This window comes from Saccharopolyspora sp. NPDC050642, from assembly GCF_040654735.1.
GTDB classification, from domain to species: Bacteria; Actinomycetota; Actinomycetes; order Mycobacteriales; family Pseudonocardiaceae; genus Saccharopolyspora; species Saccharopolyspora elongata.
On the sequence record NZ_JBFAIN010000001.1, the window covers coordinates 56698 to 113038 of the forward strand.

The window sequence follows — 56341 nt, forward strand, 5'->3', positions numbered from 1 at the left end:
GGCGAGCGGGTGCTGCTGGTGGTCAGCGACAACAACTTCTCGACCCGGCAGCAGACCCAGCTGATCGCCATCGCCGTCCCCTGACCTGGTTCACGACTTCAGGTGCTCGGCGAAGAAGTCCTCGATCCGCCGCCAGGCGTCGGCGGCGGATTCGGGGTGCGGGCCGGCGCCGGAGATCCGCAGGAGCGGACGCATGATCCTCGGCGCGTTCTCCGCGTCGTTGAGGAACGAGTGGCCCGCCTCCGGGTATTCCTTGACGTCGTGCGGGATTCCGGCACGTTCGAGGGCGGCGTCGAGCTTCGCCGCGGCGCCCTTCAGCATCCCGTCGCGGCCGCCGTAGCTGCCGACGACCGGGCAGGCCTCGGCGAGCGCGCGGTCGATGTCCTTGGGCAGCTGGCCGTAGTTCGCCGAGGCCGCGTCGTAGATGCCGCGGCCCGCGGCGACCAGCGCGAAGGAGCCGCCCATGCAGAAGCCGATGAGGCCGACCTTGCCGGTGCAGTCCGGCCGGTCGGCCAGCTCGGTGCGGGCCGCCTCCAGGTCGGCGTAGGCGCGGCCGCGACCGGACAGCGCCGCGCGCATGGTCGGGACCAGGCAGCGCCGGGTGCCGCCGTCGGTGAACAGGTCCGGCAGCAGCGCCAGGTAGCCGGCCTCGGCCATCCGCTCGGCCTGCCGCAGCATGACGTCGTCGACGCCGAACGCCTCGTGGACGACCACCACGCCGGGCCACGGGCCGGGCCCGGCCGGCTTCGCGAGGTGACCGGTCAGCTTCCGGGAACCGCCGAGGGCGGTGCTGCGCGGGGTCAGGTCGATGGCCGTGGGTGCGGGCACGGAGTCCTCCGGGGATCTGCGGTTCGCCGACTGATCAACACGACGATACGGCGGATCCGGCCACCGGGTGGTCCAGCCGGCGGAGCCGGGCGTTGACGGATCCTTGACGGGCAGTCGCCTTTGCCGCGCCCCGGCCCGGTCGTACAGTCCGGTGGGAGACGAACGGAGTGCCCGATGACCGGCAGGGTCGATTTCAGCGGCGTGCAGTCCACCATGCTCGTGACGCTCTACCTGCGAGCGCTGGAAAGCCGCTCCGAGGATTCGATACTCCGCGACCACGCCGCCGCCGAGGCGGTGCGCCGGATCGACTACGACTGGCGGAAGCTGCAGCAGCCCGGATTGGCCGGCAACCGGTTCGGGGTCGCGCTGCGCGCGAAGCAGCTCGACGACTGGGCCGCCGGGTTCCTCCGCCGCAACCCCGACGCGACCGTGCTGCAACTCGGCTGCGGGCTGGACAGCCGCGCGTTCCGGCTCGACCTGCCGCCCGGCGTCCGCTGGTTCGACGTCGACCTGCCCGACGTCGTCGAGTTGCGCCGCGACCTCTACCCGGATGCCGACGGCTACCGCACCATCGGCGCCTCCGTGACCGATCCCGGGTGGCTCGCCGGCATCCCCGCCGACCGGCCGGTGCTGGTCATCGCCGAGGGCCTGCTGATGTACCTGCCGACCGTCGAGGTCGAGCGGCTGCTGCGCCGGATCACCGACCGCTTCCGCGGCGGCGAGCTGATCTTCGACGGGGTGGCGCCCTGGGTCGCCGGATTCACCCAGCGGCTCCCGGAACGCCTGCGCAGGGGCTACCCGCCGTACCTGACGCCGCTCCGCGCGAGCCGCGATGTCGAGCGCTGGGACCCGCGCCTGCGGTACGTCGAAGACGTCGCCGTGACCAGCCAGTTCGCGAAGATCCCGGACCGGACCGCGCGCGCCGCGCACCGGCTGATGAGCCGGTCCCCGGCGCTGCGCGACTGGCTCCGGCTGGTCCGCGCCGAGTTCGGCACCTCCGCCGACGGGTGACGCGCGTCGCACTCCGATCTCCGGCGTCCGGGCACATCCGGTTGGCATGCTGATGTTGTCCCGAGATCCCGACCGGAGGGAAGCATGAGCACCGAACCCGACCGTCCCAGCAACGAGGCCGAGACGGGGAGGCACAGCCACGCCGCGCCGGAAGGCGCCGGGGTGCACCCGCTGATCGACCTGTCCCGCGATCCGCACCCGGGCGTGCCCGACCACGCCAAGCCGGACGAGGACTGACCAACACCACGAGGGGGGCACGCGATCGCGGCTGGTCCCGCGGTCGCCGCCCTGGTCTCGGGAAACGCGGACCGATCAGCGGGGCGCGTTGCGGAACGCGCCCCGGTACGCCGCCGCGGGGTGGCGGGGGTTGAGGCGCCCGTGGTGTTCGGCGACGTCCGCGAACAGCTTGTCGCGGAACGTTCCGGGCCGGTACTCGGTCTGCGCCAGGCCGCGGCGGCGCAGTTCGGGCAGCAGGCCCTCGATCACCTCCGCGTAGCTGCCCGGGATGACGTGGTTGATGATGTTGATCCCGTCCACTCCCGCGTCCTGCCAGCGCTCCAGCTCGTCGGCGATCTGCTCCGGCGTGCCGACCAGCCGCATCCGCTCCGCCCGGTAGCGCACCATGTCCTCGATGGTCGGATTGCCGCCCGGCACCGAGTCGATGACGGCCTGCAGCACCCCTCGCCCGCCCTCGACCTCGAGGTCCTTCAGCGGGGTGTCGACCGGCGCGTCGCCGAGGTCGACGCCCATCCCGCCGAGCATGTGCGCGGCCAGGCCGTCGACCGAGAGGTACTCGTCGTAGTCGGCTTTCCGCCGCCGGGCCTCGGCTTCGGTGCTGCCGACTACGAAGGACAGTCCCGCGAAGAACAGCACATCCGCGGGCCTGCGGCCGTGCTCGACGGCCAGCGAGCGGACCGTGGTGGTGACCTTCCGGGCGCTGCCCGGCGAACCGGCGAACATGAACACCGCCTCCGCGTTGCGCGCCGCGAACGCCATGCCCGCAGGCGACGTCCCCGCCTGGAACAGCACGGGCGTGCGCTGCGCCGACGGTGCCACCAGGTGCGGCCCCTCGACGGAGTACCGCGGCCCCTCGTGGTGGATCTTGTGGATCCCGGCGGGATTCGCGTGGCTGCCCGACTTGTCCCGCAGCAGAGCGTCGTCCTCCCAGCTGCCTTCCAGCAGCTTGTAGACGACGTCGACGTACTCGTCGGCCCACCGGTAGCGCTCGTCGTGCGGGGTGAGCCCGGGCAGGCCGTAGTTGCGGTGCGCGTTCTCCAGGGCCGAGGTGACGATGTTCCAGCCGGTCCGGCCGTCGGTGAGGTGGTCGAGCGTGGCGGCGCGGCGGGCGAAGGTGAACGGGTGCTCCTGGATCACCGAGCTGGTCCACGCCAGGCCCAGGTGCTCGGTCACCGCGCCGAGGGCGGAGATCATCACCGATGGGTCGTGCGACGGGATCTGCAGCCCCTCGGTGGCGAAGATGTCCCAGTTGCCGCGGTAGTTGCCGTACAACCCCACGACGTCGGCGAAGAACATCGCGTCGAACTTGGCCGCCTCCAACCGGCGGGCCAGGTCGGTCCACAGCGACAGCTCGTCGAACCGGTGCTGCTGGGCGTCCGGGCGGCGCCACTGGCCTTCCAGGATGTGCGAGGTGGTCGCCATGACGAACGCGCTCAACCGCAGGCGACGGCGGTTCCCGGCGCTCACAGCCGCTTGTCCAGTCGTCGCGCGGTCAGCGTGCCGGCCAGCTGGATCAGCTGCACCAGGACGATCATGACCACCACCGCGGCGATCATCACGCCCGTCTCGTACCGGTAGTAGCCGTGGCGGATGGCGAAGTCGCCGATGCCCCCGCCGCCGACCAGGCCCGCGATCGCCGAGTACGAGATGAAGCTGACCACCATGATCGTGATGGACCCGGCCAGCGCGGGCCGGGCCTCCACCAGCAGCACGCTCCAGATCGTGCGCAGCTTCGAGGCGCCCATCGCCTGGGCGGCCTCGATCACGCCGGGGTCGATCTGCAGCAGGTTCTGCTCGACGAACCGCGACAGGTACGCGATGGCGTTGACGCACAGCGGCACGGTTACCGCGACGGTGCCGACGCTGGTGCCGACGATCAGCCGGGTGATCGGGATCATCGCGATCAGCAGGATCAGGAACGGGAACGAGCGCACCAGGTTGACCACCGCGTTCACGACCTGGTGCAGCCTCGCCGCCGGGCGCAGGCCGCCCGGTCTGCTCGCCCAGAGCAGGACGCCGACCGGGATGGCGGCGAGCACCGCGATCGGCACCGTGATCAGCAGCATGACGGCGGTCTCGCCGAGCGCCTCCAGCATTTCGGGCAGGGCGGCGGTGATGCTGTCAGCCTGCATTGCTGTCCTCCAGGCTCCGTTCGGGCCGCAACCGGATGCGGTCGTCCAGCAGGAACCGGGCGATCTCGGTCTGCGGCTGCAGCGGCGAGCCGTCCAGCCGGAGGTGCTCGACGACCTTGCCGCCCTCCATCACCGCGACGTCGTCGGCGATCGCCCGGACCACGTTCATCTCGTGGGTGACCAGCACGATCGTGATGCCCAGCCGCTCGTTGACCTCCTGGAGGTAGCGCAGCACCGTGATCGTGGTGCGCGGGTCGACGGCGCTGGTGGGTTCGTCGCACAGCAGCACCGACGGCTCGTTGGCCAGCGCCCGCGCGATGGCCACCCGCTGCTGCTGACCGCCGGAGAGCTTCGCCGGGTACGCGTCGGCCTTGTCGGAGAGGTCGACCACGGCGAGGGCCTCCGCGACCCGGGCCGCGCGGGCCGCCTTGCCGACCCCGGCGATGCGCAGGGCGAGCTCGATGTTCTGGGCCGCGGTGAGGTTGGCCAGCAGGTTGAAGTGCTGGAAGATCATGCCGATCTTGGTGCGCCTGCGGCGCAGCGCCTCTTCGTCCAATGTGGTCAGCTCTTCGCCGTCGACCAGCACGGAACCGGAATCCGGGCGCTCCAGCAGGTTGATCAGCCGGACCAGCGTCGACTTGCCCGCGCCGGAGAAGCCGATGATCCCCTGCACCGAGCCGCGCGGCACTTGCAGGTCGACGTCGTCGACGGCGGTCAGCGGGCCGTCCGGGCCCGGGAACCGCTTGGTGACACCTCGCAGCGTGATCAACGTCCGCCGTCCTTCCACCACTGGCCGAGCTGGGCCCGCGGGTCCTCGGTCCACGGCAGCGGCGCCCAGTCGCCGTAGAACTTCAGGAAGAAGTCGCGGACCGGCGGGCTCTGCAACGCGGCCTGCAGCGCCCGCGCCTTCTCGGAGCCGGCCTCGTCCGCGCGCCCGCCGACGACGATCCGGTACGGGATGGCGTCGACGTCCTTCTCCCGCAGCAGCGCGTCGTCCTCGACGGCCAGCTTCATCTCGATCGCCTGGCGGGAGAACAGGAATCCGGCGTCGACGTCCGGCAGGGTCTGGGTGAGCGTCTGCTGGTCGACCTCGACGAACGAGTAGCGGTGCGGGTTGTCCACGATGTCGCGCTGGCTGGTGGTGACCACCTGGGCGCCGTCGCGCAGCTTCAGCCGGCCGGACTCGGCGAGCAGGTGCAGCGCCCGGCCGTTGTTCGCCGGGTCCACCGGCAGCGCGATCCGGGCGCCGTCGGGCAGCTGCGAGATGTCGTCGTAGCGGGTGGAGTACAGCCCGGCCGGGGAGCCGACGACGTAGAACAGCGGGACGACGTCGGTTCCGTTGTCGCGGTTGAAGGTCTGCAGGTAGGCGCCGTGCTGGAAGAAGTTGAAGTCCGCCTCGCCCGAGCTGACCGCGTGGTTCGGCTGCACGATGTCGGTCACGTAGCGCACGTCCAGCTGCCAGCCGCCGGCTTCGAGCTGCTTGCGGGCCAGTTCGAGGGGTTCGTGGTACGGCGGGCTGTCGGTGGCGACGATGGTGATGGTGCGGTCGTCGGCTGCGGACCCGCCGGCGAGCCCGCAGCCGGTCAGGGCCGCCACTAACAGCCCGATCAGCGGGATCAGCCGCAGCGCGCGGAGGGTGGGGCGGGAACTGTGGTGCGGTTGGGACACTTTCTCGATGCTCTCTTCGTTAGATCTGGCCGTGCCGGGGAGGGCGGGTGCCGTTGAGGACGTAGCGGCCGATGTGCTGGACCTTCCAGCGGACCGGGTCGTGCAGGGTGTGCGTGCGGGCGTTGCGCCAGTGCCGGTGCAGGTTGGTCTCCGCGAGGCTCGACCTGGTGCCGGAAACCTCGAACAGCGCGCTGCTCAGCTCGACCGCGATGCCGTCGGCGAACACCTTCGCGGTGGCCACCGCGATCGACGCCTCCGCCGCGGAGTCGGCGTCGAGGTCGGCGCGTGCCGCGTCGAGCGCCGCACCCGCCTTCTCCAGCAGCGCCTCGGCGGCGCGCAGCCGGACCGCGAGTTCGCCGAAGCGCTGGATGGTGAGCGGATCCTCCGCAGCCCGCTGGACTCCGGCTTCGCCCCAGGGGCGGCTGCGGGTGCGCACGAACTCGACGGCGTCGGCGAGCGCTCCCCCGGCGATGCCGACGTCGATCGCGGCGTGCAGCGCCTGCGCCAGCGCGCCGTGCAGTTGCGGGCGGTCGAACGTCAGGTGGTGCGGCACGATCCGGTCCGCGGGAACCCGGACCTGGTCGAGCTCGACGGTGCCGCTGGCGGTGGTCCGCTGGCCCATGCCCGCCCAGTCGTCGACGACGGTGACCCCGGCGGCGTCCCGCGGCACGTAGGCCACCTGCAGCCGGTCCCGGTCGTCCTTGGCGAGCACCGGGATCCAGTGCGCCAGCAGGGCCCCGGTCGAGTAGGCCTTCTTGCCCTGCAGGACGAAACCACCGTCCACTGCGGACGTCAGCCTGGTCTGGATCTCCTGCACCGTGCGGCTGCCCGCCTCCGACTGCGCGTTGCCGAACCGCTTGCCGGCCAGCACCTCGGAGAAGAAGAACCGCCGCTGCTCGGCGGTGCCGTTCTCCCGGAGCACGTTGACGTAGGCGAAGTGGCTCTGCGGGATCTGCGCGATGTTCGGGTCGGCGGCGGCCAGCAGCCGGAAGACCTCGACCAGGGTCCGCGCCGCGACGTCGGCGCCGCCGTGGCTGCGCGGCACGGTGATGCCCAGCAGGCCGCTCGCCGACAGTGCGTCGAGCTCCTCGTGCGGGATCAGCCGTTCGCGGTCTCGCTCGGCGGCACCGGTCGCGAACCGCTGCGCGAGCCGCGCCGCCAGTTCCAGCGCCTCGGCGTCGTCGCGCACCAAGCCCGCAGTGCTCGGTTCGGCACCGACGGGCGGAGAGACTGACATCAAGAACTCCTCGAGTTGTGCGAATCGGATCGCGCCTGCGCGACCGGGCGCCACTCCCGGTCGCTCAGGCGCCGCCGAGAAGCGGTCAGGTGTACCAAGTGGGTTCGGGGAGCCGGCCGAGCAGCGCGTAGCGCCCGACCTCGACCCGCTTGTACGCCACGGGGTCGTGCAGGCTGTGCGTGCGGAGGTTGCGCCAGTAGATGTCCAGGCCCACCGAACTCGCCGTCGCGCGCGCACCGGTCACCTCGAAGACGCGGGTGCCGATCTCCAGTCCGGTGTCGATGATGCGCTGCTTGGCGGCCGCGATCAGCACGGCGACCCGGCCCCGCTGCTCCTCGGTCAGCGATTCGCGCTCGGCGTGCAGCAGCTCGGAGAGCTCCGCGCCGGCCTTGTCGATCAGCGCCTCGGCCGCCCAGAGCTTGGCCTGCAGATCGCCGAACGCGTCGAGGATGTAGAACTCCTCGGTCGCCGACTCCTTGTTGTCCCCGCCGTAGGGCCAGGGGCGGGTGCGCTGCGCGGTGTACGAGACGCCCGCCTGCAGCGCCGCCTGCGCGATGCCCAGGTAGAAGTTGGCGAACACCAGCTGGATCACCGGCACGTTCAGCGTGTTGTAGGTCAGGGGCCGGAACTCCTTGTCCACGTACCCGGCCGCCGAGGCCCAGGGGACCCGGACGTCGTCGACCACGACGCTGCCCGATTCGGTCAGCCGCTGGCCCAGGTTGTCCCAGTCGTCGCCGTACGAGATGCCGTCCTGCGCGGACGGCACGATCGCGAAGATGTGCTTGCCGGTGCCCTCCAGCACGCCCTCCAGCACCGTCAGGTCGGAGACCTTGCCGCCGGTGGAGAACGACTTCTTCCCGCGGAACACCAGCGTGTCGCCTTCGTCCGCGATGACGAGGTCGTCGTCGCGCGGGTTGACCGCGCCGCCGAAGAAGTAGTCGTTCGCGGTGTACAGCTCCTCCACCGCCGCGATCTGCTCCGGGGTTCCGATCAGGCGGGCCGCCCACGCCCAGAGGTAGTGGTAACCGAGCAGCTGGCCGATCGAACCGTCGCCCTTGGCGACCTCGCGGACCACCCGGTACGCCGTCTCCCAGGTCTGGCCGCCGCCACCGTGTTCGCGGGGGCCGAGGAGGGTCACCAAGCCGGCGTCCTTGAGCAGCCCCACCTCCACGTACGGGGTCCGGTTCGCGCGGTCGCGGTCCAGGGCATCCTCGGCCAGGATGGCGGCGACCTCACTGGCGCGCTCGATCCAGCCCACCGCTGTGGTGGGCCTGGCGTCGTTGAAGGCGCGCTGGGTTTCGTTCGTGGTCATGGTCTCGTCCCCTTCGCTCAACGGGCGTTGCCGACGCCGATCGGGTCGCCGGTCCGGTCCAGTTCTACTTCCAGGTCGCGGACGATCGGCAGCACGTTCTCGCCGAAGTGCGCCACGTCTTCGAGGTAGTGCAGGAAACCGAGCAGGATGAGGTTCGCGCCGCGCTTCTTGTACTCGACGATGCGGTGCGCGATCTGCTCCGGGGTGCCGATCAGGCCGGTGCGGAAGCCGTCGTTGTACTGCACGAGATCGGCGAACTCCGAGTCGGCCCACATGCCCTTGCCGTCCGAAGTGGACCTGCCGGCCTGCCGGACGGCGCGCCGGAAGCCCTCGACGGCGTCGACATCAGCCTTGTCCACGATCTCCCGCAGCACCTCGCGCGCCTGCGCCTCGGTGTCGCGCGCGATCAGGAAGCCGTTGAGGCCGAAGCGCACGGTTCGCCCGTGCTCCGCCGCGACGGCTCGCACGTCGCTGACCTGTTCCGCGAAGCCGTCGAAGTCCTTGCCGTTGCTGAAGTACCAGTCCGACACGCGGCCCGCCACCTGCCGGGCCGCGGTGGAGTTGCCGCCCTGGAAGATCTCCGGGTGCGGGCGTCCGGGCACCTGGTGGGGCTGCGGCCGGAGGCTGAAGTCGTTGATCCGGTAGAAGTCACCGCGGAAGTCGAAGTTCGGCCGCGTCCACAGGCCGCGCAGCACCCGGATGAACTCCTCCGTGCGCCGGTAGCGTTCGTCGTGTTCGAGCCACGGCTCGCCGAGCCCGGTGAACTCGTCCTTGAACCAGCCGCTGACGATGTTCACCGCGAACCGGCCCTGGGAGAGGACGTCGGCCGTGATGCCGAACTTGGCGAGGATCGCCGGGTGCCACAGGCCCGGGTGCGCGGCGACGATCAGCTTCAGGCGTTCGGTGGCCTGCAGCAGTCCGAGGCTGAAGGCCGCCGGGTCGTGCTGCTGGGCGGCGCCGTAGCTGGAGGCGTAGCGGACCTGGCTCAGGGCGTACTCGAATCCGCTGTTCTCGGCCAGCACGGCGAGCTTCTTGTTGTAGTCGAAACCGAAATCGGTGCGCTGTTCGATCTTGCTGGTGACGAGGCCGCCGCTGACGTTGGGCACCCAGTAGGCGAACTTCAGCGGTTCGGCCGGAACGGCGTCGGACATTCTCATCTCCTGTCGCGCACGACGCGACAGCGCACGCAGACGTGCGCCGTCGGGGCACGAGGTCGCAATTCACCTCGTGCGAAAAGGGGGAATCGGCGGGGAATTCCGCCGTTGCGGAGAAGGGAGGAGATCAGAAGTCGCGACAGGCCTGCGCGCCGACGCGAACCAGGTCGACGTGGCGGCGCTTCGTGAGCCTGTCTGCGAAGAACACGCATTCATGCCACCAAAAACGGGCACCCGTGTCAACGGACGCACCATGCTTCCCACCTGACGGACGCACCTGATCCAGAGTCCTCTTCGGACAACAAAAAGGGCCGTGAGTGCTTCGTGCCGCTATAGCAGCACAAAGCACTCACGGCCCCGATTCGCCAGGTGGCGAGCGCCGCGCGTCAGGAGGTGGCGGCGGGCTCCCTCGAGGTGTCGGCGAACGGGATGCTCGCCGGGACGGCTTCCGCCGCGCCCGCCGGGTGCCGCCACAGCCCCTTGCGCTCCAGGATCGGCAGCACGCCTTCGCCGAACCAGTACGCCTCCTCCAGGTGCGGGTGGCCGGAGAGCACGAACTCGTCGATGCCGAGCGCGTGGTACTCCTCGATCCGCTCGGCAACCTCCGCGTGGCTGCCGACCAGCGCCGTCCCCGCGCCGCCGCGCACCAGGCCGACACCGGCCCACAGGTTCGGGTAGATCTCCAGGTCCGCGGTCGAGCCGCCGTGCAGGTCCAGCATCCGCCGCTGGCCCTCGGACTCGCTGCGCGCCAGCCCCTCCTGCACCCGCGAGATGGTCGCCGGGTCGAGCGCGTCCAGCAGCCGCTGCGCCTCCGCCCACGCCTGCTCGCTGGTGTCGCGGCTGATCACGTGCAACCGGATGCCGAAGCGCGGGGCGCGGCCCCGCTCGGCGGCGAGGCCGCGGATCCACTGGATCTTCTCCGCGACCTTCTGCGGCGGCTCGCCCCAGGTCAGGTACACGTCGGTGTGGTTGGCCGCGACGACGCCGGCCGCGGGCGAGGAACCGCCGAAGTACAGCTCCGGCACCGGGTCCGGCGTTCGCGCCAGCTCGGCGCCCTCGACCCGGATGTGGGTGCCGTCGAAGTCGACCCGCTCGCCCCGCCACAACGCCCGCACGACGTGCAGGAACTCGTCGCACCGCGCGTAGCGGGCGTCCTTGTCCAGGAAGTCGCCGTAGGCGCGCTGCTCGGCGCTTTCGCCGCCAGTGACCACGTTGAGCAGCAGCCGCTGCCCGGAGTGCCGCTGGAACGTCGCGGCCATCTGGGCGGCCAGCGTCGGCGACAGCAGGCCCGGTCGGAACGCGACCAGGAACTTCAGCCGCTCGGTGACCTCCGCCAGCATCGCCGTCGACAGCCACGCGTCCTCGCACCACGCACCGGTCGGCGTCAGCGCGCCCTCGAAGCCGAGCTGCTCCGCGCTGCGCGCGATCTGGCCGAGGTAGGCCAGCGTCGCCGGGCGCGCTCCCGCCGCCGTGTTGGTGGTCGCCACCCCGTGGCCACCGCCGACGAGGTACCGGCTGTCGCCGTAGGTGGGCAGGAACCAGTGGAACGTCAAAGACATGCGCAACTCCAGGGAAGGCCGGTGATCGGAACCGACCACGGACGTCCATCGTGGACAGATGCGGCCGGGGACCGGCCGCGGCGAGCGGAAGTCAGGTCAGCGAGGACACGCCTGCGCCGCCACGCGGTGGAAATCCACGTGCCGCCGCCTGGTGAACCACGTCGCGACCATCACGCGGCAATGGCAGCAGAGGGCCCCTGGGGTGTCAACCGATCTCACCTGCCGGACCGACGCGCGATCTCCTTGACACCGGTTCGACCGCGTCCTTAGCGTCGGCGCGTGCTCCGACCGGTACTGCTGACCAACCGCCACCACGTGGACCTGCTGCGGGTGGCCTCGGCGGCGTGTTCGGCGTCCTGATCCGCCCGAACCCGGAAGCACCGCCCCCAGGAGGCAGCAGCATGACCGCGGGTACGCACGTCGATGCGCCCGGAGCCCGTCAGGTGTCGGAGAAGGACGTCCGCACGGTGATCGTGTCCAGCCTGATGGGCACCACCGTGGAGTGGTACGACTTCTTCCTCTACAGCACGGCCGCCGGCCTGGTCTTCGACAAGCTCTTCTTCCCCACCGACAACCCCACCGTGTCGACCGTGCTGGCGTTCGCCACGTTCTTCGTCGGCTTCGTCGCCCGCCCGCTCGGCGGTGTCCTCTTCGGACACATCGGCGACCGGATCGGGCGCAAGCGGACCCTGGTGACCACGATGGTCCTGATGGGCCTGGCCACGGCCGCGATGGGCGCGCTGCCCACGTACGCCGAGATCGGCCTGCTCGCGCCGATCCTGCTGGTGCTGCTGCGCGTGGTACAGGGCCTGGCGATCGGCGGCGAGTGGGCGGGCGCGGTGCTGATGGCGGTCGAGTACGCGCCGCCGGGCAAGCAGGCCCGCTACGGGGCCTGGCCGCAGGTCGGCCTCGCGCTGGGGCTCGGACTGGGCACCGGGTTGTTCGCCCTGCTCGGCAACCTGCTGGACGACGAGCAGTTCCTGGGCTACGGCTGGCGGATCGCGTTCGGGCTGAGCATCGTGCTCGTCGTCATCGGGCTGGTGATCCGGTTGAAGGTCGCCGAGACGCCCGCCTTCGAGGAGGTCCGGGCGGCCCGGGACACCTCCAGCGCGCCCTTCCTGGACCTCTTCCGCGACCGCACGGCGCGGCGCAACACGCTGCTCGGCCTGCTCTCCCGCTGGTCCGAGGGCGCGGCTTTCAACACCTGGGCGGTGTTCTTCCTCGCCTACGCGACGTCGACGCTCAAGCTCCCGCGCACCGACGTGCTGGTCGCGGTCATGCTGGCGGCGATCACGCTGGCCGCGCTGCTGCCGGTGTTCGGCCGCCTCGCCGACCGGTGGACGCCGCGCCGGACCTACGCCTTCGGCGCGGCGCTGTTCGCGCTGTCGGTCTACCCCGCGTTCCTGGCCTTCCAGACGCGCGACCCGGTGCTGATCGGCCTGGTGATCGCCCTGGTGCTGGGTGTCGTCCACGCGGTCCTCTACGCGCCCCAGGGAACGCTGTACGCGCAGCTGGCCCCGGTCCGGCTCCGCTACACCGGGATGTCGTTCGTGTACCAGTTCTCCGGCATCTACGCGTCGGGCCTGACGCCGCTGATCGTCACCGCGCTGCTGGCCGCCGGCGGCGGTTCGCCGTGGTGGGCCTGCGCCTACCTGGCGTCCACCGGTGCCATCGGTGCCGCCGCCACCCTGGCCCTGCGCCCGCGCGACCTGTACTTCGGCCGCTCCGGGTCGTGAGCGCGAAGGCCGGCGAGAACCGGCTTTCGCGCTCACGACCACCGGTCACGCCGGGCCGGGCGATCCGGTCGTCCAGGCGAACACCGGGAGGCTGTCGTTGATGACGTGGTCGCCCACCGCGCGGGCCTTGTAGACCAGCGGGTTGTGCACGGTGAGCGTCCGCGCGTTGCGCCAGTGCCGGTCGAGCAGCTTTTCCTGGCTCACGACCGACGATCCGCCCACGTCGAAGACCTCGGTCACCGCGCGCAGCACCAGGTCCGCGATGACGACCTGGGCCTTGGAGACGTCGACCTCCGCAGCGACGACCTCCGCCCGCGAGCCCTGCAGCGCGCGGCGCACCGAACCGACCGCGGCCTCCAACGTCGCCTGCGCGGCGAACGCGGCGCTGTGGATCTTCCCGACGACCTGCTGGACCAGCGGATCGTCCTTGGGCAGCGGCGCGCTCGCGTGGCTGTAGGAGCGACGGCGGTCGCGCACGAACTCGGCCGCGTCGCGAGCGGCGCTCCGCGCGACTCCCACCAGCGCGGCGAGCAGCACCAGTTGCGCCAGCGCGGTGTGCACGCCCGGGTCGCGGTCCCAGACCGTCACGTGCGCCGGGTCGACCTCGACATCGGTGAACTCCACGGTGCCCGACGCCGTGGTCCGCTGCCCGAAGCCGTTCCAGTCGTCGCGCTGGACCAGGCCCGCCGCCCCGGCGGGCACCCGCGCCACGACGAGCTCGCCCGGCGCCCGCTCGGCCCGGACGGTGATCCAGTCCGCCAGCAGGCTCCCCGTGGAGTAGAACTTGGTGCCGTTGAGCAGCAGGCGGCCATCCCGCTCGGACAGCGTCGTGTTCGACCGCCCCACCTGGTGCGACTCCCGTTCGCTGATCGCGTTGCCGAACAGGACTCCCCCGGCCACCGCCCGAAGCCACTCGTCCCGCACCGCCGCGGGCGGCTGCCGCAGCTGCTCCTCGACGAACAGGAAGTGCGGTCGCAGCAGCTGCGGCAGGTTGGAATCCGCCTCGCCCAGCTCGGCGAGCAGCCGGAACAGGTCGTCCAGGCCCGCCCCGGATCCGCCGGACTCCACCGGGACGCGCACCGCGCCGAGCCCGGCCTCCCGCAGCCAGCCGACCTCCTCGAACGGCAGCCGGCGCCGCCGTTCGCGCTCCACCGCGCCCGCCGCGATCCGGTCGAAGACCGGCCGGAACCGCGCCGCCAGCGCCTCGTAGTCGTGCACCGTCACCCTCCCGTTCCCGTCAGACGATTCCGTTGCGCGGCGGGCGGATCCCGTTCAGCGCGTGGTTCCCGAGGTGCTGGACCTTCCAGCGTCGCGGGTCGTGCAGCGTGTGGGTGCGGGCGTTGCGCCAGTGCCGGTCCAGGTTGCGACCGGTGCGCGCCGCCCGGGCGCCGATCAGCGAGAAGATCTCGCTGGACACCGACACGGCCGCCTCGTCCGCCTGCGCGCGTACGGCGGCCACCGCCACGGAAGCCTCGGCGGCCAGCTCGTCGGCGTCCGCCGCGCCCGCGTCCAGCGCATGCCGCGCGGCGTCGAGCGCGTCGCCGGCTTCGCCCAGCAACGCGCCGGCCGCCCGGACCCGCAGCGCGAGCTCGCCGAACCGCTGCACCACCAGTGGTTCCTCCGCGGTGCGCTCGACGTCCGCCTCCCACCACGGGCGGCTCAGCTCGCGCACCGCGGCCCCGCCGTCGCGCAGGGCCGCATCGGCGATGCCGACGTCGATCGCAGCGTGCAGGTACTGGCCGAACGCCCCGAAGATCTCGGCCTTCTCGAAGGTCCGGTGGTGCGGCACGACCCGGTCCGCCGGCACCAGGACGTCCTCCAGCAGCACCGTTCCGCTGGCCGTCGTGCGCTGCCCGATGCCGTCCCAGTCGTCCACCACCGTCAGGCCGTCGGCACCGGCCGGCACGAACGCGGCGTTGATCAGCCCGTCCTCGTCGACGGCGAACACCGGGATCCAGTGCGCGAACAACGCGCCGGTGGTGTAGTTCTTGGTGCCGCTGATGCGGAAATCACCGGTCGGCTGCTTGATCAGCTTGGTCTCGAAGGCGTGCGCGTTCTTGGCGCCGGCCTCGGCGAGCGCGTTGCCGAACCGCTTGCCCGCCAGCACTTCCCGGTAGAAGAAGTCCAGCTGCTCCGGCGTTCCGTTGTGCGCGAGCACCCCGAGGAAGAAGAAGTGGTTCTGCGGGATCTGGCCGATGCTGGAATCTCCCGCCGCCAGCAGCCGGAACACCGCGCCCAGCGTCCGGTTCGAGACCTCCGCGCCGCCGTGCGCCTTCGGCACCGTGATCCCCAGCAGGCCGCTCTCGGAGAGCTCGTCGAGCTCGTCGGCGGGCAGGATCCGCTGCGCGTCGCGCCGCGAAGCGCCGGCGGCGAACCGCTCGCCCAGCCGGGCGGCGACGGCCAGCGCTTCGGCGTCGCCGGAGATGATGTCGACCATGAAAACCTCGATTCGCGGGGGGAGAACCACCGGCCAGGGCCCGTGACCCGGGCCGCCGGTGCGACCGCAGGCACGGCCCTCGATGGCCGATGCGGGTCGCTCTGCCGCGGACACTACCGGGCGATGCGGATCGTTCAACCGCGTTTCAAATCCTGGTCGGTCCGAACGAAACCGGCGCGAAACAATAGCGAGATCGGTCCATTGTGGTCGTCCGAATGCGCCTAGCGGCCCGGCCGCGGATCGGTAGGATCCGGATCATGCACAGCACTGGTCGGCTGCTCGCCGTGAGCGACTTGCACGTGGCGTTCCCCGACAACCGGACGATCGTGGCGGAACTCCGGCCGGAATCCCCGGACGACTGGCTGATCGTGGCCGGCGACGTCGGCGAGTTCGCCGCCGACATCGAGTGGGCGCTGCGGCTGCTCGGCGAGCGCTTCGCCACCGTGATCTGGGTGCCGGGCAACCACGACCTGTGGACCCACCCAAAGGACCCGCTGCAGCTGCGCGGCGAGCAGCGGTACCGGCACCTCGTCGAGCTGTGCCGCGGCCTGGGCGTGCTGACCCCGGAGGACCCGTACCCGGTGTGGACCGGCGACGGCGGCCCGGTGCGGATCGTGCCGATGTTCCTGCTCTACGACTACTCGTTCCGGCCGTCCGGGGCGAAGAACAAGGCCGAGGGGCTCGAACAGGCCCGCGCCAAGGGCGTCGTGTGCAGCGACGAGTACCTGCTGCACCCGGATCCGCACCCGAGCCTGGACGCCTGGTGCCGGGCGCGGGTCGCGGAGACCGAGCGCCGGCTGGCCGAGCTGGACGACGGGCTGCCCACCGTCCTGGTCAACCACTACCCGCTGGTGCGGGAGCCGACGGACGTGCTGCACTACCCCGAGTTCGCGCAGTGGTGCGGCACCGAGCTCACCGCGGACTGGCACCGCCGCCACCGCGCATCGTGCGTCGTCTACGGGCACCTGCACATCCCGCGGATCACCCGGCACGACGACGTGCCGTTCCACGAGGTCTCCATCGGCTACCCCCGGGAATGGCGCCGCCACGGCCACCCGCACGGCCTGCTCCGCCAGGTGCTCCCGGCGGGGGCCCCGGCTTGATCGGCGAGATCCTCCCGGGAGAGGCCCGGTTCGCCGAGGCCTTCGACGATCGCGTCGACGTCGAGCTGTTCCCCGAGGAAGAGGCCGTCATCAGCCGCGCGGTCGCCAAGCGCCGCACCGAGTTCGCCACGGTCCGGCGCTGCGCGCGCGAGGCGCTCGCCGCGCTGGGGCATCCGCCGAGCCCGATCATCCCGGGTGAGCGCGGCGCGCCGGGTTGGCCCGGCGGCGTGGTCGGCAGCATGACCCACTGCGCCGGATACCGGGCGGCCGTGGTCGCGCGCGCCACGGACCTCGCCTCGGTCGGCGTCGACGCGGAGCCCGACGCGCCGCTGCCGGACGGCGTTCTCGAAGCCATCGCCCGCCCGGAGGAGCTGGACCACCTGCGGGGCTTGCCGCCGGGGCCGAACTGGGACAGGTTGCTGTTCAGCGCCAAGGAATCCGTGTACAAGACGTGGTTCCCGCTGACCCGGGCCTGGCTCGACTTCGCGGAGGCGTCCATCGAGCTGCACCTGGACGACGGCACCTTCCGCGCCCGGCTGCTCGCCGAAAGCCCGGGCCCGCCGCTGCGGGAGTTCCACGGGCGCTGGCTGGCCGCCGGCGGCCTGGTCGTCACCGCGATCGCCCACGCCGGGTGAGCGGCGGGAACCGGTAATCAACTCGTTCGGTGGATCGAGGCGCCACGTCGCCGGAACCAGAATGCGCAGCATGGAGTCCTACGACGTGGTCATCGTCGGCGCCGGATTCGCCGGGCTGACCGCCGCTCGCGAGCTGTCGCGGCGCGGCCGCTCGGTGGCGGTGCTCGAAGCGCGCGACCGCATCGGCGGTCGCACCTGGACCGATGAGCGGCTCGGCCGCCGCCTGGAGATGGGCGGTACCTGGGTGCACTGGCTGCAGCCGCACACGTGGAGCGAGATCACCCGCTACGGCCAGGCCGTCGAGCAAAGCCCGAGCTCGGAGGAGGTGTACTGGATCGCCGACGGCACGGTGCACCGGGGCAGTCCCGCGGAGTTCGACGCGCTGATCGAGCCCGGCATGGACCGGCTCGCCGCGGACAGCCGCACCTGGTTCCCGCTCCCCTACGAGCCGCTGCTGCGCGAGGACCTGGACCGCATCGACCACCGGTCGGTCGCCGACTACTTCGGCGGGCTCGACCTCCCGCCCGCCGAGCGCGAGGTGAACACCGGCGTCTGGGCGGAGCACTTCAACGGCCCTGCCGCGGTTTCCGGGCTCAGCCAGGCCATGCGGTGGTGCGCGGCGGCGTCGGGCGACTGGCGGCTGCTGCACGAGGCGACCTCGGGATACCGGCTCGTCGAGGGCACCGCCTCGCTGGCGGCGGCGATGGCGGCCGACAGCGATGCCGAGGTCCGGCTCGGCACGGTCGTCACCGCCATCGCCCAGGACGACGGCGGCGCGACGATCACCACGGCCGGCGGCACCCGCCTCGCGGCCCGGCAGGTGATCTGCACGCTGCCGCTGAACGTGCTTGCCAACATCGACTTCCGGCCCGCGCTCCCGGCGGCCAAGCTGGCGGCGAGCGCCGAGCGCACCGCGTCGCAGGGGCTGAAGACCTGGATCCGGGTGCGCGGCGAGGTCCCGCCGTTCACCGGCTACGCGCCGGACGACCACGACCTCACCTTCGTCCGCCCGGAGTACGCGGTCGACGGCGACACCGTCCTCGTCGCCTTCGGCACCCGCGCCCACGACCTCGATCCCACCGACAAGGCGGGCGTCGCCCGCGCGCTCGCCGCGTGGCGGCCGGACCTGGAGGTCGTCGACGTCGCCGGGCACAACTGGATGACCGACGAGTTCTCCCGGGAAACCTGGCCCATGCAGCGCCCGGGCCAGCTCACGAAGTACCTGGCCGCCTTGCAACGGCCGCACGGCGCGGTCCACTTCGCCAGCTCCGACCTCGCCACCGGCTGGGCGGGCTTCATCGACGGCGCGGTGGAATCCGGCCTCCGGGCCGCCCGGGAGGTCACCACCGCGCTGCGCGGTTCCTGAGCCACCGATCAGCTCCGCGGCAGCGGGATGTGCGCGCTCTGGCGGCCCTGCGGGCCGTTCTCGACGAAGTCGGCGGCGAAGCGCATGCCCTCCTGGTACGCCTCGACCCGCGCACGGCCGATCTCGGCCTCGATCTGCTCGGGATGCAGTTCGTCGGCCAGTGAACGCACCTCGGCGAGCCGCCGGCTGGTCTCGTCGTCCATACCAGTACCGCCCTTCCTCGTCGGGTCCTCCTGATCCTCTCGGCTTCCGGCGAGTTCTGCACGATCGAGTGGCGGCCGGCGCCCGGATAGGCCGCGCACTATGGCCACCGTCACTACCCCGGCGGCGAACTCGGCAGTAACCGCGATGATCATCCGTCGTTGATCACGGTAGTGCAGGCGCGATCAACGTCGATCGCCCCGAATCCGGCGTTGGCGAGCTTTGCACGTGGAGGGGAACTTCATGAGCGCAGCGGAAGTCGAGCTTGTGGAGCAGGTGGTGGACACGGCGCGCTACCCGCTGTCGGACCCGGCGAGCGCCGCTTGGCGGGAAGCCGTCCACCGGGCCCGGCACGACCTGCGGGAAGACGGCTGCAGCGTGCTGCCCGATTTCATCCGCCGGTCGCGGCAGGAGGAGCTGCGGCGGGAAGGCGCGAAGATCGCGCCGCTGGCGCACTACGACGTCGAGGTCGTCAACGCCTACAACATCGACACGAACACCGAGCTGCCGGCGGACCACCCGGCCCGCACCACGATGACGCGCGGCAACGCGTTCGTGGCCCGCGACCAGATCCCGCCGCACTCGATCATCCACCGGCTCTACACCAGCTCGCTGTTCAAGCGCTTCATCGCCGAGTGCGTCGAGCTGCCCGCCGTCCACGAGCTGGCCGATCCGCTGGCCGGGCTCTGCCTCAACGTGGTGCGGCCCGGCATGGACCACCCGTGGCACTTCGACACCAACGAGTTCGCTGTCAGCATGCTCACCCAGGAGCCGGAGGCCGGCGGGATCTTCGAGTACTGCGCGAACATCCGGTCCGCCCGCTCGGAGAACTTCGCCGACGTCCGGGCGGTGCTGGCCGGCGACGGCGAGCGGCTGATCCGGCGGCTGGCGCTGCGCCCCGGCGATCTCCAGCTGTTCAAGGGCCGCTTCTCGCTGCACCGCGTGACCACCGTGCAGGGCCGCGAGCAGCGCCATTCCGCCATCTTCGCCTACAGCGAGCGGCCCGGCGTGATCGGCAGCGTCGCCCGGACCAAGCAGATCTTCGGCCGGGTCCTGCCAGAACACCTGGCCGCCGAGGGCCGCGCGGTGCGGGGCGATCGGCTGCTGGACTGACGAGTCGACCGGTCGAGCCAGGAGGAGCACCGTCCGTGCAGTTCGATGCCACCGGCAAGGTTTCGCTCGAGCAGATCTACACCCGACCCGATCCGCGCGCCTACTTCACCACCCTGCGCGAACTCGACTACTGCATCCCGCAGCTGGCCAAGCCCTACTTCCTGAAGCTGATCCAGGAGTACCGCGAGGCGACCGGCGTCGAGGTGCCGACCGTCCTGGACCTCGGCTGCTCCTACGGCGTCAACGCCGCCCTGCTGCGGTGCGACGCGACCATCGACGAGCTCTACGAGCACTACGGCGACGCCGATGCCCGCGAAGCCGACCGGGACCGGCTGCTGGCCCGCGACCGGGCCTGGGTGCGCTCGCGCGGTCAGCTCGCCCGCACCCGGTTCGTCGGCTTGGACAGCTCGCAACCGGCGCTTTCGTACGCGCTCGCGGCCGGGTTCATCGACCACGCGGTGCACGCCGACCTGGAGAACCACGACCCCACCGCCGCGCAACGCGAGCTGCTGGCCGAGGTGGACCTGGTCATCTCCACGGGGTGCATCGGATACGTCGGCGAACGCACCCTCGGCCGGATCGCCGAGGCGGGAAGGCGGCCGTGGATGGCGCATTTCGTGCTGCGCATGTTCCCCTTCGACCCGATCGCGCGCCGACTGGCAGACTCGGGTTACGAAACCGTGCCGATGCCCGGCGTCTTCAAGCAGCGCCGGTTCATCTCCGAGCAGGAGCAGTCGTTGGTCCTGGAAACGCTCTCGACCGCCGGGGTCGAGCCGCGGGGCATGGAGGCCGACGGCTGGTTCTACGCCGAGCTCCACCTCTCCCAGCCGCGAGAACACCGCGCGATCCAGCGAAGTCGAGGATGACATTGAACAGCAGTGAGACGTGGTCGACCAGCACCTTCGGCAACGAGGACCGGCTGCCCCGGGTGCCGCTGCCGACCCTGGCGGAAAGCTGCGAGCGGTTCGTCGAGTGGTGCGCGCCGCTGCTCGGCGCGGACGAGCTGGCCGCCACCGAGGCGGCGGTGCGGGCGTTCCAGAGCCCCGGCAGCCCGGCCCACGCCCTGCAGGCGGCGCTCGAACGCTACGACGCCGAGGAAGGCGTGCGCAGCTGGCTCGACACCTTCTGGCCGTACCGGTACCTGGGCCGCCGCGACCGGATCGCGCTGAACGCCAACTTCTTCTTCCTGTTCCGCGAATCGGCGCAGGAGCAGGTCGAGCGGGCGGCCGGCCTCATCGCCGCGGCGGTCGACTACAAGCAGCTGCTCGACGCGGAGGCGATCCCGCCGGTCGTCCAACGTGGACAGCCGCATTCGATGGAGCAGCAGAAGTTCCTGTTCTCCACCACCCGGATCCCCGGCGCGGTGCAGGACTCGGTGCGCGCGCCGTACTCCGCGGAGTGGCCCGGGCCCTCCGATGCCCGCCACATCGCGGTGTTCTACCGCGGCAACCTGTTCCGCATGCAGGTGCTGAGCCCGGAGGGCCGGCCGCACACGCCGGAGGATCTCGCGGCGGGCCTGCAGGCGATCATGAAGGCCGGTGCGACGCGAGCGGCGACGGACACCTCCGTCGGGCACCTCACCACCAAGGCACGAGCGGAGTGGGCCGCCAGCCGGGAAGCGCTGCTGGCCGCCGATGCGGGCAACGCCGCGGCGCTGGACGAGATCGAGACCGCGCTGTTCTGCCTGTGCCTCGAGGACTTCACGCCCGAGAACACGCTGGACGCCTGCGACCACCTGCTGCACGGCGACAGCGGCAGCCGGTGGTTCGACAAGGCCGTGTCGCTGATCGTCTTCGCCGACGGCACCGCCGGCATCAACGTGGAGCACTGCGGCCTGGACGGCACCACGATCCTCAACTTCGTCGACACGTTGCTCCAGCACGAACCGGAAGCGGGGCGGGCGGCACAGGGCCTTCCCGCCGTGGATCCGATCGAGTTCGTGCTCGACGCCGACCTGCGCGCCGATGTCCGCTCCGCGGCCACCGCGTTCGCGGAGTACGCGGACAACACCGCGACCACCACGCTGTCGTTCGAGGACTTCGGGGCGAACCGGGCCAAGCAGCTGGGCATGTCGCCGGACGGGTTCGTGCAGATGGCGTACCAGCTGGCCCACAAGCGCTCCAAGGGCCTGACCGGCGCCACCTACGAGTCCATCGCCACCCGCCATTTCCAGAACGGGCGCACCGAGGCCATGCGCGTCGTCACGCCCGAGGTCCTGCGGTTCGTCGCGACGATGGACGATCCCGGTGCGGACGCGGAGTCGCGCCGAGCGGCGTTCCGCGCCGCCGCGGAGAAGCACGTGGTGCGGGCGAAGGAGTGCCAGGCGGGGCAGGCGCCCGAGCAGCACCTGTGGGAGCTGCAGCTCATCCAGCGGCGGCGGGGCGCGGAGCTGGGCGCGACCGAGCCGCTGGACCTGTACGAGACACCGGGCTGGCTGAAGATGCGCGACGACTACCTGAGCACGAGCTCGGCGCCGTCGACGAACATCCAGTACTTCGGTTTCGGTTCGACCAGCAGCCAGTGCATCGGCGTCGCGTACGTGCTGCTCCCGGATCGCTTCAACCTCTACCTGAGCACGCCGGAACCGGTGGCGGACGAGATGTACTCCTTCGCCGAGCACCTGACCCGCGCGGTCCGCGAGCTCCAGGACCTCCTCGCCTAGGCGAGCATTCCGGGCAGGACCAGGAAGGCGCAGGTGACGACCGGACCGACCAGGACCATCGAGAATCCCCAGCGGAAGAAGAACTTCCGCATCGCCGCGCGGATCCGCTCCGGGCCCGAGGCCACCACGGTGGCGCCGATGGTGGACATCGGATTGATGTCCACCAGGGACGACGACAGCGCCAGCGCGCAGATCACCCCGGCCGCCGGCACCCCGCCGGCGGCCACCAGCGGCAGCGCGAGCGGGATGATGATCGCCAGCAGCGCGGTCGTGGAGCCGAACGCCGAGATCAGCCCGCCGCACAGGCAGAGGATGAACGCCGCCAGCAGCGGGCTGGGGATCGCCGCGCCGACCTCGGCGACGAGCTGGACGGCGCCCATGCCGTCCAGCACGCCGACGTAGGTGGCGATGCCGCCGACGAGCAGGATCGTGGACCAGTCGATCTCCTTGACCGCCTGCGCCGTCTCCTTGGTGAAGCACAGCGACAGGACGACGCCCAGCCCCAGCGCGACCGCGCCGACGTTCACCTCGAGGCCGGCGGCCGTCAGCACGACCACGAGCACGACCAGCAGCGCCAGCATCACGATCGTCAGGCGCTGGAACACCGACAGCCGGGCCGCGGTGCCGGTCCTGGTCAGCAGCGCCGTTTCCCCCGCGCCACCACCGGAACCCGGCGCGGCGCCGGGCTGCTCATCGGGTGTCGCCTCGGCCACGAGCGCGCGCCGGAACAGGACGGATCCCGCGGCGAAGAGCACCACGTTGATCCCGATCGCCGCGCCGAACAGCAGCAGCGGATTCACCTCGATCCCGCTGCGCCCGGCGATGCTCGTCGTGATGAGGCCGAACAGGCTGATCGGCGCGAACGACCCGGCCGAGCCGCCGGTGGCCATCGCCAGGCCCATCACCACCGGGCTCAGCCCGTTGCGGCCGGCAAACGACAGCCCGATCGGGATGAGCACGACCGCCGCCAGCGGCGATCCGAAGCTGGCGACCGCGAGGGAGAGCGCGAAGAACAGCGCGGGCAGCAGCGCGACCCGGTTGCCGGTCGCGCGGACCAGCCTGTCGATCATCCAGTCGAGGGCACCGTTGCTGCGCGCGATGCCGAACAGGTAGGTGACGCCGAGCAGCAGGAGCATGATGTCGACGGGGAAACCGCTGAGCACGTCGTCCAGCGACGCGCCGCCCAGGGTCGTGCCGACGCCGAGCGCCGCGGCCAGGGCGAGGACTCCCATGTGGACCGGTCGCACGGTCGCGACCAGGAACGCCACCGCCAATACGAGCAAAGCCAGCACCTGCGACGCCATTTCGCTCCCCGTCGAGCCCGGACCGCATCGTGGTCCACCTGACTGCATTGTGGTCCACGGCACCGTAGGGTCGTGCTCCCGGACGCGTCAAGGTGCGATGCCGGAATTCGTTGGCGCGGCGGCGATCCGCTACGGCAGCGGGGCGACCGCCGACGAGAGCCCTTGGGAGATGCGGAAAGCCGTGTCGCGGACCTGCCGGCCGACGGTCGCGTAGCGGTTGCGCGTGAGCCGCACCTTGGGCGCGGACACCGACAGCGAGCCGACCGCACCCGCGCCGGGCGGGCAGATGGCGGCGCCGATGGCCACGATGCCGGGCTGGTGCTCCTCCTCGTTCACGGCGTAGCCCTGCCCGCGGATGGTCGCCAGCTGGGCCAGCAGCGCATCGGGGTCGACGATCGTGCGATCGGTGAGCCTGGACAGGTACTTCGCCAGGTAGTCGGCGACGTCGTCGTCGGGCATCGCGGCCAGCACGGCCTTGCCGTTGGACGTGGCGTGCAACGGCGAGCGGAGGCCCAGCGAGTAGAACGTGCGCAGCTGGTGGGCGCTGTCGAGGCGCTCGATGAGCACCACCTCGTTGCCGTCCGGCACCATCAGGTGCACCGTTTCGCCGGTGGCCGCCTGGAGTTCGCTGAGCAGCGGCAACGCCACCGACCGCAGATCCCGGTCGTTGGCGGCCTGACTGCCCACCGAGAACGCGCGGCCGGTGATCGTCCAGCGGCGCAGCTCGTGCCCGGCGGGTTTGATCCACCCAGCCTCGTGCAACGTGGTCAGGCAGCGCTGGACGGTGGTCTTCGGCAACCCCAACCGCTGGGTCAGGTCGCTGAGCCCGGCGGGCTGGTTCTCGGCCACCGCTTCCAGGACGCGGAGGGCGTTCTTGACGCTCTGCATGGACATGATCCACCTCTTGACGCGATGTGCGGCGCATCGTAGCGTCCAAATCCGTTCGGTCCATTTTACGGATCGATGGACCACATCGTGGACCGAAGAACCGGAGGTCGCCCCATGACGCACGCGCCGCTGACCGGGATCCGGGTGATCGACCTGACGCGCGTGCTCGCCGGTCCGATGTGCACCGCCCTGCTGGCCGACCTCGGCGCCGAGGTGATCAAGGTGGAGCCGGTGCCGCACGGCGACGGCGCCCGCGCGTTCGGCCCGTTCGACGGAGACCGGAGCCAGTACTTCGCCGCGGTCAACCGGAACAAGCGCTCCCTCGCGCTGGACCTGCGCAGCCCGGAGGGCCAGGACGTCCTGGCCCGGCTGGTCGCCGATGCGGACGTGCTGGTGGAGAACTTCCGGCCGGGCGTGCTCGCGAAGCTCGGCCTGGATCCCGCGCGGCTGCGCGCGGAGCACCCGCGACTGGTGATCGCCAGCATCAGCGGCTACGGGCCGACCGGACCGGAACGGGAAACGCCCGGGCTCGACCAGATCGCGCAGGGCATGTCGGGCCTGATGTCGGTGACCGGCGCCGGTGCGGAGACCCCGATGCGCGTCGGGGTGCCGATCATCGACACGATCACCGGGATCGTGGCGGCCCTCTCGGTCGCGGCGGCGGTCGCCGGGCGGGAACGCACCGGGGACGGCGCCCACGTGCAGACCTCGCTGCTGGAATCGGCGCTGGCGGCGCTGACCTTCCACGCGCAGGGCTACCTCAGCACCGGCGAGGTCCCGCAACCGCAGGGCAACGACCACCCGGTGATCAGCCCGTACGGGATGTTCGCCACCGCCGATTCCCCCATCAACATCGCCGCCGGTTCGCCACGCCAGTGGGAGGCGCTCTGCGCCGCGCTCGGCGACCCGGCCCTGGCCGAGCGCCCGGAGTACGCCGACGGCGCGAGCCGCGTCGAGCATCGCGCCGCGCTGCGGGCCGATCTCGAACGACTGCTCCGCGCCGAGGGTTCGGCGCACTGGGTGGCGGCGCTGCGCGAAGCCGGTATCCCCTGCGGGCCCGTGCACCGGATGGATCAGGTCTTCGCCAATCCACAGGTGCAGGCGCTCGGTATGGTGCAGCAGGTCATGTCGGCGGCCGGAGCCTCGATGCCGTTGCTGCGGGCGCCGATCTGGATCGACGACCAGCCCGCCGCGGTGCACTCCCCGCCGCCGGAGTTCGGCGAGCACTCCGCGGCGGTCCTGGCCCAGCTGTTCAACGAAGACGAGATCGAGGATCTGGACCGCCGCGGCATCACTCACCTGCCGACGACCACGGGAGCGACGAAGCGATGAACGACCTCACGCCGGGCCGATTAGACCTGCACATCGCCGAGCACATCGCCTGGATCACCATCGACAACCCGGGCAGGCGCAACGCCATGAGCGCGAGCATGTGGCGGCAGGTCCCCGACCTGCTGACCAAGGTCGCCGACGATCCCGCCGTCCGGGTCGTCGTGCTCACCGGCGCGGGCGACGCGTTCTCCGCCGGCGCGAACATCAATGAACTGGACGAGATCGAGGGCGGCCGAGAGGAGAGCGTGACGGTGACAGCCGAGCGGGCGCTGCTCACCTGCCCGCTACCGACGATCGCGCTGATCAACGGGCTCTGCATCGGCGGCGGCTGCCAGCTCGCCGCCGCCTGCGACATCCGCATCACCGACACCGGCGCCACCTTCGGCATCACCCCGGCCAAGCTCGGCATCGTCTACCCCGCCTCCAGCATCGCCCGGCTCACCGAGCTCGTCGGGCCGGCGAACGCGAAACTGCTGCTGTTCTCCGCGGACTTCTTCGACGCCGCACGCGCGCTCCAGATGCGACTGGTCGACGAGGTCACCGACGACGCCCGCGGCCGCGCGATCGCCCTCGCGACGAGCATCGCCGGGCGCTCCCAGCTGACGGTCCGGGCATCCAAGCAGCTCATCGACATGGCCAGCCGAGGCGAGTCGCTCGACGAACGCCGCCAGCACTGGCAGGACCTGTCCGCTGAAAGCGGCGAGAGCACCGAAGGGATCAGCGCCTTCCTCCAGCGCCGCCCGCCGGAGTTCCCGTACCGCGGCTGACCACAGTGGACACCAGCCGTTCCCGGACGGCGCGGGCGGGATCGCCGATGCGGCGACCTGTAGGCTTCCCGCAGGTCGCCGCACGCGAAGGGAACGCACGATGCCCGTTGGTACGAACGCCGAGACAACCTCCGCACTGGTCGAATCCGCCCGCCGCGATTACCGCGAACTGGTGGACGCCGGCCTGTCGTTCGACCTGACCCGCGGCAAGCCCTCGCCCGAGCAGCTCGACCTGGCGGCCGGCCTGCAGGAGCTGCCCGGCGCCGGCCGGCACACCGCCGCGGACGGCACCGACTGCCGGAACTACGGTGGCCTGCAGGGCCTGCCGGAGATGCGGGCGCTGTTCGCGGGCTTCCTCCAGGTGCCGGTGGAGCAGCTGCTGGCCGCGGGCAACTCCAGCCTGGAGCTGATGCACGACTGCCTGGTGCACGCGCTGCTGAGCGTCCTGCCGGGCGCCGAGTCGCGCTGGGCCGACCAGGAGCGCATCGCCTTCCTGTGCCCGGTTCCCGGCTACGACCGGCATTTCTCCCTCTGCGCGCGCTTCGGCATCGAGATGATCCCGGTCGCGATGACCGCCGACGGGCCCGACATGTCCGAAGTGGAGCGGCTGGTCGCCGAGGACCCCTCGATCAAGGGCATCTGGTGCGTGCCGAAGTACAGCAACCCGGACGGCACCTGCTACTCGGACGAGACGGTGCGGCGGCTGGCCGGGATGCGCACCGCCGCCCCGGACTTCCGGATCTTCTGGGACAACGCCTACGCGGTGCACCACCTCACCGACGAGCGGGTGGAGATCGCCGACCTGCTGTCGGCCTGCGCCGAGGCCGGGAACCCGGACCGGGCCTTCGTCTTCGGTTCGACCTCCAAGATCACCTGGGCCGGGGCCGGTGTCGCGTTCTTCGGCTCCTCGCCGGCCAACCGCGACTGGCTGCTGGCCAACAACTCGAAGCGCTCGATCGGCCCGGACAAGGTCAACCAGCTCCGGCACGTGCTGTTCCTCAAGGATGCCGACGGGGTGCGCGCCCACATGGACCGCCACCGCGCGCTGCTGCAGCCCAAGTTCGAGGCGGTGCTGCGCATCTTCGACGAGGAGCTCGGCGGCACCGGCCTGGCCGAGTGGACGTCCCCGAAGGGCGGGTACTTCATCTCGCTGCGGGTGCCCGACGGCTGCGCCAAGGAGGTCGTGCGCCTGGCGGGCGAGGCCGGGATCGCGCTGACCCCGGCCGGTGCCACCCACCCGCACGGCGTCGACCCGGACGACGCGGTCATCCGGATCGCCCCCAGCTACCCCGGGCGACAGGAGCTGGAGCAGGCGATCCGCGGCCTCACCACCTGCGTCCGCCTCGCCGGGTACGAGCAGCGCCTGGCCGGCTAACGACCGGTGACCGCGGCGAACGCCTTCCGCAGCGTCGCGGGATCCGCGCTTCCTGGTGCGCGCCAGGCGATGAAACCGTCTGGCCGCACCAGCAAGGCGCCGTCGTGGTCGACGTTCACCGAGGACACCCAATCCTCGTCGAGCTGCAAGGCCTTCAGCCCGATCTCGCGCGCCGCCTCGACCCAGTGGCCGCCTCCGGGACCTGTCAGCACCGCGAAGCGGGATTCGATCAGGTCCAAGGTGGACACGCTCGTCCCGTCCACCCAGCGGTGCGGCAGCCGCGAGCCGGGCGCGCCGTCGAGGCTCGCGGCGACGTCCTCTGTGGACGGCACGTCGACCACCGGGTCGATCACCGCCGAGGAGTCGTACCGGTAGGCCATGGTCACCACCGGCGCGTGCCACATCCCGACCGCGGCACGCTCCGCGGCCGCCGCCGGGTCCCAGTGCAGGCGCGGCTGTTCCCAGCGCAGCAGCGCCTGGCGGGTCACCAGCTCGGCGACCGCGTGCCGTTCCTCGTGGTAGCTGTCCAGCAACCGGTCGCCCGCCTGCCCGGCCAGCACCATGCCCAGCTTCCACGCGAGGTTGTGCGCGTCCGCCAGCCCGGTGTTCAGCCCCAGGGCCCCGAGCGGCGAGATCGCGCGCGCCGCGTCGCCGACCAGGAAAGCGCGGCCGGACCGGAATTCATCCGCCATCCGCACGGTCGCCCGCCACGGCAACGCGTTGACGATCTCCACCGGCACGTCCGCGCCGAGCGCGGTGCGCACCGCCGCGGCGCACCGTTGCGCGGAGAGGTCGCCGACCGAGTCCAGGCCGACGTGCAGCACCCAGCGCTTCTCGCCGACGGACAGCAGCATTCCCGGGGCGTCCGGATGGCTGATCTGGGCCATGACCGGCATCGAACCGAAGTGGCCCACCAGGTCGGCGTTGAACAGGATGTTCACGGTGGTGTCACCGATTTCGCCCGGGCCCGTGGCGGTGATCCCCAGCGCGTCGCGCACCGAGCTGTTCACGCCGTCCGCGCCCACCAGGTAGTCGGCCCGGATCACGCGCCCATCCGAAAGCGTCGCCGACACCCCGTCGGCGTCCTGCTCGACTCCGGTCACGGCCACGCCGAATTCGACGGTCGCCCCGAGTTCCCGGGCCGCCGGGAGGAGCGCGCCGTCGATCCGGTCCTGCGGGTAGTGCCCGTTCGGCATTTCCGGCGAGATATCGGAGGCCAACGGCGACTGCGAGGGGTGCGGTGCCTGGCCGCGGTCGATCTCGGCGACCGTGCGCGCGTCAGCCTTCCACATCTGCGTCGACCGGACGGCGACCTCGTCGATCGCTTCGCGCAGCCCGGCCTCGCGGAAGAACTCCAGCGTGCGCGGGCTGATCCCGAGCGCGCGGGGGTGGTTGGACGGCGCGCCACGGCGCTCGACGACCAGCGACGGAACGCCGTGGTGGCCGAGGAACAGCGCAGTGGCCAGGCCGACGGTGCCGCCGCCGGCGATGAGGACCGGAACCCTGGACATGAGAGCCTCCTTGAGTTGGGAACACTGTGCCCACTTGGGGAACACTGTACCCAACGCGTACACTGTGCCCATGCCCGCTCGATCACAGCCCCCGGCCCTGGTCTGGATGCGCGACCGGGAGCGCGGCAGCCGTCCGGCGCTCAGCGAGGAGAAGATCGTCCGCACGGCGATCCGGATCGCCGACGCCGAAGGCATCGACGCGCTGTCCATGCGGCGGATCGCGGCCGAGATGGGCTCCGGCACCACCTCGCTGTACCGCCACATCACCAACAAGGACGAGCTGCTCGAGCTGATGATCGACGCGGTGCACGGCGAGATGCCGCTGCCGGAAGGGCACGGCGAGGACTGGCTCGCCGAGCTGGCCGCCTGCGCCCGGACCGTCCGCGCCGGGCTGCTGGAGCACCCTTGGCTGGCACAACAGGCTGCCCGGCGCCCTGCGCTCGGCCCGAACGTGATCAGGCGGGGCGATCACACGCTCGGCGTGGTGGGCCGGGCGACCGACGACGCGACGCAGGCGGGCATGGTCGTCGACGCCGTCAGCACCTTCGTGCTCGGCTCGGTGGCCGCGGAGCTGGCCGAGCTGGAGACGCGGCGCACGACGGGCATGACCGTCGACGAATGGCGGAACGCGGTCGGCGTCTACGTGCGGCAGGTGGTCGAGTCCGGCGAGTTCCCCCACTTCAACCGCGGAATCCTGGAGTCCGGCGACCCCGATCCCGACGCCCGCTTCGAGTTCGGCCTCGGCTGCCTGCTCGCCGGCATCGCCGCCGCGCTCGGCCGCCCGTGACCTGCGAACTCCCGCCCTGGCCGGGCGGGAGTTCCCGGATCAGCCGAGGTCGGCGACCTCCCACAGGCCCAGCGCCTTGTCGGCGTACCGCCCGTCGCCTTCGACGCAGCCCTCGACGATGAGTTCCAGCGGCGCCGGGAAGCCGAACGGCGCCAGCTGCAGGTTCAGCGGGCGCCAGTCCCCGGTCTCCACGTCGACGTTCACCGCCAGCTCCGGGAACGTCGTGGTCAGCAGGTACCGCGCCCCGCTGCGCCGGATGTTGCGCAACGCGGCCCGGATCTGGTCGAAGGTGAGGTGCACCAGGCAGTCCCGGCACAGCACGAGATCCGCCGCGGGCAGGGGATCCGCGGTGAGGTCGAGGATCTCGAACCGGCGTTGCGCGCTGCCGTAGCGATCCCGGTTGTGCGCAACGAGTTCCGGCACGATGTCGGCGCCGACGTAGGTTTCGACGCCCAGGTCGGTGGTGCTGAGCCAACCGAAGTCCCCGCACGGGACGTCCGCGACGGTGCGCACGCCACGCCTGCGCAGCAGAGCGGGGATCTCGGTCCTGATGTGCTCGGTCGCGGTGCTCTCCGAGCCGTGCCCGGAGACCGACTCCTCGCTCCCCCACAGGTTGTGCTGGTAGATGTAGCGGAACACCGCGTCGGTCTCCTGCCGGCGGAGGTTCTCGCGGTGCTTCCGGTAGTTGACGTTCGACAGCAGCTCCGGACGCCCCCAGCCCATCCCGGATTCGCTCATCTCGTCGTCCCTTCCACAGCTCCACGGCCGCCGCCACCGACGGCCCAGCACCCGACCTTGGCACAGATCGCGGAGTGCGTCAGCCGCCGTACACGTCTTCCACGTAGCGCCCCTCGGCGATGAGTCCCTGCAGATCGCCAGGTCGCCGCCGCTACCGCTTTCCAACGGACGGGTGCACTTGGCTGTGCTCTCCAAGGAGGTCCGCGTTGTAGACGTTGCCGCTGTGGTAGACGACCAGGTTGTTTTTGCCACGCAACGCGTTCAGGTCGAGGCGGCGGCCGGATCTGGACACGTCCAGCATCTGTAGCGCGGGCATGTCAGCGAGCGGACTCAGGTCATCGAGCCACTCGCAGTCGACGACCGAGAGTCTGGCGAGCGAGCGGAGACCCGCCAACGGCGAAAGATCGTAGGCGTTCAGCCCGAACAGATCGAGCTCCTTCAACCCGCGCAGCGACGCGACTTCGTCGAGCGACCGGATGTCGGGGCACCACCGCAGTGACAACGACTCCAGCGAAGTCGACTCGAGGTGGTGTCCGAGGCTCCGGAGCCGAGGGCAGTCGATGAGCTCCAAGCGGCGCAATGCCGGAAACCTGTCCGCGCCTGCCAGGCTTTCCAGGGTTCTGCTCGCATCGAGGGACAACTCGCGCAACGACGCGCTGGAACCCAACTCCGACAACTCGCGGATGTGCTGGCATCTTCTGATCGCCAGCCGGGCGACCCGTGGGCGCGTTCGCAGCAACCGCGCGGCATCCGAAACTGAAACGCCCTCGATGCCGACGTCCGCCAACCTCTCGCAGTCCGTGATCGTCTCGATGTCGGGCGTAGCCCCGCAGCCTTTCAGCGACACCGACAGCAGTTCGGGCAGGTCCCGCAACGCCGAGAAGTCAGCCAGCAGCGGGCAGTCGGACAACTCCAGCAGTGACAGGTTCGGGTGACCGCGGAGGAAGCCCAAGTCGCGGAGCCGATCGTTGCCCGACATCCGCAACGACCGCAGGCTGGGCGTGCTCTTCAACAGCTGCAGATCGCTGGGCCGAGTCGCGCCGTCCAGGCGGCAGTCCACCTCGGTGATCTGAGGAACGTGCGGAAGGCCCACGAGGACGCTCGCATCGTTGATCAGCATCGACCGACCGGACAGCGGTGCGTCCGCCAGCACCTCGCGGGCGAAGTGGACCGGATCGAAGTAGCTCCACGCGTTCACGACTTCCTGGATCACGAGACCGCGGCCGTCCTTGGCCAGCGCCGCCAGGATCGGGAGCGCCTCCGCCCCGCCGACCAGGCCCGCGGTGAGGGCGGTCGCGGCGGCCTCTTGAGGCTTCATCGCGTCCGAGACCCGGAGCAGCGGAAGAACGTCCTTCCCCATGGCGGCGAGGCTTCGCGCTTCTGACGCGGACTTGGGTGGAATGAGTTGCCGCAGGCAGTCGGTAATGCGCCGGTGCAACGACGGCTCGAGCTGTGTCGCCGTTCCCAGGCAGGAGACCGCGAGGAGTTGCAGCCGCGCGCGACGATCACCATCGGCCCCCGCAGCTTCCTCGCTCGCGTCGAGCAGGCCGTCCAACAGCTTCTCGCGCTCCCCTGGCCGCGCGTGGCCGACTGCCATCACGATCACTTCGCCATAGGTGTCGTTGTCTGCCTGCTTGATCAACATCTCGATCGAATCGGTGTCCACGATCCGCTTCGCCGCCAGGTATTCCTGAAACGTCTTGTGCAGGAAGTCGACCTGTCCAGCGCTGTGTTCCCGGAGCAGCCCGCTGCGCAACAACAGGTGCTGGAAGACCTGCTCAGCGTCCAGTTCCCGGCTGCGCGTGGAACGCAGGCATTCCCCCAGCCGGCGCACCAGCCGCACCGAGTCGGCCACGGTGAGCTCGTTGATCGTGAACCAGTGAGCCAGGTCCTCCAACAGCAGCATCTTCTCGGACAGGCTCAGCGACACCGCCGACTCCGCGTCCGGTACCCGGCGTTCAATATCGCGGCGGCTCAGCAACATCTCCAACGCCGTCCGGTACAGCTCCATGCGTTCGCGCGGCAGTTGGGTGCGCCGATCGTAGTTGAGTGCGCAGACCAGCGCGCACAACAAGGGATTGGTGGTGAGGTTCCGCAGCGCCTGGCTCGCGTCGATGGCCGCGATCAACGTCGATTCGTAGGCCTCCACCTCGGCATGCTCGTCTGCCGGGTGGTCGGCTGCCACCGCTTCGTGCCAGTGCCTGATGAACGCCCTGGTGCGGGAGCGGCTCATCGGTTGCAGCTCAGCGACGAGGTAGTTCCCGTCGTCCAGCCAGCCCTCGCTGACGGCGGGCGGCCTCGATGTCACCACGTACCGGCAGTTCGGGAAGGTCCCGGCCAAGTCGGACAGCCATTCGCGCACGGCGTCACGATCCCGCGCCGAAACCTCGTCCAGGCCGTCCACCAACACCAGTCCGCGTCCGGACTTCAGCACGTCGTACGCCCAGCCGCTGGGCATCCGGTCCTTCATCTGCCAGGCCACGGTGTTGAGGAGCTCCCCGGGTGACGGCAGTTGCCGGCCAGCGAACTTGCGCAGCTGGACGAAGAACGGAACCAGGCCGTTCCAGGGCGCCAGCGAGGATTCCAGCGTCCCCTGCGCGCATTTGACCGCCAGCCACTGCAGCAGCGTCGTCTTGCCCGAACCGGCTTCACCCGTGATGAGCGTGCGGGAGCTGCCGGAGAGCGCGTCGTCAACGCTGAATTCCTCCGCCGCGTCGGAATCGACCGACACGGACAGACCGATGTAGGCCACGCTCAGCCTGTGCCGCCGGCTCGGGCCGGATAGCGTCACGCCGAAGAGCTCGGTCCGGTCCAGCTTCCGGGCCAGCTCCCGCTGGTACTCCAGCTCGAACTCGGTGGCACTGCCCATCGCGGACACCACACCGCGCTGCGGCATCCGGTCCAGCACCTCGCGCAGCAGCTCGATGATCTCGGTGTCGCGCTCGAGGAGTTCGCGCAGGACTCGGTTCTGGAAGCTGGGCAGGGTGGAGATGACCTCGGCGAGGTAGGCGCACGCCTCGTGCAGCACCAGCTCGAAGAACTTGACACCGGGTCCACCGAGCTGGATCTCGCGGAGCACCTGCGCGGCCGACTGCTTGATCAGGGCCTCGACGGCGGCCGACGACACGTCGGCGCGGAGCACGCGTTCATCGGAGAGATCCGCGGCTTCGAAGGCCCGGGCAACAGCGTCTAGCGCGGCGAGCCGTTCGTGATCGGCGAGGTCGCGCAACTCGGTCCCGCTCAGCGGTTCGAGGCGCTCGGCGATGATCTCGGCCAGCTGGTCGATCTGGCGGCGAAGCCGCCGTTGCGGCAGCAGTCCGAGTCCCCGCGCCCCCGCTAGTTCCACCAGGGTGAGCCGTCGTTCCGCAGCAGCCTGCCTGCTGCGCAACAGACTTTTCCCGGCGGCGGTCGCGATCACGCCACCGATCTTGAGCAGAGCCGCTTCGACTGCGCTCAACCGACATCCCCCGTTGAGATCCCCGCTACGAACAGATCCCGGCAGCATATCCAAGGGCGGTACGCGATCGGGCCGCCGAACAGTGCATCGCACAGCTGCGGAAGACGCACAACGGGCCGCTGCCGTCCGTCTTGTCGTGAAGTGTTCACCGGTTCTGCACTGATCCGATGCCGGGCCCGCCCCTAGTGTCACGGTGCCCGCCGGCAGGTCCAGCAGCGCGGGCGCCACTTCTCATCGGAGGAGCAAAGCCGTGGAACGTCGCACCTTTCTGCGTGCCGCCGTCGCCGGTGGCACCACCGTCGCATTCGGGTTCAGCGTGACGCGCGAGGCGATCGCCTACCCGGCGCAGACCGGTCCCAGCCCCTACGGCCCCCTGCAGGCGGGCGATGCCAACGGCATCCAGCTGCCGGCGAACTTCACCAGCCGCGTGATCGCCCGCTCCACCCAGAAGGTCGCCGGAACCGGCCACACCTGGCACGGCGCCCCGGATGGCGGCGCCTGCTTCGCCGACGGAACCGGGTGGATCTACGTCTCGAACGCCGAACTCGGCTCCGGCGCGGGCGGGGTGAGCGCCGTGCGGTTCGACGGCAACGCGAACATCACCGCCGCGTACCCCATCCTGGCCGGCACCAGGCAGAACTGCTCCGGCGGCGCCACGCCGTGGAACACGTGGTTGTCGTGCGAGGAAACCGACCTCGGGTACGTCTTCGAGACCGACCCGTGGGGCGCGAACACCGCCGTCCGGCGGGACGCGATGGGGCGGTTCAAGCACGAGGCCGCGGCGGCCGACCCGGATCGCCGGGTCGTCTACCTGACCGAGGACGAACCCGACGGCAACTTCTACCGGTTCGCGCCCACCACCTGGGGCGACCTGTCCGCGGGCACCCTGCAGGTGCTGGTCGACGCCGGCGGCGCGCTGTCCTGGGTGGACGTTCCCGACCCGGACGGCAGCCCCACCCGAACCCGCCGCCAGGTCGCCGGGGCCAAGGTGTTCAACGGCGGCGAAGGCGCCTACTACCGCAACGGCACGTGCTTCTTCACCACCAAGGGCGACAACCGCGTGTGGGCCTACGACGCGGTCAACAACGCCCTCGCCATCGCCTACGACGACAACCTGACCGGCAACCCGCCGCTGACCGGCGTCGACAACATCACCGGCGCCCCGGCCGGCGACCTCTACGTCGCCGAGGACGGCGGCAACATGGAGATCTGCATCATCACCCCCGACGACGTCGTCGCCCCGTTCCTCCGGGTCAACGGGCAATCCGCCTCCGAGCTGTGCGGGGTCGCGTTCAACCCGGCGGGCAACCGCCTGTACTTCTCCTCGCAGCGCGGCGCTTCGGGCGCCAGCAGCGGCGGCATCACCTACGAGGTGACCGGCCCGTTCCGCGGCTGATCCGCCTCGACTTCAGGCCCGCGGGTCCGGTCCGGACCTGCGGGCCTTCTTCCTCTCCGCCGGAACCCGTCCGGCCGCGACCTACCGGCCCGCCGAAGCCTGGTCGACCTTTTCCAGCAGTTCCAACAGGGTTTGCCGCTGTCCGGCGGTGAGCGGGGCGAAGAGCTCACCCGCCGCGCGGGCGCGGAGCTCGGCCAGCCGCTTGCACGTCTTCCGGCCTTCCGGGGTCAGCTCCAGCAGGGTGGAGCGGCGGTTGCCGGGATCGACCTCGCGCCGCAGCAGGCCCGCCTCTTCGAGGGCATCGACGATCGGCGTCACCGCTCGCGGCACCACGTGCAGCCGCTCGGCCAGCTCCGCCATGCGAGGCGGCGCCTCGCACCTGCCCAGCACGAACAGCGCACGCGCTTGTGCGGGCGTCAGCCCGAGGCCCCCGGCGCCGCGCCGCTGCAGGACGTGCGCGGACTTGGCGAGCCGCAGGAACAGCGCGCCGAGACGTTCTTCCTCACCACCGGCATCCACGCGGCCAGCTTAACAGAGTGACAGTAATAGTGAACCATGGTAAATATGAAGGTGACTCTGAATTCGATTGCACTGGAGCCGCCTATGTCATCGCCCGAGGAATCCACTCCCCCGCCCGCCCGCCTCCGCCGCATCGGCCGCCTCTTCCGCCCCCACCGAGGCACGCTGCTGGTCGTCGCGCTGCTGGTAGTCGTGTCGTCACTGGTCTCCGTCGCATCGCCGTTCCTGCTGCGGGAGGTCCTCGACGTCGCCATCCCGCAGCAACGGCTCGGCCTGCTGACCGCGCTCGTGCTCGGCATGATCGGCGTGGCCGTCGCGACGAGCGTGTTCAACGTCGCCCAGACATATCTGTCCACCAAGGTCGGGCAGAGCGTGATGCACGGACTGCGCTCGGCGGTCTACGCCCGGCTGCAGCGCATGTCGCTGGCGTTCTTCACCCGCACCCGGACCGGCGAGATCCAGTCCCGCATCGCCAACGACATCGGCGGCATGCAGGCCACCGTCACGTCCACCGCCACCTCGCTGATCTCCAACCTCACCACCGTGGTCGCCACCGTCGTCGCGATGCTCGCGCTGGACTGGCGGCTGACGATCGCGTCGGTGGCCCTGCTGCCGGTGTTCGTGTGGGTCAGCCGCCGGATCGGCCGGGAACGCAAGAAGATCACCGCGAAGCGGCAGCGCCAGCTGGCATCCATGTCCGCCGGCGTGCAGGAATCCCTTTCCGTCAGCGGGATCCTGCTGGGTCGCACGATGGGCCGGGCGAGGTCGCTCACCGACTCCTTCGCCGCCGAGTCCGCCGCGTTGGCCCGGCTCGAGGTCAGTTCCAGCATGGCGGGCCGGTGGCGGATGTCGAGCATCCAGATCGTGATGACCGCGCTGCCCGCGCTGATCTACTGGGCGGCCGGCGTCACCAGCACCTTCGGCGTCCCGCTGATCACCCTGGGCACCCTGGTCGCCTTCGTCACCCTGCAGCAGGCCCTGTTCCGGCCGACGCTGTCGCTGCTGTCCACCGGCGTGGACGTGCAGAGCTCCCTGGCGCTGTTCGGCCGCATCTTCGAATACCTCGACCTGCCGATCGACATCGACGAACCGGAGCGACCGGTGCGGCCGGCGCGGATCGAGGGCGAGGTGCGGTTCGCGGACGTGTCGTTCGCCTACTCGCCCGAGGCCACCGACGGAACCCTCACCGGGATCGACGTGACCGTGCCCGCCGGCACCAGCCTCGCCGTGGTCGGCGAAACCGGGTCCGGCAAGACGACGCTCAGCTACCTGGTGCCACGCCTCTACGACGTCACCGGCGGACAGGTGCGCATCGACAGTGTCGACGTGCGCGAGCTCGGCTTCGACACGCTCGCCGATGCGGTCGGCGTGGTCTCCCAGGAGCCCTACCTGCTGCACGCCTCGGTGGCCGAGAACCTGCGCTTCGCCAAGCCCGACGCCACCGACGAGGAACTGGTCGCCGCGGCGAAGGCGGCGCAGATCCACGACCACGTGGCGGCGCTGCCGGACGGCTACGACACCTTGGTCGGCGAGCGCGGATACCGGTTCTCCGGCGGGGAGAAACAGCGGCTCGCGATCGCCCGCACGATCCTGCGCGACCCGCCGATCCTGATCCTCGACGAGGCCACCAGCGCATTGGACACCCAGACCGAACGCGCGGTGCAGCAGGCTCTCGACGCGCTGTCCTCGGGCCGGACCACGATCACGATCGCGCACCGGTTGTCGACCGTGCGCGACGCGGACCAGATCGTCGTGCTCGACGCCGGACGGATCGCGGAGCGCGGCACGCATGACGAACTGCTGGCCGCAGACGGCCGGTACGCGGCCCTGGTCCGGCGCGACGACCAGCTCCCCTCCGCCGCGTGAGCATCGGATTCGAGCCGCCCGCAGGCACTCGTTCACCGTCCATTTCCGCCTGGTTCACCGGATGTTCCTACAAGAAGGGCGAAGGCGGCTACCACTGCTTCCGCATCCCCGCCGTCGTGCGCACCAAGGATCGCAGCACGCTGCTCGCCTTCGCCGAAGGCCGCCGCAAGGACTGCGCCGACACCGGTGACATCGACGTGGTCCTCAAGCGCTCCACCGACGACGGCAAGACCTGGGGCGACATCGAACTCGTCGCGGACGGCGGCGGCGACACCCGGGGCACCCGGTGCCCGTCGTGGACGGTGAGTCCGGGCGGATCTCGCTGCTGACGACGCACAACCCGGGTTCGGAGTGCAAGTCCGGCGCGAAGTGCACCCGCACGCCGTTCCTGCAGCACAGCGCGGACCCGAAGGGCACGAAGTGGACCGCGCCCGAACCCCAGCCGCAGCTGACGAAGTCCGAGTGGAACACCTGGTACGCGACCGGCCCCGGGCACGGCCTCCAGCTGACGCAGGGCGAGCATCGCAGCCGCATGCTCGTCGGCATCACCTTCGGCGGCAGCAGCGGGCGCAAGGGCGCCGGGCTGATCTACAGCGACGACGGCGGGACGAGCTGGCAGCTCGGCGCCGTGGACGACCGGACGGGCAAGAAGATCAACCCGCAGGAGCTCAACCTGCTGGAGACCACCGATGGTTCGGTGTATGCCGCCGCGCGGAACCAGGACAACAACGGCACCGAGACCTCGACCGGCAACCGCGCGGCCGCCATCAGCGCCGACGCGGGCGCGACGTTCGAGCAGGAGTTCGCGGTCGTGCCGGAGCTGAAGGGGCCGGTGGTGCAGGGCTCGGTGGTGCGGCTGCGCGCGAAGACGGCCGGCGACCCGAACGACCTGATCCTGTTCTCCGGGCCGTACAACGAGGATCCGAAGATGGCGCACCGGCGGCACACGCTGCGCATCCGCACGTCGGCCGACGAGGGCGCGACGTGGCAGGAAGCCGGCACGGTCGTCGACGCGACCTGGGCGGCCTACTCGGACCTGGTCAACCTCGGCGGCGGCCGGGCGGGAGTCCTCTACGAGGCCGGCCCGCAGGAGTCGAACGACGCCCACGCCTCGATCCGCTACGCCCGGTTCGAGGAAGGCGACCTCGATCGCTGACGACCCGCGCGGGCTCGGGCCGACCCGGCCCGAGCCCGCGCGGGGCTTCCGCCGGTCTGCGTCAGGCGCGGCCGGCGAACCGGTCGGTGGCCGCGATGAGCCCGTGCGCCGGGTTGCACCCGGCGCCTGGCCCGCCGTGCACGAACACCACGGGCTTCCCGTTCGGATTCCCGCAATGCTTTCGCACTCACGACACCTACCCGGACTGTCAGGAGATGGCCTCCATCGGGAGCCGGAGCCCGAGGCGGCCGCCGATCTGCGCGTTCCGCGTCCGGACGGCCTCCAGCTCCGCCTGCGTCAGCGCGCGCCGGTAGACGCGCACCTCGTCGACGGCGCCGTGGAAGCGGTTGGCACCGTCCACGCGCTGCCCGATGTGGATCCCGGCGACCCCGAACTCCTTGCCCTCGGTGACGGAACCCGGCGGCACCTCGGCCGATCCGGCTTCCCGGCCGTCGATGCGCAGCACGAACCGGCCGTCCACCCGCTGGAGCGCCGCGTGGTGCCACTGGTCGTCGTTGTACGCGCCGGCGGACTGCACGGTGATGTTGAAGCGGTCCACCATGATCAGCGCCTGGATCCGGTTCGAGGCGGGTTCCGCGCGCAGCCACAGCTGCGGCGTGGTGCCGCTGCCGGTCCGGTACGCCCACAGCAGGGCGTGCGAGCCGGTGGTGTCCGCGTAGCGGAACCACGTCGTCAGGGTGAAGTCGCCACCGCCGAGGTCGATCGACTCGTCGAACGGCACCTCGACGCGGTCGTCCACGCCGTCCAGCGCCAACGCGTTCCCGAACCGCCCGGGCACCAGCGCCGCGTCGCCGCGGAAGAAGGCGGGGTTGTCGCGGCCGGAGTCATCGGGCGTCGTAGGACCGGGTCCGGGCGGTCCCGGGATGCCCGGCGGCGTGCCGTTCGGCGTCGCCAGGTACGCCTCGTTGAAGCGCGCCCAACGGATCGACTCGTACGGCGTGGCGACGCCGGCCTCGTAGTACAGCCCGATCTGTTCGCCGTCGAGCTTCACCATGTCCGAGTACGCCGACGGCCCCCACCAGAAGACCTTGCCCTGCTCCCAGGGCTGCCAGCTCCGTCCCTCGTCGTAGGACGAACGCACCGATATCGCCTCGCGCGCCACCGGATGCGCCGGCGCGGACAGCAGGATCCGGTCCTCGGCGTCGCCCTGGTCCCGCGCGTGCAGTCGCAGCGTCGACGCCTGCACGTCGGGCATGGCCAGGTCGATGGACCGGAACGGCTCGTCGAACGTCGCTCCCCCGTCGCTGCTGATCGCGACCGACCGATGGCCCGGATTCGTGCCCCGATCCCTGGCCAGCGCGTAGACCCGCCCGTCGGTGAGCTCGACGACGGTCACCTCCTGGGCGATGACCGTCCCGTCGTCGACGGCCGCGGACGCGCCGATGTGCCAGGTCTGGCCGCTGTCGTCGCTGTAGAGCAGGTGCGTGCCGTAGACGTGCGGGCGCACGCCGTCGTTGATCTCGTGGCTGGCGCCGACCACCAGCCGCCCCGCGTGCGGGCCGCGGGTGAGCTGGATGCCGTGCATCGGGCCGGTGGCGTACCAGAAGTTCCACTCCGGGCGCTTGCCCTCGGTCATCTCGCGCGGCGCCGACCACGTGGCCCCGTCGTCGTCGCTGACCTGGACGAACGGATCGCGATCGCAACCGTTCGGGCAAGGATCGGGCCCGTTGTGGTTGCTGACCAGCACGATGCGGCCGGTGCGCTGGTCGACGATCGGCACCGGATTGCCGTGCGTCGACCCGTTGCCGTCGGAGACCACCTGCAGCGGGCCCCAGGTGCGGCCGCCGTCGGTGGAGCGCCGCAGCACGATGTCGATGTCGCCGTCGTCGCCGCAGTCCGCGACCCGGCCCTCGGCGAAGGCGAGGACGTCGCCGTTCCCGGCCCGGACGACGGCCGGGATTCGGAAGCACGCGTAGCCGAAGTCCTGCTTCGCGAACAGGACCTGCTCGTCGACGAACGGTGCTGCCGGGTCCGGTTCGGCGGCCGCGCCGGCCGGCGATCCCGACAGCATCGCGGCCGACAGCAGGACGCTCAACGCCGCGGCCCTCCACCGCCGCCGCGGCGGCCCTCCAGGTGCTATGCGCATGTCATGCCCTTCCAGCAGAGCGAACGGGGGAGGACATACTACGTCCTACGTGGAACCTCCGGAAGGCTCGGCGGACGGCTCCGCGAAACCGGCCGGAAACCTCTCGATCAACTGTTCTTGACCGCCGAACGCAGGCGACCGTAGCCTGCACTCCCAGACTTGACGTAGGACGTCCCATGTCCCGTCGCTCAACCCGCCAGGAGGCAACGTGAGCCCCCACGTTTCCCGCACCTTCGTCAGTCGCCGCGACTTTCTGCGCTACAGCGGGATCCTGAGCGCGGCGGCGGCCGTCTCCGCCACCGTCGGCGCCTGCGGCGGCCCCGCGTCGACGACCTCTACCGGCGGCGACGACAAGGGCCTGATCACCGCCGTGATCGGCTACGGCAACGACCAGACCTGGGACCCGACCATGACCGCGTCGGCGTTCGCGATGGCCGGCAACAACCACGTCTACGAAGGACTGATCGACACCGACCCGGTCACCCGCGACCCCTACCCCGCGCTGGCGGCGGCCGCGCCCGCCGACCCCAACGCCACCACCTGGCGCTTCGCGCTGCGCCCGGGCGCGAAGTGGCACGACGGGCAGCCGGTCACCGCGGACGACGTGGTGTTCACCTTCCAGCGCGTCCTCGACCCGAGCACCCTGGCGTACTCGTTCTTCGCCGCGTGGCTGCAGGAGGTCCGCAAGGTCGACGACGCCACAGTGGAACTGGTGCTGAAGTTCCCGTTCCCGGACGGGATCCAACGCCTCACGATCGCGAAGATCATGCCGAAGCACGTCTACGGCGCCCCGGGCGGCTGGGACGCGGCCAAGAGCGGCAAGGCCATCGGCTCCGGCCCGTACAAGCTGGTCGAGCACAACCCGAAGGCCAACACCAGGTTCGAGGCGTTCGCGGACTACAACGGCCCGCGCAAGCCCGCGGTGCAGAAGATGAACTGGCTGTCCATCGTGGACGCCTCCGCCCGGGTCGCGAAGATCTCCGGCGGCAGCGCCGAGGCGCAGGTCGCCGAGAACATCCCCTACGCCAACATCGACCAGCTGCGCCAGAGCGGGCTGCGGGTCGACGGCGGCAAGGGCATGAACCACCTGTTCCTGATGTTCAACACCGGTCAGGAGCCGTTCGACGACAAGCGGGTGCGGCAGGCCCTGTTCCACGCCATCGACACCCGCAAGATGATCGACGTCGCGCTCAAGGGCCACGGCACCCCGGCAACCAGCTTCCTCAACGAGCAGAACCCGGCCTATGCCAGGGCGAAGACCGTCTACGACTACGACCCCGACCGGGCGCGGGCGCTGCTCGCCGAGGCCGGGGTCAGCGGGCTGACCATCACGCTGATGGCGGTGAACGTCAGCTGGCTCGCCGACTGCCTGCCCACCATCGCCAACTCCTGGGAGGCGATCGGTGTCAAGACCGAGCTGCAGCCGCAGGACACCAGCGCGCTGTTCACCAAGATGGACCAGTCGCAGTCCTACCAGGTCGTCGCGGCGGCGTCGAACCCGAACCAGTTCGGCCTCGACCCGGACCTGATCCTGCGCTACAACTACACGGCCGGCGGCACCTGGATGAAGTACACCAAGTGGGACTCCAGCACCGAGGCCAAGGCGCTGTTCGCGGCGATGGACCAGGCGATCCGGGAACCCGACCCGGCCCGGCGGCGGCAACTCGTCCACGACTACCTCGATGTGGTGGCCGACCAAGCGGTCCTCTACCCGGTGCTGCACAACGAGCTCGTGACGGCCTGGAACCCGGCGAAGCTCGACGGCGTCGAGCCGCAGCCCTACCCCGGCATGAACCTGTTGCAAGCCAAGCGAATCTGAGCGGAGTTCCACGTGGTCGTGATCGCGAGGATGCTGCTGCGGCGCATCCTCATCCTGATCCCGCTGCTGCTGGGCGTGATCCTGTTCGTCTTCATCATCATGCGCTTCTCCAACAACAAGCCGGAGTACGCGTACTTCCAGGGCGCCAACCCGACGCCCGAGCAGATCCACCGGTTCCAGCTGGAGAACGGCCTGCTCGACCCGCTGCCCGTGCGCTACCTGCGGTTCGTCGCCGACCTGGCGCAGGGCGACATGGGCACCAGCGTGCTGACCAAGGCGCCGGTGCTGGAGCAGGTGGCCACCGCGCTGCCGCTGACGATGCAGCTGACCTTCCTGGGGCTGTTCATCGCGGTCGTGCTGGCGCTGGTGTTCGGCGTCGTCGCCGCGCTGTTCCGGGACCGCTGGCCCGACCAGCTGATCCGGATCGTCTCGCTGGTCGGCGTCGCCGCCCCGGCGTTCTGGATCGCGCTGCTGTCCATCCAGTGGCTCGCCGTCGACCGCGGCTGGTTCCCGACCGGCGGCTACGTCAACCCGGGCGACTCGTTCACCGGCTGGCTGGTGTCCATGACGCTGCCGGCGATCTCGCTGTCGCTGCCGGTGGCCGCGCAGCTGACCCGGATCATCCGCACGGCCGTCGTGGAGGAGCTGGACAAGGACTACGTCCGCACCGCGATCGGCAACGGCCTGCCGCCGATCGTCGTGGTCGGCCGCAACGTCCTGCGCAACGCGCTGATCAACCCGCTGACCGTGCTCGGCCTGCGGGTCGGCTACCTGCTCGGTGGCGCGGTGGTCATCGAGACCATCTACTCGCTGCCCGGCATGGGCCAGCTGATGATCAACGCGGTGCTCAACGGCGATCCCGCCGTCGTGCAAGGCGCGGTGCTCACCATCGCGGTCGGCTTCGTCGTGGTGAACCTCGTCGTGGACGTGCTGTACCTGCTGGTCAACCCCCGACTCAGGAGCGCCGCGTGATGCGCACCGGACTTGCCAAACGACTCGCCCGGCCGGGCATCCGGTTCCGGCGGCTCAACGCGATCTCCTGGATCGCCGTCGGCCTGCTCGTCGTCATCTGCCTGGCCGCGATCTTCGCGCCGATGCTGGCCCCGCATTCGCCGTACGCGCAGGAAGCCGCCGCGGGCGGCCCCAGCGCAACGCACTGGATGGGCCTGGACAGCGCGAACCGCGACATCTTCACACGGGTGCTCTACGGGGCGCGCTGGTCGCTGCTGATCGGGCTGGGCGCCACCGGTTGCGCGCTGCTCGCGGGCGCGGTGGTCGGCGCGGTCGCCGCCACCTCCCGCTCCGCGATCGGCGAAACGATCATGCGGGTGCTCGACGTGATCATGGCGTTCCCGGGCATCGCGCTGGCCGCCGTGCTCGTGGCGGTCTTCGGCGGCAGCATCCCGGTGCTGGTGCTGGCGATCGCCTTCGTCAACGTCCCGCCGATCGCCCGCGTGGTGCGCGCCAACGTCCTCGCCCAGTACGGCGAGGACTACGTGGCGGCGGAACGCGTCATCGGCGCCCGCACCCCGCACATCCTCGTCCGGCACGTCGCGATCAACTGCGCGGCGCCCGTCCTGGTCTTCTGCACGGTGATGGTCGCCGACGCGATCGTCTTCGAGGCGTCGCTGTCGTTCATCGGCGCGGGCGTGCGCCCGCCCGACCCGTCGTGGGGCAGCGTCATCGCCGACGGCCGCAACATGGTCCTGACCGGCGGCTGGTGGGCGACGGTCTTCCCCGGCCTGGTGATCCTGCTGACGGTGCTCGCGCTCAACGTGCTCGCCGAAGGGGTTTCGGACGCCTGGGCGGCGCCGGCCACCCGGCAGGCCACCTCGGAACCCAGGCAGCGCACGCGGGCGGCCACCGGCGAGCGCACCGAGCTGCCCGGCCTCGCCGAGGCCGCGCAGCGGCTCGCGGAGCGGGCGCGCCCGCTGCCCGACGGCGAGCCGATCCTGCAGGTCCGAAACCTCGCCATCGGCTTCGACGGCCGCCACGACGGCGTGGACATCGTCGACGGCATCTCCTTCGACGTCCGCCCCGGCGAAGTCCTGGGCCTGGTCGGGGAATCCGGCTGCGGCAAGACGATCACCGCGCTGACGGTGATGGGCCTGCAACCGAAGGAAGCCCGCATCGGCGGCGAGATCCTCTTCCGCCGCGAGGGCGGCGTCACCGACCTGCTCACCCTCCCCCGCCAGTCCCGCCGCCGCCTGCTCGGCCACGAGATGGCGATGGTCTACCAGGACGCGCTGTCGTCGCTGAACCCCGCCATGACCATCCGGGCCCAGCTCAAGCAGCTGGTCCGGCGCGGCGGCCGGCACACGCCCGCGGAGCTGCTGGAGATGGTCGGGCTCGATCCCGCGCGCACCCTCACCGCCTACCCGCACGAGCTCTCCGGCGGCCAGCGGCAGCGCGTGCTGATCGCGATGGCGCTCTCCCGCGACCCGAAGCTGATCGTGGCCGACGAGCCGACCACCGCGCTGGACGTCACCGTGCAGGCGCAGGTGATCCAGCTGCTGCTGCGGCTGCGCGCGGAACTCGGCTTCGCCCTGATCCTGGTCTCCCACGACCTGGCCCTGGTCTCCGACGTCACCGACCGCATCGTGGTGATGTACGGCGGGCAGATCGTGGAGTCCGGGGTGACCTCGGCGCTGGTCGAGGCGCCCGCGCACCACTACGCCCGGGGCCTGTTCGGCGCGGTGCTGTCGCTGGAGTCCGGCGCCGAGCAGCTGACCCAGATCCCCGGCGTGGTGCCGTCCCCGTCCGAATTCGCGGCCGGCTGCCGGTTCGCCGACCGCTGCCCGATGGCCACCGCGATCTGCGAGGAGCGGGCGCCGGTGCTCGGCGGGCAGGGCAGGTTCCACGCGGTGGCCTGCCACCACCCGGCGATCGACCTCACCGCCGACCGGGACCACGCCGCGGCGGCAGCACAGGAGCGGCCATGACCTCCCCAGAACCCGAAACCCTCGTCGAGCTCGCCGACGTCCACGTCGTCCACAAGGCGCGCTCCGGCGGGCTGTTCCGCCGCGACCGGGTGCACGCCGTCACCGGCGTCGACCTTGCGGTGGCGGCCGGCGAAACCGTCGGCATCGTCGGCGAATCCGGCTGCGGCAAGTCCACCCTGGCCAAGGTCGTGGTGGGCCTGCAGCAGCCGACCAGCGGCACGATCTCCTTCCGCGGCAAGGACATCTGGTCGCTGCCCGCCGCCGGGCGCCGGGCCGCGATCGGCGCCGAGGTCGGCATGGTCTTCCAAGACCCGGCCACGGCGCTCAACCGGCGCCTGCCGATCCGCCAGGTCCTGCGCGACCCGCTGGACGTGCACGGGCACGGCAGCCGTCAGGAACGCGAGGAGCGGGTGCGCGAGCTGCTGGACCTCGTCGGCCTGCCGGCGAGCGTGGCGAACCTGCTGCCGGGCCAGATCTCCGGTGGCCAGCGCCAGCGCGTCGCCATCGCCCGGGCGCTCGCGCTGCGCCCCCGGCTGCTCGTCGCCGACGAACCCACCAGCGCCCTCGACGTCTCGGTGCGCTCGCAGATCCTCAACCTGCTGCTCGAACTGAAGGAACAGCTCGGCTTGGCGCTGGTGTTCGTCTCGCACGACATCCAGACCGTGCGGCGGATGAGCGACCGGGTGGTGACGATGTACCTCGGGCGGACCGTCGAGCAGATCCCGGCCGGCGCGGTCGCCGCCGCCCGCCACCCCTACACCCGGGCGCTGTTCTCGGCGACGCCCGGCCTGCTGTCGCCGATCGAGCCGATCCCGCTCACCGGCCCGGTGCCGTCGGCGACGAGACCGCCGAGCGGCTGCCCGTTCCGCACCAGGTGCTGGCGCGCCGACGAGACCTGCGCGGCGGAGATGCCGGACCCGCAGCGCGACGCGACCGGCCACGCGTTCCGCTGCCACCACCCCGTTCCGGCGGGCACCACCGACCTCGAACTCGCCGCTGAAGCCCTGTCCTGATCCGGCACGGAAGATCGGGATCCGGCCCCCGGGCGGGATGCGGCGTGGTCGAATGCGGTCGACGTGGAAGCGCCGACCGGACAGGGGTCATGGGGTGCCGAAGCGGGAAACAGCAGGCGGAGGCTGCGAAGTGGCAGGCTGAGCAACAGTTCTGGGCATCCCCATCCGGGCGAGCTCGGGCGGCGTCGGACAACGCGGCGGCATAGCTCGGTGGACCTGCCGCTCCGGTGGGCCGTGCGATCGGCACGGCCCACCGGGCTACCGGTTCACGCCGTCGCCGCCGCGTGCACGGCCTTGAGCAGGCGGTCGTTCTCCGGGGCCGCGCCGCCCGGGAAGGCGAAGCGGCGCCGGTTGTAGCCGTAGGCAAGGCCGCTGCGCGGGTCGGCGATGGCCTGCGAACCCGCCGCTCCGCTGTGCCCGAACGCGCCCTGGCCGAGGAACGGGTAGACGTCGACCGACGCGGAGAAGCCGAGCCCGAAAGCCTTGTGCTGGCGGGAAACGAGGTCGTAGCCGATCGAGTGGATCTGCGCGAAGGCCGCGGCCGTGTCCGGCTTCAGCAGCGGCGCCTTCCCGCCGACGCCGGTGGTCGCGGCCGCGTACATCCCGGCAAGCCCGCGCGCGGAAGCGACGCCGCCCGCCGACGCCTGCCCCTTGGCCCGCACCACCTGGTGGTTCGGCATCTCCCACAGTTCCACCGCGTCCGGGTGGTTGCGGTTCATCGCGATGCCGTTCAGGCTCTCCGGGCCGGTCGCGCCCGCCGCCAGCGCGGCCTGCTGCTCCGCGGTGGGCGCCATCGGCAGGGTGGTCAGGAAGCGCGGCTCCTGCTCCTCCGGCAGACCCAGGTAGAAGTCCAGGTCGTGCGGCGCGCGGACGCGCGCCTCGAAGTGCTGCTGCAGCGTTTCGCCGGTGGCCCGGCGGACCACCTCGCCGACGAGCGCCCCGATGACCAGCGCGTGGTACCCGAACGCGGTGCCCGGGCGCCAGTACGGCCGCTGCGCGGCGAGCCGCTCCGCGATGACCCGGTCGTCGGCGACCTCCTCCAGCGACAGCCCCGCGTCCGCGCCCACGAGCCCCACGCGGTGCGACAGCAGGTCGCGCAGGACGACGTCCTGCTTGCCCTCGGCACCGAACTCCGGCCAGTAGTGGCTCACCTGCTGGTCCAGGTCGAGCACGCCGTCCTGCACCAGCAGCGCCGCGACCAGGTACGCCGCGCCCTTCGTGGAGGAGAACACGCCGGTCAGCGAATCCCCGGTGATCTCGGGGCCGACCCACAGGTCGACGACCCGCTCACCCGCGAGGTGGGCCACCAGCTGGGCGGCGTAGTCACCGCCCTCGGCCGCCGCCACGGCGGCGAACTCCTCCCGCACGGATTCGAATCGGGCGGCAACGGTGCCCTGCGGCGTGCTCTCCTGCGACATCGGCGCTCCATTCGCTCGATCTGGTCCTGATCGGATCAAGTCGCCGCATCGCGGGGAAAATTCCCGGCAGACCGGACCGTTTCGCGGGCGGCGCCACCGGTGCGGCGCCGCCCGCGGACCCGGCGTCAGCGCAGTTCGGCCGCCGCCGCGACGAGGTTCTGCAACGCCGCCTCGACCTCGGCGTAGCCACGGGTCTTCAGCCCGCAGTCCGGGTTGACCCACAGCCGTTCCGCCGGCACGGCCGCCAGCGCGGCCCGCAGCAGGTCGACGACCTCAGCGGTGTCCGGCACGCGCGGCGAGTGGATGTCGTACACCCCGGGCCCGACGCCGTGGCCGAAGCCGACCGCGTTGAGGTCGTCGAGCACCTCCATGCGCGAGCGGGCGGCCTCGATGCTGGTGACGTCGGCGCCCAGCGCCACGATCGCGTTGATCACGTCGCCGAACTCCGAGTAGCACAGGTGGGTGTGGATCTGGGTCGAATCGGCGACGCCGCAGGTGGCGAGCCGGAAGGACGTCACCGCCCAGTCCAGGTACTCCCCGTGCGCCGCCCGGCGCAGCGGGAGCAGTTCGCGCAACGCGGGCTCGTCGACCTGGATGACCCGGATGCCGGCCGCCTCCAGGTCGGCGACCTCGTCCCGGATCGCCAGCGCGACCTGCTTCGCGGTGTCGGCCGGCGGCTGGTCGTCGCGGACGAAAGACCACGCCAGGATCGTCACCGGTCCGGTGAGCATGCCCTTGACCGGCTTCTCGGTCAGCCGCTGCGCGTAGCTCGCCCACTCGACGGTGATCGGCGCCGGGCGGGAGACGTCGCCGTAGAGGATCGGCGGGCGCACGCACCGCGACCCGTAGGACTGCACCCATGCGTTGTCGGTGCTGGCGAAGCCGTCCAGGTGCTCGGCGAAGTACTGCACCATGTCGTTGCGCTCCGGCTCGCCGTGCACCAGGACGTCGAGCCCGAGCCCTTCCTGCAGGCGGATCACGCGCTCGATCTCGTCCTGCATCCGCCGCCGGTACGTCGCCTGGTCGATGCGGCCGGCGCGGACCGCGGCGCGCGCCTTGCGGACGTCCGTGGTCTGCGGGAACGATCCGATCGTCGTGGTCGGCAACGGCGGCAGGTTCAACGCCTTCTGCTGAGCCGCGCGCCGCGTGTCGTACTCGCCGCGCTGCGTGTATTCCGGCCGAAGTGCCTGCAACCGAGCGCGCACGCGATTGTTCCGGACCCGGTCCGCGCCGGCGCGGTCGGCGATCGCGGCGCGCGCCTCGGCCAGCTCGTCGGCCACCGCGTCGCGGCCCTCGCGCAACGCGCGGCCCAGCACGACCACCTCGCGGACCTTCTGCGCGGCGAAGGCCAGCCAGGGCTTCACCTGCGGGTCGATGCCGGTCTCCGCGTCGACGTCGTAGGGCACGTGCAGCAGGGAGCACGACGTGCTGACCGCGACCTCGTTCGCCGAGCCGAGCAGCGTGGCGGCGGTCGCGAGCGCCTTGTCGAGATCGGTGCGCCAGACGTTGCGCCCGTCGACGAGCCCGGCCACCAGGGTCTTGCCGCTCAGCCCGCGAACCGACGACAGGACGTCCACTGTGGACTTCCCGGCGACGAGGTCGGCGCCGATCGCTTCGACCGGGCTAGCCGCCAGCACCTCCAGCGCCTCGCCGAGATCGCCGAAGTATCCCGCGACCAGCAGTTTCGGCCGCTCCGCCAGATCGCCGAGCCGCTGGTAGGCGGCGCGCAGGGCGGCGAGTTCGGCCGGCGAGCGGTCGGCGGCGAAGGCCGGCTCGTCCAGCTGCACCCACTCAACGCCGGCGCGGTGCAGCTCGCCGAGCAGCTCCGCGTAGGCGTCCAGCAGCGCGTCCAGCCGGTCCAGCGGCCGGAACGACTCCGGCGCGCCGTCCGCGGATTTGGCCAGCAGCAGGAACGTGAGCGGGCCGACCAGCACCGGGCGGGTGGTCACGCCCAGCTCGGCGGCCTCCCGGTACTGCTCCACGGGAGTCCGGTCGGCGAGCGAGAACTGCGTGTCCGGGCCGATCTCGGGCACCAGGTAGTGGTAGTTCGTGTCGAACCACTTCGTCATCTCCAGCGGCGGCTCGGACGCCACGCCGCGCGCCATCGCGAAGTAGGTGTCCAGCGGGCCCAGCCCGAGCTTCGCGAAGCGCGGCGGGATCGCGCCGAAGGTGACCGCGGTGTCCAGCACCTGGTCGTAGTACGAGAACGTGTTGCCCGGCACCGAATCCAGGCCCGCGTCCCACAGCGAGCGCCAGGTCTGGACGCGGAGTTCGCGCGCCACCGCGCGCAGCTCCGCCTCGCCGATGCGGGACGACCAGTAGCGCTCCAGCGCGCGCTTGAGTTCCCGGTCGGGGCCGATCCGGGGGTATCCGAGTACGGTGGATCCGATCTTGCTGCTCAAGGCCCTCTCCTCGCGAGCTCGACGGCAGATGCCCCGAGGTCCGGGAAGGCGCAGGCGGACCGGCGCGCACCGCGCGGCGCGAGCCGGTCGTCCGCCGGGTCCTCCCGCGAGACCCCGGACCGCGCGCACCGTCCGGTGCGCGCACCGGTGGCAGGTCTTCGGACTCGCGGGCGCGTCCCGGCCGGAGCCGGGGTTCCTAGTGGCCGTCGCTTCCCAGGCACGCGTGCCCAGTGCTGTGCCCGGTCTGGGACCGGGGACGGCGTTCGTTCCCACTCACCGCTGCGGGGCAGTCCCGGATTCGCACCGGGTTCCCTCTTGCCTCGTCCACCCCGCTTCAGGGGGGCGGACGAACCACCAGCACAACGGAGGCTACCGATCGGGGGGCCGTTGGCAAGGGCCGGCGACGCGCCGGGCGGCCCCCTCGCGACCGGCGGTCCCCGGGCTGAACATGATCTTCCGGCCCACCGCCGCACCTCCGGTGAGACGCTCGTCACGCGGCACCGCAGGCCCGGTCCCGAAACGCGGGATGGCCACGTCCGGGTGACGATCGTGGAAACGGGCCGATCCGCATCTCACGTTTCCGCGGCGCGGGGCGTCTACGGGGAGTGAAAGTGAGACCGTTCGAGCAGATCGTTGACGAGTACGGCCCGATGGTGCTGCGAGTGTGCCGGGCCGTGCTCGGGCCGGCCGACGCCGAGGACGCGTGGTCCGAGACGTTCCTGGCCGCGCTGCGCGCCTACCCGGAGCTGGCCGAGGACACCAACGTGGAGGCGTGGCTGGTCACGATCGCCCACCGCAAGGCGGTCGACGTCACCAGGGCGACGGCCCGCCGGCCGGTGGTGGTCGAGCGCCTGCCCGAGCGGCCCAGCACGAGCGGCCGCCCGGAGGACTGGGACGGCGACCTGTGGGCCGCGCTGAGCGCGCTGCCGGCCAAGCAGCGCATGGCGGTGGCCTACCACTACCTGGCCGGCCTGCCCTACGCCGAGATCGCCGCGATCCTCGGCGGCAGCACCGATGCCGCCCGGCGGGCCGCCGCGGACGGCATCAAGACCCTGCGCACGACCTATAGACCCACCACGAGAGTGGGGAGGGAAGCGTGATGATGACGATCCATGAATCCGACGACGGACACCTGTTCGACGCGCTCCCGGCGATCGACTTCAACACCAGCGAGCGGCTGCACATCGACCTGGTGAGCGCGGCCCAGCGGGAAGGGCTGCTCGACGTCGCGTACCGCACCGTCGGCACCCCGGTCGGCGAGCTGCTGCTGGCGGCCACCGAACGCGGCCTGGTGCGGGTCGCCTTCGACCGCCAGGGGCACAGCACGGTCCTGGAGTCGCTGGCCGAGCTGATCAGCCCGCGCATCCTGCGGGCGCCGGCCCGGCTCGACGAGGCGGCCCGCCAGATCGACGAGTACTTCGCCGGGCGGCGGCGGACTTTCGACCTGCCGCTGGACTGGCGGCTCTCGCGCGGGTTCCGGCTCAACGTGCTGGAGCACCTGCCCGACATCGCCTACGGCCGCACCGCCAGCTACGCCGAGGTCGCCGCCGCGGCGGGCAGCCCGCGGGCGGTTCGCGCGGTGGGCACCGCGTGCGCGACCAACCCGCTGCCGGTGGTGGTGCCGTGCCACCGGGTCGTGCGCTCGGACGGCACCTCGGGCGGGTACGTCGGCGGTGCGGAAGCGAAGGAAACCCTGCTGACCCTGGAGGCGGCATGAGCACGTCGAAGACGGACCGGTACGCGAAGCAGGTCGCGGCGGCGGACTGGGAGGGGGTCGCCGCCGAGGTCAACGACTACGGTTGCGCACTGCTGCCGCAGTTGCTGACCCCCGCCGAGTGCGAGCGGATCGCGGCCCTGTGGGACGAGCCGGAGCACTTCCGGGCCACGATCAACCTGCGCCGCCATCGCTTCGGGGACAACGGCGATTACCACTACTTCGCCGCGCCTTTCCCGGAACCGGTGGAGAAGCTGCGGCAGGCCCTCTACCCGCGGCTGCTGCCGATCGCCCGGGACTGGGCCGAGAAGCTCGGCCGGGAAGCGGAATGGCCGGACACCCTCGACGAGTGGCTGGACGTCTGCCACCGGGCCGGGCAGGCCCGTCCCACGCCGATCCTGCTGCGCTACGAGCCGGGCGGCTGGAACGCACTGCACCGGGACCTGTACGGCGACAAGGTGTTCCCGCTGCAGGTGGTGATCAACCTCAACGATCCGGGGACCGATCACACCGGAGGCGAGTTCCTGCTGGTGGAGCAGCGCCCGCGCGCCCAATCCCGGGGCACCGCAACGCTGATCCCGCAGGGGCACGGCCTGGTGTTCACCACGCGCGACCGGCCGGTGCGCTCGGCACGCGGCTGGTCCGCTTCCCCGGTGCGGCACGGGGTTTCGCCGGTGCGTTCCGGGCGACGCCACACGCTGGGGCTCGTCTTCCACGACGCGGCATGACGTACCCGAGGACTGCTTCGATGGCGCGACGAACACCCTCGCCGCTGGCTCGCGGAACCGGCACGGCGACCCGGATTCCCTCGCCGCACAGCGAAATCGAGCTGGCGACGGTGATGGGTCTGCTCGCCGGGCTGCGGCCGCGGGTGACCTCGATCGTCATCGGCTGCTCGCGCGACGCCCCGTCCCGGGCGACCGCCGACGCGGTCGAGCGAGCGTGGAGCGAGCGGGGCGGGCACGTGCTCGACGTCGTCGACTGGCCGGAGCGCGCCGCGTCGTGGCTGCGGCAGGCGCGGCGCTTCACCGAGCCCGGCCCGGACGCGTGGGTGGTGACCGGGCAGCTGACCGGCTGGGTGCAGATGGGTTGTCGGCTTCTGCACTCCACCGGCTGGGACCCGGCCCGTACGATCGGCACCGCAGCACTCGCCAGCGACGACCTGATCGTCATGGGCGGCGTGGGAACCTTCGACGGGCTGCGCGGCGCGGCCCGCGACGGCGGCACCTGGGAAGTGGTCCGCACGATCCTCGTGCACCGCCCCGCATGACGACCGAGAACGCCGAGAAACCGAGGAGAACGAGACAGTGAGCCCCGCAGCGGCAGACACCACGACGACCGACACCGGGGTCGTGATCGGCGAGGACGGGTTGGCGCGGCCGCCGTGGGCTGCCCGCGATCCCCTGCTGCGCGAGTACTACGACACCGAGTGGGGCATGCCCGTGCACGGCGAGCAGGCCCTGTTCGAGCGGATCAGCCTGGAGGGCTTCCAGGCGGGGCTCTCCTGGGCGACGATCCTGCGCAAGCGCCCGGCCTTCCGCGAGGCGTTCGACGACTTCGACCCGGACGCCGTCGCGGCCTACACCGAAGAGGACGAGGCACGGCTGCTCGGCAACGCGGGGATCGTGCGCAACAAGGCCAAGATCCGCGCGGCCATCACCAACGCCCGCGCGACCATCGAACTCCGCGCCGAGGACGGGCTGGAAGCATTCGTCTGGTCGTTCAAGCCGGAGACCACGCCGCGCCCGCGGACGATGACCGAGATCCCCACGACGTCGCCGGAATCCGTGGCGCTGTCGAAGGCGTTGCGCCGCAAGGGTTTCGCGTTCGTCGGCCCGACGACGATGTTCGCTCTGATGGAAGCGATCGGCATCGTCGACACGCATCTCGTCGACAGCCACCGCCGCGGCACCTCCGGGATCTGGCCGCACCCGGACGGTGATGCCGCGGCGAGCTGACAGGTCCTCCGGGAGTGCGCCGCCGGCCGAGGCGTGTCACATCGGCCGCGTCCGGCGGGTCACTCCTACGACACGACGTGACGGAGGAATGCGGCCGATGGACGAGAAGGACTTTCTGGCGGATCGCTTCGAGGCCCACCGCGGGAACCTGCGGGCGGTGGCCTACCGGATGCTGGGCTCGCTGAGCGAGGCCGACGATGCGGTCCAGGAGGCCTGGCTGCGGCTCAGCCGCTCCGACTCCGCGGAGATCGAGAACCTCGGCGGCTGGCTGACGACGGTCGTCGGCCGGGTGTGCCTGAACATGCTCCGCGCGCGGACGGCGCGCCGCGAGGAGCCGCTGGACGTGCACGTGCCCGATCCGATCATCAGCGGCCCGGACGCCATCACCCCGGAGCACGAGGCGTTGCTGGCCGACTCCGTCGGTCTCGCGCTGCTGGTGGTCCTGGAGACGCTCACGCCCGCCGAACGGCTCGCCTTCGTGCTGCACGACCTGTTCGCGGTGCCGTTCGACGAGATCGCGCCCATCGTCGGGCGCACCTCCACGGCGACCCGCAAGCTCGCCAGCCGGGCCCGCGGCCGGGTGCAGGGCGCGGCCCCGGTCCCCGACGCGGACCTGGCCCAGCAGCGCGAAGTCGTCGACGCCTTCCTCGCGGCCGCGCGCGCCGGGGACTTCGATGCGCTGCTCGCGGTCCTCGACCCGGATGTCGTGGTGCGCACCGACGGGGGCTCGCTGCGCCCGAGCGTCATGCGGCGCGGCGCGAAGGAGGTGGCGGGAGGCGCGGTCGTCTTCGCGCAGCTCGCCGAGGCGACCCGGCCGGCGCTCGTCAACGGCGCGCCAGGGGCGGTGGCGATTTCCGACGGCCGGCCGATCTCGCTCGCGGCGTTCACGGTCGCCCGCGGCAAGGTCGTGGAGCTCAACATCCTCGCCGACCCGGATCGCCTCCGCCGCCTCGACCTCGCGTTCCTCGAGGACTGACCGGAACGGGCCCCGGGGTCAGTGCGCGAAAGCCGTGCCGGCGGCCGGGGCCCGGTCGACCTCCGGCCGGTACACCATCAGCACCGACGCCACGCCGATCCACAGCGCGAACACGATCCCGGTCACCAGGCCGGCGACCGAGACGAAAACGCTGGGCATGTAGAAGGAGGTGACGCCGGCGATCAGCCCGATCAGGCCCACGCCGAAGCCGAACCAGCCCAGCCACGGCGCCAGCAGCTCACCGCGCACCACGGCCGCCCCGGCGGCGGCCGCGAACAGGGCGACCAGCAGGCCGAGCCCGCCGAGCGACAGCCGGTGCAGTTCGGCGAGCACGAACACCATCGCCTGGCTCGCGGTCTCCACGTTGCGGCTCAGCGAAACCAGCGCGGTGACCGGCAGCATGCTCAGCATCGTCATCGTCGCGAGGCTGACTCCGGCGCCGAACACCACCGGCGAGAACGCCTCCGCACCACCTTCAGCGCGCTGCAACAGGTGGCGCAGATGT

52 protein-coding genes and 1 riboswitch (2 of these 53 running past the window's edge) are annotated in these 56341 nt (G+C 71.3%); of the genes, 29 read left to right on the top strand and 23 right to left on the bottom strand.

Annotated elements, in window-relative coordinates; genetic code table 11:
* Window positions 1-84, top strand: partial view of an esterase-like activity of phytase family protein gene (locus AB0H93_RS00265; RefSeq protein WP_358565002.1) — the 3' portion only. It extends 1101 nt beyond the left edge of the window; the window shows 84 of its 1185 coding nt (coding positions 1102-1185); its start codon lies beyond the left edge, outside the window; its stop codon occupies window positions 82-84.
* A 6-nt stretch (window positions 85-90) separates the two neighbouring features.
* Here the strand turns inward: AB0H93_RS00265 and AB0H93_RS00270 are convergent, their stop codons facing one another.
* Window positions 91-828: a dienelactone hydrolase family protein gene (locus tag AB0H93_RS00270; protein ID WP_358565005.1), complete on the bottom strand. Its 738-nt coding sequence runs from the start codon at window positions 826-828 to the stop codon at window positions 91-93.
* Between the two features lie 174 nt (window positions 829-1002).
* Here AB0H93_RS00270 and AB0H93_RS00275 point away from each other — a divergent pair, with 174 nt between their 5' ends.
* Both AB0H93_RS00275 and AB0H93_RS00280 read left to right on the top strand, forming a co-directional pair.
* Window positions 1003-1839: a class I SAM-dependent methyltransferase gene (locus AB0H93_RS00275; RefSeq protein WP_358565008.1), complete on the top strand. Its 837-nt coding sequence runs from the start codon at window positions 1003-1005 to the stop codon at window positions 1837-1839.
* An 84-nt stretch (window positions 1840-1923) separates the two neighbouring features.
* Window positions 1924-2076 (top strand): hypothetical protein, encoded by a 153-nt coding sequence (locus tag AB0H93_RS00280; RefSeq protein ID WP_358565011.1) that lies wholly within the window; start codon window positions 1924-1926, stop codon window positions 2074-2076.
* A 75-nt stretch (window positions 2077-2151) separates the two neighbouring features.
* On the opposite strand, the gene AB0H93_RS00285 is transcribed toward AB0H93_RS00280, so the two are convergent.
* The 8 genes from AB0H93_RS00285 to AB0H93_RS00320 all read right to left on the bottom strand — a co-directional run bounded on the left by AB0H93_RS00285 (window position 2152) and on the right by AB0H93_RS00320 (window position 11138).
* Window positions 2152-3543 carry an LLM class flavin-dependent oxidoreductase gene (locus AB0H93_RS00285; RefSeq protein ID WP_358565014.1) on the bottom strand — a complete coding sequence of 464 codons (1392 nt, stop codon included), beginning with the start codon at window positions 3541-3543 and terminating at the stop codon, window positions 2152-2154.
* Entirely contained in the window at window positions 3540-4208 is a 669-nt protein-coding gene (locus AB0H93_RS00290) for a methionine ABC transporter permease (RefSeq protein WP_358565017.1), read from the bottom strand. Before AB0H93_RS00290 ends, AB0H93_RS00285 begins: the two co-directional genes overlap by 4 nt.
* The gene (locus AB0H93_RS00295) at window positions 4198-4977 is read right to left on the bottom strand and encodes an ATP-binding cassette domain-containing protein (RefSeq protein WP_358565020.1); all 780 of its coding nucleotides are present in this window, start codon (window positions 4975-4977) and stop codon (window positions 4198-4200) included. The genes AB0H93_RS00290 and AB0H93_RS00295 overlap by 11 nt, the downstream gene beginning before the upstream one ends.
* Window positions 4974-5876 (bottom strand): MetQ/NlpA family ABC transporter substrate-binding protein, encoded by a 903-nt coding sequence (locus AB0H93_RS00300; RefSeq protein ID WP_358565023.1) that lies wholly within the window; start codon window positions 5874-5876, stop codon window positions 4974-4976. The genes AB0H93_RS00295 and AB0H93_RS00300 overlap by 4 nt, the downstream gene beginning before the upstream one ends.
* Before the next feature lie 19 nt (window positions 5877-5895).
* Window positions 5896-7113, bottom strand: a complete 1218-nt coding sequence (locus AB0H93_RS00305) for an SfnB family sulfur acquisition oxidoreductase (RefSeq protein ID WP_358565026.1) — start codon at window positions 7111-7113, stop codon at window positions 5896-5898.
* An 85-nt stretch (window positions 7114-7198) separates the two neighbouring features.
* A complete protein-coding gene (locus AB0H93_RS00310) occupies window positions 7199-8425 on the bottom strand; it encodes an acyl-CoA dehydrogenase family protein (RefSeq protein ID WP_358565029.1) in 1227 nt (408 codons plus the stop codon).
* Window positions 8426-8442: 17 nt separating this feature from the next.
* Complete coding sequence (sfnG, locus tag AB0H93_RS00315; protein ID WP_358565032.1) at window positions 8443-9576, bottom strand: dimethylsulfone monooxygenase SfnG; 1134 nt, start codon at window positions 9574-9576, stop codon at window positions 8443-8445.
* Between the two features lie 389 nt (window positions 9577-9965).
* A complete protein-coding gene (locus AB0H93_RS00320) occupies window positions 9966-11138 on the bottom strand; it encodes an LLM class flavin-dependent oxidoreductase (protein ID WP_358565034.1) in 1173 nt (390 codons plus the stop codon).
* A gap of 279 nt (window positions 11139-11417) precedes the next feature.
* Here AB0H93_RS00320 and AB0H93_RS00325 point away from each other — a divergent pair, with 279 nt between their 5' ends.
* Both AB0H93_RS00325 and AB0H93_RS00330 read left to right on the top strand, forming a co-directional pair.
* Window positions 11418-11498 (top strand): putative leader peptide, encoded by an 81-nt coding sequence (locus AB0H93_RS00325; protein WP_358566847.1) that lies wholly within the window; start codon window positions 11418-11420, stop codon window positions 11496-11498.
* A 41-nt stretch (window positions 11499-11539) separates the two neighbouring features.
* The gene (locus AB0H93_RS00330) at window positions 11540-12874 is read left to right on the top strand and encodes an MFS transporter (protein ID WP_358565037.1); all 1335 of its coding nucleotides are present in this window, start codon (window positions 11540-11542) and stop codon (window positions 12872-12874) included.
* A gap of 45 nt (window positions 12875-12919) precedes the next feature.
* Here the strand turns inward: AB0H93_RS00330 and AB0H93_RS00335 are convergent, their stop codons facing one another.
* Window positions 12920-14098 carry an acyl-CoA dehydrogenase family protein gene (locus AB0H93_RS00335; RefSeq protein ID WP_358565040.1) on the bottom strand — a complete coding sequence of 393 codons (1179 nt, stop codon included), beginning with the start codon at window positions 14096-14098 and terminating at the stop codon, window positions 12920-12922.
* Between the two features lie 13 nt (window positions 14099-14111).
* Complete coding sequence (locus tag AB0H93_RS00340) at window positions 14112-15311, bottom strand: SfnB family sulfur acquisition oxidoreductase (RefSeq protein ID WP_358565043.1); 1200 nt, start codon at window positions 15309-15311, stop codon at window positions 14112-14114.
* A gap of 257 nt (window positions 15312-15568) precedes the next feature.
* Between AB0H93_RS00340 and AB0H93_RS00345 the strand changes: the two genes are divergently transcribed.
* The 3 genes from AB0H93_RS00345 (at window position 15569) to AB0H93_RS00355 (ending at window position 18415) form a co-directional block, all read left to right on the top strand.
* A complete protein-coding gene (locus tag AB0H93_RS00345; RefSeq protein WP_358565046.1) occupies window positions 15569-16414 on the top strand; it encodes a metallophosphoesterase in 846 nt (281 codons plus the stop codon).
* On the top strand, window positions 16411-17049 hold the full coding sequence (locus AB0H93_RS00350) for a 4'-phosphopantetheinyl transferase superfamily protein (protein ID WP_358565049.1): 639 nt from the start codon (window positions 16411-16413) through the stop codon (window positions 17047-17049). Before AB0H93_RS00345 ends, AB0H93_RS00350 begins: the two co-directional genes overlap by 4 nt.
* Before the next feature lie 70 nt (window positions 17050-17119).
* Entirely contained in the window at window positions 17120-18415 is a 1296-nt protein-coding gene (locus tag AB0H93_RS00355) for an NAD(P)/FAD-dependent oxidoreductase (protein ID WP_358565052.1), read from the top strand.
* 8 nt (window positions 18416-18423) lie between these two features.
* Here AB0H93_RS00355 and AB0H93_RS00360 read toward each other — a convergent pair whose 3' ends face one another.
* Window positions 18424-18618 (bottom strand): hypothetical protein, encoded by a 195-nt coding sequence (locus AB0H93_RS00360; protein ID WP_132480220.1) that lies wholly within the window; start codon window positions 18616-18618, stop codon window positions 18424-18426.
* A 241-nt stretch (window positions 18619-18859) separates the two neighbouring features.
* Between AB0H93_RS00360 and AB0H93_RS00365 the strand changes: the two genes are divergently transcribed.
* Genes AB0H93_RS00365 through AB0H93_RS00375 form a run of 3 tightly spaced genes read left to right on the top strand, consistent with a single transcriptional unit; the run spans window position 18860 to window position 22391 of the window.
* The gene (locus tag AB0H93_RS00365; RefSeq protein ID WP_358565055.1) at window positions 18860-19729 is read left to right on the top strand and encodes an arpA protein; all 870 of its coding nucleotides are present in this window, start codon (window positions 18860-18862) and stop codon (window positions 19727-19729) included.
* A gap of 35 nt (window positions 19730-19764) precedes the next feature.
* Window positions 19765-20595: a class I SAM-dependent methyltransferase gene (locus AB0H93_RS00370; protein WP_358565058.1), complete on the top strand. Its 831-nt coding sequence runs from the start codon at window positions 19765-19767 to the stop codon at window positions 20593-20595.
* Entirely contained in the window at window positions 20592-22391 is a 1800-nt protein-coding gene (locus AB0H93_RS00375; RefSeq protein WP_358565060.1) for a choline/carnitine O-acyltransferase, read from the top strand. The genes AB0H93_RS00370 and AB0H93_RS00375 overlap by 4 nt, the downstream gene beginning before the upstream one ends.
* Here AB0H93_RS00375 and AB0H93_RS00380 read toward each other — a convergent pair.
* Window positions 22388-23695, bottom strand: a complete 1308-nt coding sequence (locus AB0H93_RS00380; RefSeq protein WP_358565063.1) for an SLC13 family permease — start codon at window positions 23693-23695, stop codon at window positions 22388-22390. The two genes, AB0H93_RS00375 and AB0H93_RS00380, sit on opposite strands and share 4 nt — an antisense overlap.
* A 129-nt stretch (window positions 23696-23824) precedes the next feature.
* Window positions 23825-24589 carry an IclR family transcriptional regulator gene (locus AB0H93_RS00385; protein ID WP_358565066.1) on the bottom strand — a complete coding sequence of 255 codons (765 nt, stop codon included), beginning with the start codon at window positions 24587-24589 and terminating at the stop codon, window positions 23825-23827.
* Between the two features lie 108 nt (window positions 24590-24697).
* Between AB0H93_RS00385 and AB0H93_RS00390 the strand changes: the two genes are divergently transcribed.
* The 3 genes from AB0H93_RS00390 to AB0H93_RS00400 all read left to right on the top strand — a co-directional run bounded on the left by AB0H93_RS00390 (window position 24698) and on the right by AB0H93_RS00400 (window position 28057).
* Window positions 24698-25915 (top strand): CoA transferase, encoded by a 1218-nt coding sequence (locus AB0H93_RS00390; RefSeq protein WP_358565069.1) that lies wholly within the window; start codon window positions 24698-24700, stop codon window positions 25913-25915.
* A complete protein-coding gene (locus tag AB0H93_RS00395) occupies window positions 25912-26682 on the top strand; it encodes an enoyl-CoA hydratase-related protein (protein WP_358565072.1) in 771 nt (256 codons plus the stop codon). Before AB0H93_RS00390 ends, AB0H93_RS00395 begins: the two co-directional genes overlap by 4 nt.
* 100 nt (window positions 26683-26782) lie before the next feature.
* Window positions 26783-28057 (top strand): aminotransferase class I/II-fold pyridoxal phosphate-dependent enzyme, encoded by a 1275-nt coding sequence (locus tag AB0H93_RS00400; RefSeq protein WP_358565075.1) that lies wholly within the window; start codon window positions 26783-26785, stop codon window positions 28055-28057.
* Here the strand turns inward: AB0H93_RS00400 and AB0H93_RS00405 are convergent.
* Complete coding sequence (locus AB0H93_RS00405) at window positions 28054-29568, bottom strand: FAD-dependent monooxygenase (RefSeq protein ID WP_358565078.1); 1515 nt, start codon at window positions 29566-29568, stop codon at window positions 28054-28056. The two genes, AB0H93_RS00400 and AB0H93_RS00405, sit on opposite strands and share 4 nt — an antisense overlap.
* 70 nt (window positions 29569-29638) lie before the next feature.
* Here AB0H93_RS00405 and AB0H93_RS00410 point away from each other — a divergent pair, with 70 nt between their 5' ends.
* Window positions 29639-30355: a TetR/AcrR family transcriptional regulator gene (locus AB0H93_RS00410; protein ID WP_358565081.1), complete on the top strand. Its 717-nt coding sequence runs from the start codon at window positions 29639-29641 to the stop codon at window positions 30353-30355.
* Window positions 30356-30394: 39 nt separating this feature from the next.
* Here AB0H93_RS00410 and AB0H93_RS00415 read toward each other — a convergent pair whose 3' ends face one another.
* Both AB0H93_RS00415 and AB0H93_RS00420 read right to left on the bottom strand, forming a co-directional pair.
* Complete coding sequence (locus AB0H93_RS00415; protein WP_358565083.1) at window positions 30395-31093, bottom strand: class I SAM-dependent methyltransferase; 699 nt, start codon at window positions 31091-31093, stop codon at window positions 30395-30397.
* Between the two features lie 151 nt (window positions 31094-31244).
* Window positions 31245-34550, bottom strand: a complete 3306-nt coding sequence (locus AB0H93_RS00420) for an NACHT domain-containing protein (protein WP_358565086.1) — start codon at window positions 34548-34550, stop codon at window positions 31245-31247.
* 250 nt (window positions 34551-34800) lie between these two features.
* Here AB0H93_RS00420 and AB0H93_RS00425 point away from each other — a divergent pair, with 250 nt between their 5' ends.
* Window positions 34801-35946, top strand: coding sequence for an alkaline phosphatase PhoX (locus AB0H93_RS00425; RefSeq protein WP_358565089.1), 1146 nt, complete (start codon window positions 34801-34803; stop codon window positions 35944-35946).
* An 81-nt stretch (window positions 35947-36027) separates the two neighbouring features.
* Here AB0H93_RS00425 and AB0H93_RS00430 read toward each other — a convergent pair whose 3' ends face one another.
* Window positions 36028-36465: a MarR family transcriptional regulator gene (locus AB0H93_RS00430; protein ID WP_358565091.1), complete on the bottom strand. Its 438-nt coding sequence runs from the start codon at window positions 36463-36465 to the stop codon at window positions 36028-36030.
* Window positions 36466-36549: 84 nt separating this feature from the next.
* On the opposite strand from AB0H93_RS00430, the gene AB0H93_RS00435 reads away from it, so the two are divergent.
* Genes AB0H93_RS00435 through AB0H93_RS00445 form a run of 3 tightly spaced genes read left to right on the top strand, consistent with a single transcriptional unit; the run spans window position 36550 to window position 39487 of the window.
* Window positions 36550-38331, top strand: coding sequence for an ABC transporter ATP-binding protein (locus AB0H93_RS00435; RefSeq protein ID WP_358565094.1), 1782 nt, complete (start codon window positions 36550-36552; stop codon window positions 38329-38331).
* Complete coding sequence (locus AB0H93_RS00440; RefSeq protein ID WP_358565097.1) at window positions 38328-38660, top strand: sialidase family protein; 333 nt, start codon at window positions 38328-38330, stop codon at window positions 38658-38660. The genes AB0H93_RS00435 and AB0H93_RS00440 overlap by 4 nt, the downstream gene beginning before the upstream one ends.
* A complete protein-coding gene (locus AB0H93_RS00445; protein WP_358565100.1) occupies window positions 38627-39487 on the top strand; it encodes a sialidase family protein in 861 nt (286 codons plus the stop codon). The genes AB0H93_RS00440 and AB0H93_RS00445 overlap by 34 nt, the downstream gene beginning before the upstream one ends.
* A gap of 61 nt (window positions 39488-39548) precedes the next feature.
* Here AB0H93_RS00445 and AB0H93_RS00450 read toward each other — a convergent pair whose 3' ends face one another.
* Window positions 39549-39674, bottom strand: coding sequence for a hypothetical protein (locus AB0H93_RS00450; RefSeq protein ID WP_358565103.1), 126 nt, complete (start codon window positions 39672-39674; stop codon window positions 39549-39551).
* Between the two features lie 21 nt (window positions 39675-39695).
* Complete coding sequence (locus tag AB0H93_RS00455) at window positions 39696-41543, bottom strand: sialidase family protein (RefSeq protein WP_358565106.1); 1848 nt, start codon at window positions 41541-41543, stop codon at window positions 39696-39698.
* A 259-nt stretch (window positions 41544-41802) separates the two neighbouring features.
* Between AB0H93_RS00455 and AB0H93_RS00460 the strand changes: the two genes are divergently transcribed.
* The 4 genes from AB0H93_RS00460 to AB0H93_RS00475 are packed head-to-tail and all read left to right on the top strand — an operon-like array spanning window position 41803 to window position 47368.
* On the top strand, window positions 41803-43413 hold the full coding sequence (locus AB0H93_RS00460; protein ID WP_358565109.1) for an ABC transporter substrate-binding protein: 1611 nt from the start codon (window positions 41803-41805) through the stop codon (window positions 43411-43413).
* Between the two features lie 12 nt (window positions 43414-43425).
* Complete coding sequence (locus tag AB0H93_RS00465) at window positions 43426-44385, top strand: ABC transporter permease (RefSeq protein ID WP_358565111.1); 960 nt, start codon at window positions 43426-43428, stop codon at window positions 44383-44385.
* Window positions 44385-46355 carry a dipeptide/oligopeptide/nickel ABC transporter permease/ATP-binding protein gene (locus tag AB0H93_RS00470; RefSeq protein ID WP_358565114.1) on the top strand — a complete coding sequence of 657 codons (1971 nt, stop codon included), beginning with the start codon at window positions 44385-44387 and terminating at the stop codon, window positions 46353-46355. The genes AB0H93_RS00465 and AB0H93_RS00470 overlap by 1 nt, the downstream gene beginning before the upstream one ends.
* A complete protein-coding gene (locus tag AB0H93_RS00475) occupies window positions 46352-47368 on the top strand; it encodes an ABC transporter ATP-binding protein (RefSeq protein WP_358565117.1) in 1017 nt (338 codons plus the stop codon). Before AB0H93_RS00470 ends, AB0H93_RS00475 begins: the two co-directional genes overlap by 4 nt.
* Window positions 47369-47634: 266 nt before the next feature.
* On the opposite strand, the gene AB0H93_RS00480 is transcribed toward AB0H93_RS00475, so the two are convergent.
* Both AB0H93_RS00480 and metE read right to left on the bottom strand, forming a co-directional pair.
* Window positions 47635-48786 (bottom strand): serine hydrolase domain-containing protein, encoded by a 1152-nt coding sequence (locus AB0H93_RS00480; RefSeq protein ID WP_358565119.1) that lies wholly within the window; start codon window positions 48784-48786, stop codon window positions 47635-47637.
* A 125-nt stretch (window positions 48787-48911) separates the two neighbouring features.
* Complete coding sequence (gene metE / locus AB0H93_RS00485; RefSeq protein ID WP_358565121.1) at window positions 48912-51188, bottom strand: 5-methyltetrahydropteroyltriglutamate--homocysteine S-methyltransferase; 2277 nt, start codon at window positions 51186-51188, stop codon at window positions 48912-48914.
* A gap of 131 nt (window positions 51189-51319) precedes the next feature.
* Window positions 51320-51559, bottom strand: a riboswitch (cobalamin riboswitch).
* Window positions 51560-51793: 234 nt separating this feature from the next.
* Between metE and AB0H93_RS00490 the strand changes: the two genes are divergently transcribed.
* The 6 genes from AB0H93_RS00490 (at window position 51794) to AB0H93_RS00515 (ending at window position 55836) form a co-directional block, all read left to right on the top strand.
* Entirely contained in the window at window positions 51794-52288 is a 495-nt protein-coding gene (locus AB0H93_RS00490; protein ID WP_358565123.1) for a sigma-70 family RNA polymerase sigma factor, read from the top strand.
* The gene (locus AB0H93_RS00495) at window positions 52288-52905 is read left to right on the top strand and encodes a methylated-DNA--[protein]-cysteine S-methyltransferase (protein WP_358565126.1); all 618 of its coding nucleotides are present in this window, start codon (window positions 52288-52290) and stop codon (window positions 52903-52905) included. The genes AB0H93_RS00490 and AB0H93_RS00495 overlap by 1 nt, the downstream gene beginning before the upstream one ends.
* Window positions 52902-53630, top strand: a complete 729-nt coding sequence (locus AB0H93_RS00500; RefSeq protein WP_358565129.1) for a 2OG-Fe(II) oxygenase — start codon at window positions 52902-52904, stop codon at window positions 53628-53630. The genes AB0H93_RS00495 and AB0H93_RS00500 overlap by 4 nt, the downstream gene beginning before the upstream one ends.
* A 20-nt stretch (window positions 53631-53650) precedes the next feature.
* On the top strand, window positions 53651-54172 hold the full coding sequence (locus AB0H93_RS00505) for a hypothetical protein (protein ID WP_358565132.1): 522 nt from the start codon (window positions 53651-53653) through the stop codon (window positions 54170-54172).
* A 37-nt stretch (window positions 54173-54209) separates the two neighbouring features.
* Complete coding sequence (locus AB0H93_RS00510) at window positions 54210-54860, top strand: DNA-3-methyladenine glycosylase I (RefSeq protein ID WP_358565134.1); 651 nt, start codon at window positions 54210-54212, stop codon at window positions 54858-54860.
* 97 nt (window positions 54861-54957) lie between these two features.
* Entirely contained in the window at window positions 54958-55836 is an 879-nt protein-coding gene (locus AB0H93_RS00515) for a sigma-70 family RNA polymerase sigma factor (RefSeq protein ID WP_358565137.1), read from the top strand.
* Between the two features lie 18 nt (window positions 55837-55854).
* On the opposite strand, the gene AB0H93_RS00520 is transcribed toward AB0H93_RS00515, so the two are convergent.
* On the bottom strand, window positions 55855-56341 hold the 3' portion of the coding sequence (locus AB0H93_RS00520; RefSeq protein WP_358565140.1) for a hypothetical protein. 209 nt of this gene lie beyond the right edge of the window; 487 of the gene's 696 nt are visible here — the last part of the coding sequence; its start codon lies beyond the right edge, outside the window; it ends in the stop codon at window positions 55855-55857.

Excerpts from the sequence above, each read along its gene's own strand:
- AB0H93_RS00355 (WP_358565052.1), top strand. The coding sequence starts at position 17,120 with ATGGAGTCCTACGACGTGGTCATCGTCGGCGCCGGATTCGCCGGGCTG.
- AB0H93_RS00500 (WP_358565129.1), top strand. The coding sequence starts at position 52,902 with ATGAGCACGTCGAAGACGGACCGGTACGCGAAGCAGGTCGCGGCGGCG.
- AB0H93_RS00275 (WP_358565008.1), top strand. The coding sequence starts at position 1,003 with ATGACCGGCAGGGTCGATTTCAGCGGCGTGCAGTCCACCATGCTCGTG.
- AB0H93_RS00415 (WP_358565083.1), bottom strand. The coding sequence starts at position 31,093 with ATGAGCGAATCCGGGATGGGCTGGGGGCGTCCGGAGCTGCTGTCGAAC.
- AB0H93_RS00380 (WP_358565063.1), bottom strand. The coding sequence starts at position 23,695 with ATGGCGTCGCAGGTGCTGGCTTTGCTCGTATTGGCGGTGGCGTTCCTG.
- AB0H93_RS00305 (WP_358565026.1), bottom strand. The coding sequence starts at position 7,113 with ATGTCAGTCTCTCCGCCCGTCGGTGCCGAACCGAGCACTGCGGGCTTG.
- AB0H93_RS00515 (WP_358565137.1), top strand. The coding sequence starts at position 54,958 with ATGGACGAGAAGGACTTTCTGGCGGATCGCTTCGAGGCCCACCGCGGG.
- AB0H93_RS00495 (WP_358565126.1), top strand. The coding sequence starts at position 52,288 with ATGATGACGATCCATGAATCCGACGACGGACACCTGTTCGACGCGCTC.
- AB0H93_RS00280 (WP_358565011.1), top strand. The coding sequence starts at position 1,924 with ATGAGCACCGAACCCGACCGTCCCAGCAACGAGGCCGAGACGGGGAGG.
- AB0H93_RS00480 (WP_358565119.1), bottom strand. The coding sequence starts at position 48,786 with ATGTCGCAGGAGAGCACGCCGCAGGGCACCGTTGCCGCCCGATTCGAA.
- AB0H93_RS00470 (WP_358565114.1), top strand. The coding sequence starts at position 44,385 with ATGCGCACCGGACTTGCCAAACGACTCGCCCGGCCGGGCATCCGGTTC.
- AB0H93_RS00390 (WP_358565069.1), top strand. The coding sequence starts at position 24,698 with ATGACGCACGCGCCGCTGACCGGGATCCGGGTGATCGACCTGACGCGC.
- AB0H93_RS00435 (WP_358565094.1), top strand. The coding sequence starts at position 36,550 with ATGTCATCGCCCGAGGAATCCACTCCCCCGCCCGCCCGCCTCCGCCGC.
- AB0H93_RS00410 (WP_358565081.1), top strand. The coding sequence starts at position 29,639 with ATGCCCGCTCGATCACAGCCCCCGGCCCTGGTCTGGATGCGCGACCGG.
- AB0H93_RS00360 (WP_132480220.1), bottom strand. The coding sequence starts at position 18,618 with ATGGACGACGAGACCAGCCGGCGGCTCGCCGAGGTGCGTTCACTGGCC.
- AB0H93_RS00375 (WP_358565060.1), top strand. The coding sequence starts at position 20,592 with ATGACATTGAACAGCAGTGAGACGTGGTCGACCAGCACCTTCGGCAAC.
- AB0H93_RS00310 (WP_358565029.1), bottom strand. The coding sequence starts at position 8,425 with ATGACCACGAACGAAACCCAGCGCGCCTTCAACGACGCCAGGCCCACC.
- AB0H93_RS00365 (WP_358565055.1), top strand. The coding sequence starts at position 18,860 with ATGAGCGCAGCGGAAGTCGAGCTTGTGGAGCAGGTGGTGGACACGGCG.
- AB0H93_RS00330 (WP_358565037.1), top strand. The coding sequence starts at position 11,540 with ATGACCGCGGGTACGCACGTCGATGCGCCCGGAGCCCGTCAGGTGTCG.
- AB0H93_RS00400 (WP_358565075.1), top strand. The coding sequence starts at position 26,783 with ATGCCCGTTGGTACGAACGCCGAGACAACCTCCGCACTGGTCGAATCC.
- AB0H93_RS00385 (WP_358565066.1), bottom strand. The coding sequence starts at position 24,589 with ATGTCCATGCAGAGCGTCAAGAACGCCCTCCGCGTCCTGGAAGCGGTG.
- AB0H93_RS00475 (WP_358565117.1), top strand. The coding sequence starts at position 46,352 with ATGACCTCCCCAGAACCCGAAACCCTCGTCGAGCTCGCCGACGTCCAC.
- AB0H93_RS00290 (WP_358565017.1), bottom strand. The coding sequence starts at position 4,208 with ATGCAGGCTGACAGCATCACCGCCGCCCTGCCCGAAATGCTGGAGGCG.
- AB0H93_RS00340 (WP_358565043.1), bottom strand. The coding sequence starts at position 15,311 with ATGGTCGACATCATCTCCGGCGACGCCGAAGCGCTGGCCGTCGCCGCC.
- AB0H93_RS00405 (WP_358565078.1), bottom strand. The coding sequence starts at position 29,568 with ATGTCCAGGGTTCCGGTCCTCATCGCCGGCGGCGGCACCGTCGGCCTG.
- AB0H93_RS00345 (WP_358565046.1), top strand. The coding sequence starts at position 15,569 with ATGCACAGCACTGGTCGGCTGCTCGCCGTGAGCGACTTGCACGTGGCG.
- sfnG (WP_358565032.1), bottom strand. The coding sequence starts at position 9,576 with ATGTCCGACGCCGTTCCGGCCGAACCGCTGAAGTTCGCCTACTGGGTG.
- AB0H93_RS00320 (WP_358565034.1), bottom strand. The coding sequence starts at position 11,138 with ATGTCTTTGACGTTCCACTGGTTCCTGCCCACCTACGGCGACAGCCGG.
- AB0H93_RS00505 (WP_358565132.1), top strand. The coding sequence starts at position 53,651 with ATGGCGCGACGAACACCCTCGCCGCTGGCTCGCGGAACCGGCACGGCG.
- AB0H93_RS00395 (WP_358565072.1), top strand. The coding sequence starts at position 25,912 with ATGAACGACCTCACGCCGGGCCGATTAGACCTGCACATCGCCGAGCAC.